Annotated in this window: 55 protein-coding genes and 1 tRNA gene (1 of these 56 cut by a window edge); 26 read left to right on the top strand and 30 right to left on the bottom strand. The window is 71.9% G+C overall.

The genetic code is table 11. The features are described from left to right. A protein-coding gene (locus DX116_RS10370) for a hemolysin family protein (RefSeq protein ID WP_119704230.1) crosses the window boundary here: on the bottom strand, window positions 1–904 show its 5' portion. Its footprint begins 128 nt before the window's first position; only the first 904 of its 1032 coding nucleotides appear in the window; the start codon lies at window positions 902–904; its stop codon lies off the left edge, out of view. 17 nt (window positions 905–921) lie between these two features. Beyond that, window positions 922–2295, bottom strand: coding sequence for a hemolysin family protein (locus tag DX116_RS10365; RefSeq protein ID WP_119704229.1), 1374 nt, complete (start codon window positions 2293–2295; stop codon window positions 922–924). Window positions 2296–2425: 130 nt separating this feature from the next. Between DX116_RS10365 and DX116_RS10360 the strand changes: the two genes are divergently transcribed. Genes DX116_RS10360 through mscL form a run of 3 tightly spaced genes read left to right on the top strand, consistent with a single transcriptional unit; the run spans window position 2426 to window position 3881 of the window. Then, entirely contained in the window at window positions 2426–2764 is a 339-nt protein-coding gene (locus tag DX116_RS10360) for an FmdB family zinc ribbon protein (protein ID WP_119704002.1), read from the top strand. 52 nt (window positions 2765–2816) lie between these two features. After that, window positions 2817–3416, top strand: coding sequence for an SAF domain-containing protein (locus tag DX116_RS10355; protein WP_119704001.1), 600 nt, complete (start codon window positions 2817–2819; stop codon window positions 3414–3416). A 60-nt stretch (window positions 3417–3476) separates the two neighbouring features. Further along, window positions 3477–3881, top strand: coding sequence for a large conductance mechanosensitive channel protein MscL (gene mscL / locus DX116_RS10350; RefSeq protein WP_119704000.1), 405 nt, complete (start codon window positions 3477–3479; stop codon window positions 3879–3881). A 21-nt stretch (window positions 3882–3902) separates the two neighbouring features. Here mscL and DX116_RS20130 read toward each other — a convergent pair whose 3' ends face one another. The 4 genes from DX116_RS20130 to DX116_RS10335 form a co-directional block, all read right to left on the bottom strand. Beyond that, window positions 3903–4079, bottom strand: coding sequence for a hypothetical protein (locus DX116_RS20130; RefSeq protein ID WP_199715990.1), 177 nt, complete (start codon window positions 4077–4079; stop codon window positions 3903–3905). Beyond that, window positions 4060–4965, bottom strand: a complete 906-nt coding sequence (locus tag DX116_RS10345; protein ID WP_119703999.1) for an NAD-dependent epimerase/dehydratase family protein — start codon at window positions 4963–4965, stop codon at window positions 4060–4062. The genes DX116_RS20130 and DX116_RS10345 overlap by 20 nt, the downstream gene beginning before the upstream one ends. Before the next feature lie 124 nt (window positions 4966–5089). Continuing rightward, window positions 5090–5866, bottom strand: coding sequence for an HAD-IIA family hydrolase (locus DX116_RS10340; RefSeq protein ID WP_119703998.1), 777 nt, complete (start codon window positions 5864–5866; stop codon window positions 5090–5092). A gap of 21 nt (window positions 5867–5887) precedes the next feature. Beyond that, window positions 5888–6850, bottom strand: coding sequence for an alpha/beta hydrolase family esterase (locus tag DX116_RS10335; protein ID WP_147393643.1), 963 nt, complete (start codon window positions 6848–6850; stop codon window positions 5888–5890). A gap of 107 nt (window positions 6851–6957) precedes the next feature. Here DX116_RS10335 and DX116_RS10330 point away from each other — a divergent pair. From DX116_RS10330 to DX116_RS10310, 5 genes are all read left to right on the top strand, one after another. Next, window positions 6958–7031 (top strand) — tRNA-Arg (locus DX116_RS10330). 220 nt (window positions 7032–7251) lie between these two features. Further along, entirely contained in the window at window positions 7252–8631 is a 1380-nt protein-coding gene (locus tag DX116_RS10325) for a pyridoxal phosphate-dependent decarboxylase family protein (RefSeq protein ID WP_119703996.1), read from the top strand. Between the two features lies 1 nt (window position 8632). Then, window positions 8633–10918, top strand: a complete 2286-nt coding sequence (locus tag DX116_RS10320) for a putative bifunctional diguanylate cyclase/phosphodiesterase (protein WP_119703995.1) — start codon at window positions 8633–8635, stop codon at window positions 10916–10918. Then, window positions 10915–11616, top strand: coding sequence for a hypothetical protein (locus DX116_RS10315; protein ID WP_147393642.1), 702 nt, complete (start codon window positions 10915–10917; stop codon window positions 11614–11616). Before DX116_RS10320 ends, DX116_RS10315 begins: the two co-directional genes overlap by 4 nt. Before the next feature lie 72 nt (window positions 11617–11688). Further along, window positions 11689–12684, top strand: coding sequence for a DNA topoisomerase IB (locus tag DX116_RS10310; RefSeq protein WP_119703993.1), 996 nt, complete (start codon window positions 11689–11691; stop codon window positions 12682–12684). Between the two features lie 15 nt (window positions 12685–12699). On the opposite strand, the gene DX116_RS10305 is transcribed toward DX116_RS10310, so the two are convergent. The 3 genes from DX116_RS10305 to DX116_RS10295 form a co-directional block, all read right to left on the bottom strand. Then, a complete protein-coding gene (locus tag DX116_RS10305) occupies window positions 12700–14043 on the bottom strand; it encodes a dihydrolipoyl dehydrogenase family protein (protein ID WP_119703992.1) in 1344 nt (447 codons plus the stop codon). Between the two features lie 47 nt (window positions 14044–14090). Continuing rightward, window positions 14091–15371 carry a S8 family serine peptidase gene (locus DX116_RS10300; RefSeq protein ID WP_119703991.1) on the bottom strand — a complete coding sequence of 427 codons (1281 nt, stop codon included), beginning with the start codon at window positions 15369–15371 and terminating at the stop codon, window positions 14091–14093. Between the two features lie 109 nt (window positions 15372–15480). After that, window positions 15481–15948, bottom strand: a complete 468-nt coding sequence (locus DX116_RS10295) for a PGPGW domain-containing protein (RefSeq protein WP_158591970.1) — start codon at window positions 15946–15948, stop codon at window positions 15481–15483. A 68-nt stretch (window positions 15949–16016) separates the two neighbouring features. On the opposite strand from DX116_RS10295, the gene DX116_RS10290 reads away from it, so the two are divergent. The 3 genes from DX116_RS10290 to DX116_RS10280 all read left to right on the top strand — a co-directional run bounded on the left by DX116_RS10290 (window position 16017) and on the right by DX116_RS10280 (window position 19283). Then, window positions 16017–17324 carry an SAM-dependent methyltransferase gene (locus DX116_RS10290; RefSeq protein WP_119703989.1) on the top strand — a complete coding sequence of 436 codons (1308 nt, stop codon included), beginning with the start codon at window positions 16017–16019 and terminating at the stop codon, window positions 17322–17324. Continuing rightward, window positions 17321–18130 carry a DUF1295 domain-containing protein gene (locus tag DX116_RS10285; RefSeq protein WP_233556650.1) on the top strand — a complete coding sequence of 270 codons (810 nt, stop codon included), beginning with the start codon at window positions 17321–17323 and terminating at the stop codon, window positions 18128–18130. Before DX116_RS10290 ends, DX116_RS10285 begins: the two co-directional genes overlap by 4 nt. A 208-nt stretch (window positions 18131–18338) precedes the next feature. After that, a complete protein-coding gene (locus DX116_RS10280) occupies window positions 18339–19283 on the top strand; it encodes a DUF559 domain-containing protein (RefSeq protein WP_158591969.1) in 945 nt (314 codons plus the stop codon). Window positions 19284–19413: 130 nt separating this feature from the next. Here the strand turns inward: DX116_RS10280 and DX116_RS10275 are convergent, their stop codons facing one another. Then, on the bottom strand, window positions 19414–20103 hold the full coding sequence (locus tag DX116_RS10275; RefSeq protein ID WP_119703987.1) for a metal-dependent transcriptional regulator: 690 nt from the start codon (window positions 20101–20103) through the stop codon (window positions 19414–19416). Window positions 20104–20149: 46 nt separating this feature from the next. On the opposite strand from DX116_RS10275, the gene DX116_RS10270 reads away from it, so the two are divergent. Genes DX116_RS10270 through DX116_RS10260 form a run of 3 tightly spaced genes read left to right on the top strand, consistent with a single transcriptional unit; the run spans window position 20150 to window position 23573 of the window. After that, on the top strand, window positions 20150–21511 hold the full coding sequence (locus DX116_RS10270) for a cryptochrome/photolyase family protein (RefSeq protein WP_119703986.1): 1362 nt from the start codon (window positions 20150–20152) through the stop codon (window positions 21509–21511). Window positions 21512–21521: 10 nt separating this feature from the next. Further along, window positions 21522–22253 carry a PaaI family thioesterase gene (locus tag DX116_RS10265; RefSeq protein WP_119703985.1) on the top strand — a complete coding sequence of 244 codons (732 nt, stop codon included), beginning with the start codon at window positions 21522–21524 and terminating at the stop codon, window positions 22251–22253. Window positions 22254–22289: 36 nt separating this feature from the next. Next, window positions 22290–23573, top strand: coding sequence for an MFS transporter (locus DX116_RS10260; protein ID WP_233556648.1), 1284 nt, complete (start codon window positions 22290–22292; stop codon window positions 23571–23573). Window positions 23574–23585: 12 nt separating this feature from the next. Here the strand turns inward: DX116_RS10260 and DX116_RS10255 are convergent, their stop codons facing one another. Further along, a complete protein-coding gene (locus DX116_RS10255) occupies window positions 23586–24329 on the bottom strand; it encodes a thioesterase family protein (RefSeq protein WP_119703984.1) in 744 nt (247 codons plus the stop codon). Then, window positions 24326–25723, bottom strand: coding sequence for an MFS transporter (locus DX116_RS10250; RefSeq protein ID WP_119703983.1), 1398 nt, complete (start codon window positions 25721–25723; stop codon window positions 24326–24328). The genes DX116_RS10255 and DX116_RS10250 overlap by 4 nt, the downstream gene beginning before the upstream one ends. Before the next feature lie 59 nt (window positions 25724–25782). On the opposite strand from DX116_RS10250, the gene DX116_RS10245 reads away from it, so the two are divergent. Together DX116_RS10245 and DX116_RS10240 are read left to right on the top strand one after the other, a co-directional pair. Next, the gene (locus DX116_RS10245) at window positions 25783–26247 is read left to right on the top strand and encodes a winged helix-turn-helix transcriptional regulator (RefSeq protein ID WP_119703982.1); all 465 of its coding nucleotides are present in this window, start codon (window positions 25783–25785) and stop codon (window positions 26245–26247) included. A gap of 49 nt (window positions 26248–26296) precedes the next feature. Next, on the top strand, window positions 26297–26578 hold the full coding sequence (locus DX116_RS10240; protein WP_119703981.1) for a hypothetical protein: 282 nt from the start codon (window positions 26297–26299) through the stop codon (window positions 26576–26578). Window positions 26579–26580: 2 nt separating this feature from the next. Here DX116_RS10240 and DX116_RS10235 read toward each other — a convergent pair whose 3' ends face one another. Both DX116_RS10235 and rfbA read right to left on the bottom strand, forming a co-directional pair. Continuing rightward, window positions 26581–27261: a DedA family protein gene (locus tag DX116_RS10235; protein WP_119703980.1), complete on the bottom strand. Its 681-nt coding sequence runs from the start codon at window positions 27259–27261 to the stop codon at window positions 26581–26583. 70 nt (window positions 27262–27331) lie between these two features. After that, window positions 27332–28195 (bottom strand): glucose-1-phosphate thymidylyltransferase RfbA, encoded by an 864-nt coding sequence (rfbA, locus tag DX116_RS10230; RefSeq protein ID WP_119703979.1) that lies wholly within the window; start codon window positions 28193–28195, stop codon window positions 27332–27334. A 78-nt stretch (window positions 28196–28273) separates the two neighbouring features. On the opposite strand from rfbA, the gene rfbB reads away from it, so the two are divergent. Both rfbB and DX116_RS10220 read left to right on the top strand, forming a co-directional pair. Beyond that, complete coding sequence (gene rfbB / locus DX116_RS10225; protein ID WP_119703978.1) at window positions 28274–29272, top strand: dTDP-glucose 4,6-dehydratase; 999 nt, start codon at window positions 28274–28276, stop codon at window positions 29270–29272. Between the two features lie 2 nt (window positions 29273–29274). Then, a complete protein-coding gene (locus DX116_RS10220; protein WP_233556646.1) occupies window positions 29275–30567 on the top strand; it encodes a sugar nucleotide-binding protein in 1293 nt (430 codons plus the stop codon). Window positions 30568–30588: 21 nt separating this feature from the next. On the opposite strand, the gene pdxH is transcribed toward DX116_RS10220, so the two are convergent. Beyond that, window positions 30589–31236 carry a pyridoxamine 5'-phosphate oxidase gene (gene pdxH / locus DX116_RS10215; protein ID WP_119703977.1) on the bottom strand — a complete coding sequence of 216 codons (648 nt, stop codon included), beginning with the start codon at window positions 31234–31236 and terminating at the stop codon, window positions 30589–30591. Window positions 31237–31272: 36 nt separating this feature from the next. Here pdxH and DX116_RS10210 point away from each other — a divergent pair, with 36 nt between their 5' ends. Next, window positions 31273–32379, top strand: a complete 1107-nt coding sequence (locus DX116_RS10210) for a citrate synthase 2 (protein ID WP_119703976.1) — start codon at window positions 31273–31275, stop codon at window positions 32377–32379. 84 nt (window positions 32380–32463) lie between these two features. On the opposite strand, the gene DX116_RS10205 is transcribed toward DX116_RS10210, so the two are convergent. Further along, complete coding sequence (locus DX116_RS10205) at window positions 32464–35934, bottom strand: glycosyltransferase family protein (protein ID WP_119703975.1); 3471 nt, start codon at window positions 35932–35934, stop codon at window positions 32464–32466. Between the two features lie 105 nt (window positions 35935–36039). Between DX116_RS10205 and DX116_RS10200 the strand changes: the two genes are divergently transcribed. Next, window positions 36040–36957 (top strand): hypothetical protein, encoded by a 918-nt coding sequence (locus DX116_RS10200; RefSeq protein ID WP_147393641.1) that lies wholly within the window; start codon window positions 36040–36042, stop codon window positions 36955–36957. A 236-nt stretch (window positions 36958–37193) separates the two neighbouring features. Here DX116_RS10200 and DX116_RS10195 read toward each other — a convergent pair whose 3' ends face one another. Further along, window positions 37194–37985, bottom strand: a complete 792-nt coding sequence (locus DX116_RS10195; protein WP_119703973.1) for a transglutaminase-like domain-containing protein — start codon at window positions 37983–37985, stop codon at window positions 37194–37196. Here DX116_RS10195 and DX116_RS10190 point away from each other — a divergent pair. Continuing rightward, entirely contained in the window at window positions 37873–38709 is an 837-nt protein-coding gene (locus tag DX116_RS10190; RefSeq protein ID WP_267897687.1) for an NADPH-dependent F420 reductase, read from the top strand. The two genes, DX116_RS10195 and DX116_RS10190, sit on opposite strands and share 113 nt — an antisense overlap. A gap of 24 nt (window positions 38710–38733) precedes the next feature. Here DX116_RS10190 and meaB read toward each other — a convergent pair whose 3' ends face one another. The 4 genes from meaB to DX116_RS10170 form a co-directional block, all read right to left on the bottom strand. Further along, complete coding sequence (meaB, locus tag DX116_RS10185) at window positions 38734–39705, bottom strand: methylmalonyl Co-A mutase-associated GTPase MeaB (RefSeq protein ID WP_119703971.1); 972 nt, start codon at window positions 39703–39705, stop codon at window positions 38734–38736. Continuing rightward, window positions 39705–41885 carry a methylmalonyl-CoA mutase gene (scpA, locus tag DX116_RS10180; RefSeq protein WP_119703970.1) on the bottom strand — a complete coding sequence of 727 codons (2181 nt, stop codon included), beginning with the start codon at window positions 41883–41885 and terminating at the stop codon, window positions 39705–39707. Before scpA ends, meaB begins: the two co-directional genes overlap by 1 nt. Window positions 41886–41964: 79 nt before the next feature. Continuing rightward, window positions 41965–43791, bottom strand: coding sequence for a methylmalonyl-CoA mutase family protein (locus tag DX116_RS10175; RefSeq protein WP_119703969.1), 1827 nt, complete (start codon window positions 43789–43791; stop codon window positions 41965–41967). A 63-nt stretch (window positions 43792–43854) separates the two neighbouring features. Further along, window positions 43855–44169 (bottom strand): hypothetical protein, encoded by a 315-nt coding sequence (locus tag DX116_RS10170; protein ID WP_147393640.1) that lies wholly within the window; start codon window positions 44167–44169, stop codon window positions 43855–43857. Window positions 44170–44211: 42 nt separating this feature from the next. On the opposite strand from DX116_RS10170, the gene serC reads away from it, so the two are divergent. Then, window positions 44212–45318, top strand: coding sequence for a phosphoserine transaminase (serC, locus tag DX116_RS10165; protein WP_119703967.1), 1107 nt, complete (start codon window positions 44212–44214; stop codon window positions 45316–45318). 112 nt (window positions 45319–45430) lie between these two features. Here the strand turns inward: serC and DX116_RS10160 are convergent, their stop codons facing one another. From DX116_RS10160 to DX116_RS10150, 3 genes are all read right to left on the bottom strand, one after another. Further along, window positions 45431–45952, bottom strand: a complete 522-nt coding sequence (locus tag DX116_RS10160) for a gamma carbonic anhydrase family protein (protein WP_119703966.1) — start codon at window positions 45950–45952, stop codon at window positions 45431–45433. A gap of 23 nt (window positions 45953–45975) precedes the next feature. Continuing rightward, window positions 45976–47415 carry an NCS2 family permease gene (locus DX116_RS10155; protein WP_119703965.1) on the bottom strand — a complete coding sequence of 480 codons (1440 nt, stop codon included), beginning with the start codon at window positions 47413–47415 and terminating at the stop codon, window positions 45976–45978. A 92-nt stretch (window positions 47416–47507) separates the two neighbouring features. Beyond that, a complete protein-coding gene (locus DX116_RS10150; RefSeq protein ID WP_119703964.1) occupies window positions 47508–48557 on the bottom strand; it encodes an SdiA-regulated/phytase-like domain-containing protein in 1050 nt (349 codons plus the stop codon). A gap of 59 nt (window positions 48558–48616) precedes the next feature. Here DX116_RS10150 and DX116_RS10145 point away from each other — a divergent pair, with 59 nt between their 5' ends. Further along, a complete protein-coding gene (locus tag DX116_RS10145) occupies window positions 48617–49021 on the top strand; it encodes a DUF2530 domain-containing protein (RefSeq protein WP_233556644.1) in 405 nt (134 codons plus the stop codon). 106 nt (window positions 49022–49127) lie between these two features. On the opposite strand, the gene DX116_RS10140 is transcribed toward DX116_RS10145, so the two are convergent. Together DX116_RS10140 and DX116_RS10135 are read right to left on the bottom strand one after the other, a co-directional pair. Next, a complete protein-coding gene (locus DX116_RS10140; RefSeq protein WP_119703963.1) occupies window positions 49128–50720 on the bottom strand; it encodes an MDR family MFS transporter in 1593 nt (530 codons plus the stop codon). An 87-nt stretch (window positions 50721–50807) separates the two neighbouring features. Then, window positions 50808–51578 carry a DUF3027 domain-containing protein gene (locus DX116_RS10135; protein ID WP_119703962.1) on the bottom strand — a complete coding sequence of 257 codons (771 nt, stop codon included), beginning with the start codon at window positions 51576–51578 and terminating at the stop codon, window positions 50808–50810. 60 nt (window positions 51579–51638) lie between these two features. Between DX116_RS10135 and DX116_RS10130 the strand changes: the two genes are divergently transcribed. Together DX116_RS10130 and DX116_RS10125 are read left to right on the top strand one after the other, a co-directional pair. Further along, complete coding sequence (locus DX116_RS10130) at window positions 51639–53162, top strand: MFS transporter (protein ID WP_199715989.1); 1524 nt, start codon at window positions 51639–51641, stop codon at window positions 53160–53162. Window positions 53163–53195: 33 nt separating this feature from the next. Beyond that, window positions 53196–53570 carry a VOC family protein gene (locus DX116_RS10125; RefSeq protein ID WP_119703961.1) on the top strand — a complete coding sequence of 125 codons (375 nt, stop codon included), beginning with the start codon at window positions 53196–53198 and terminating at the stop codon, window positions 53568–53570. Window positions 53571–53577: 7 nt separating this feature from the next. Here DX116_RS10125 and DX116_RS10120 read toward each other — a convergent pair whose 3' ends face one another. The 4 genes from DX116_RS10120 to DX116_RS10105 all read right to left on the bottom strand — a co-directional run bounded on the left by DX116_RS10120 (window position 53578) and on the right by DX116_RS10105 (window position 56050). Beyond that, the gene (locus tag DX116_RS10120; protein ID WP_119703960.1) at window positions 53578–53973 is read right to left on the bottom strand and encodes a cold-shock protein; all 396 of its coding nucleotides are present in this window, start codon (window positions 53971–53973) and stop codon (window positions 53578–53580) included. A gap of 75 nt (window positions 53974–54048) precedes the next feature. After that, window positions 54049–55092 carry a YihY/virulence factor BrkB family protein gene (locus DX116_RS10115; RefSeq protein WP_119703959.1) on the bottom strand — a complete coding sequence of 348 codons (1044 nt, stop codon included), beginning with the start codon at window positions 55090–55092 and terminating at the stop codon, window positions 54049–54051. Continuing rightward, the gene (locus tag DX116_RS10110; protein WP_233556643.1) at window positions 55089–55484 is read right to left on the bottom strand and encodes a type II toxin-antitoxin system PemK/MazF family toxin; all 396 of its coding nucleotides are present in this window, start codon (window positions 55482–55484) and stop codon (window positions 55089–55091) included. Before DX116_RS10110 ends, DX116_RS10115 begins: the two co-directional genes overlap by 4 nt. A 35-nt stretch (window positions 55485–55519) precedes the next feature. After that, a complete protein-coding gene (locus tag DX116_RS10105; protein ID WP_158591968.1) occupies window positions 55520–56050 on the bottom strand; it encodes an RNA polymerase sigma factor in 531 nt (176 codons plus the stop codon). A gap of 100 nt (window positions 56051–56150) precedes the next feature. On the opposite strand from DX116_RS10105, the gene DX116_RS10100 reads away from it, so the two are divergent. Continuing rightward, the coding region (locus tag DX116_RS10100; protein WP_199715988.1) for a Wzz/FepE/Etk N-terminal domain-containing protein at window positions 56151–56562 on the top strand (412 nt) is incomplete at its 3' end.

The following is a 56562-nucleotide window of genomic DNA, read 5'->3' as shown; positions in this document are numbered from 1 at the left end:
GCGCCTCGTAGAGCCCCGAGCCGGTGGCCACCGTGGCCAGCGGACGCACCCACTTGTCGGCGATGGTCTCGTGACGGGAGACCTCGTCGGTCTCGAGCACGTCCTTGATGTGCAGGTAGCCCGCGAGGTCTCCGCCGGCATCGGTCACCGGGAAGCGCGAGAACCCCGTCTCGGCGCAGGCCCGCTCGACGTCGACGGGCGTTGCGCTCGGGGTGATCGTGACCAGGCCGTCGCGCGGGAGCAGCACCCGGTCGACCGTGCCGTCGGAGAAGTCGAGGGCCCCCGACACCAGCCCGTACTCGTCCTCGTCGAGCAGGCCCTCGCGTCGCGACTCCTCGACGAGCCCTGCGACCTCGTCGTGCGTGTACGTCGACGAGACCTCCTCGACCGGCTGGACGCGGAACGCCCGGACGATCAGGTTGGCCGTGCCGTTGAGGAGCAGCACGAACGGCTTGAGCACCAGCACGACGCCCAGCATGAACGGCCCCAGCACCAGCGCGGCCCGGTCGGGCCCCACCAGCGCGAGGTTCTTGGGCACCATCTCGCCGAGCACGACGTGCGCCCCCACCACGATCGTCATGGCGATCACGAACGAGATGGGGTGCACGAGGCCCTCGGGCACGTGGACCGCCTCGAACACCGGCTCCATCAGGTGCGCGATCGCGGGCTCGCCCACGGCGCCGAGGCCGAGCGAGCAGATCGTGATGCCGAGCTGGGCCGCGGCCATGACCTGCGTGATGTTCTCGATCGCGCGCATCGCCATGCGGGCGGGACGCGAGCCGGCCGCGATGCGCGGCTCGAGCTGCGTTCGGCGCGCCGAGATGAGCGCGAACTCCGAGGCCACGAACAGGGCGTTGAGCGCCAGCAGCACGACGGTCAGCAGCACGCCGAACCAGTCACTCATGTCGACCTCGCTGGTGCTCACTCATGCTCTGCCTCGTCCCCCGCGACCGTCACGGGGTCGACCGTCAGCGAGACCCGGTCGATGCGACGTCCCTCGACCCGCTCGACGGTCAGCGTGACGACGAGCGGCTCCGGGTCGTCGTCGGAGTCGTCGGGGGTGCGGTCGAGCGACAGGGTGACCACGTCGCCGCGCTCGCCGATGCGTCCGAGCTCGGCGTTGACCAGGCCGGCGATCGTCTCGTAGTTCTCGCTCTCGGGAAGGGCGACGCCGGTCTGCTCCTCGACCTCGTCGGGGCGCAGCAGGCCCGACAGCGACCACGTGCCGTCCCGCCGGTGCCGGCTGCGCGACGACAGGCGGTCGTGCTCGTCGGCGATGTCGCCCACGATCTCCTCGACGAGGTCCTCGAGCGTCACGACGCCGTCGGTGCCGCCGTACTCGTCGACCACGATCGCCATCTGCAGCCCCTGGTCGCGCAGCACCAGCAGCAGCGGGTCGAGCTCGATGCTGTCGGGCACGGTGGTCGCCGGATCGAGCAGCTCGGTGATGCGCACCGAGCGCCTCCGGTCGACGTCGACGGCCACCGCGCGCTTGACGTGCACGATGCCGAGGACGTCGTCGGGCGTGCGGCCGATCACCGGGAACCGGGAGTGCCCCGTCTGCCGCGCCGCCTCGATGACGTCGAGGGCCGTGCTGCGTCCTTCGAGGAAGTGCACCCGCACGCGCGGCGTGCGGACGTCGGCGGCCGTGCGGTCGCCAAAAGCGATGCTGCGCGCCACGAGGTCGGCGGTCTCGTCGTCGATCGCGCCCTCGACGGCCGAGCGCAGCACCAGCGACCGCAGCTCGACCGGCGACCGCGCCGAGCGGAGCTCTTCCTGCGGCTCGACGCCGAGCGTGCGCAGGATCGAGTTGGCCAGGCCGTTGAGCACCCGGATCGGCCAGGCCATCGCCTTGGTGAACACCCGCTGCGGCAGCTGCGTCAGCGCCGCCGTGCGCTGCGGCAGGGCCAGCGCGAAGTTCTTCGGCACGAGCTCGCCGACGAGCATCGTCACCACGGTGCTCACGACCAGGGCGATGCCGTAGGCCACCCCGCGCTGCGCCCCGCCCTCGAGGCCGAGGTCGGCCAAGGGATCACGCAGGAGGTTGCCGATCGCGGGCTCGGCGAGGTAGCCGATCGCCAGGTTGGTGATCGTGATGCCCAGCTGCGCGCCGCTGAGCTGCGTCGACAGCGAGCGCAGGGCCGTCAGCGTGCCTTGGGCGCCCGCGTCGCCGTTCGCGGCGGCGCGCTCGATCGTCGCCCGGTCGACCGTGACGAACGAGAACTCGGCGGCGACGAAGACCCCGCACGCGAGCATCAGGACCAGCGAAGCGGCCAGCAGGAGCAGCTCGGTCACCGGCACACCCCAGGGGCGGGCGCGGCGGGAGGACGGGCTCCGGCGGCGCGGGGGCGTCGAGGACGGCGATCGTTCACGGTGGCGCAAACTGTACCCTTGTGACGCACCATCGACCGAGCGGGAGCAAGACGTGCCGAAGTACCAGTACCAGTGCAAGGACTGTGGCGAAGCGCTGGAGGTCCAGCAGAGCTTCACCGACGACGCGCTGACCGTCTGCCCCACCTGCGGCGGCGACCTCCGCAAGGTCTTCAACGCCGTCGGCGTGGTGTTCAAGGGGTCCGGCTTCTACAAGACGGACAGCCGTTCGGGCTCCGGGTCGGGTTCCGCCTCGTCCTCGTCCTCGTCCAGCTCGTCCTCGACGGGCGACAGCAGCTCCTCGACGTCCAGCGCCAAGGCCGACTCGACGTCGAGCACCCCCGCGAAGCCCAGCACGTCCACCTCGAGCAGCGGGTCGGGCTCCGCCGCCTGACCCCTGTGGACGGTCGGCTGCGACCACGCACGGACCTTCCTAGAGTCCGAGCATGGACCGTCTCCGCCGCCTGGCCGACGAGCACCGCCGACTGCTCGCCGCCGCCTGCGCCGCCCTGGCCGTGCTGGCCGCGCTCTCGGCCGTCCGGCAGTCACCGCAGACCACGACGATGCTCGTCGCCCGTCACGACCTCGCCAGCGGTGCCGTCGTGACCGCCGACGACGTCAGCACGGTCGAGGTCCCTCGGGCAGCGGTGGCCGATCACGTGCTCCCCCGTCACCGCGCTCTCGGGCGTCGCGTGGCCGGCCCGATGCGGGCCGGCGAGCCGCTCACCGACGTCCGGCTGGTGGGTCCGGGCTCCCTCGACGGATACGGCGCCGGTGCCGTCTTCACGACCATCCGCGTCGACCGCGCCGACACCGTCGCTCTCGGGGCCGGCGACCGGGTCGACGTGGTCGCCGTCGCGCCCGGCGGCGAGACCCCGGCCGAGGTCGTCGCACGCGGCGTCGAGGTCGTCACCGTCCCGGACGACACCGACGCCGAGCAGGCCGATTCGGCAGCCCTGGGCGTCGTCACGACCGAGGAGGGCGCGCTCGCGCTAGCCCAGGCGGGCCTCTCGTCCCGGCTGACGGTCATCACGTCGTCCAGGTAGGCGTGCGGCGGCACCCTCGCTAGGGTCGAGACACCACCACCGACACCCTCAGGGGGACACATGATCAAGGGATTCAAAGACTTCCTGCTGCGCGGCAACATCGTCGACCTCGCGGTCGCGGTCGTCATCGGCACCGCCTTCACCGCGCTGGTCGGCGCCTTCGGCTCGTCGTTCATCAACCCGTTGCTGGGCCTTGTCGGCGGCGGCGGGCCCAAGGGCATGACCGTCGAGGTCAACGGCCAGTTCTTCACCTTCGGCGCCTTCATCACGGCGCTGATCACGTTCACGATCACCGCGGCCGTCGTCTACTTCTTCGTCGTGGTGCCCATGAAGACGGTGCAGGAGCGGCTCGCCCGGGGCAAGGAAGAAGCACCCGTCGCGGTGCCCGAGGACATCCAGCTGCTGCGCGAGATCCGTGAGCTGCTGGCAGCCCAGCAGCGTCCGGGCGGACCGACGGGCCTGTAGGTCTCGGCAGGCCCCGACGCCTCAGCCGTGGTGCGGGGGGACGTCGCGCAGGTACTCGTCGTCGCGCGACGTCGTCCCGCGCTCGCCCCAACCCTCGTCGGTCTCGTCGGAGGTCGTGGAGGGCATCAGGTCGCCGAGGCGCTCCGCGGCCCTGCGGCGGCGCTCGCGCTCGGCGCGGTCAGGCGCGGACGAGGTCATCGAACCAGTCCGGGGTCAGCTTGGGGTGGCTGGGGTGCCAGCCCGTGCGGTCGCTGAACAGCTGCGAGCTGACGCGCTGCGACCGCACGAGGATCTCGAGCTTCTCGGCGCCGAGACGCAGGATCCACCCCGGCAGGAAGTGCCCGCCTGCCTTGCGCCCCGCGGCCAGGGCGATCGTGTCGACGTAGTCGCGCCGGTGCACGGGCTCGGCGCCGACGTTGTAGACCCCGCCCGGCGCGGAGAGCGCGTGCACCACCGCGGTGCCGACGTCGTCGGGGTGGACGACGTGCATCCAGGAGTCCTCGTCGCCGAGACCGATCGATCGGCCTGCGGACGCCCGGCGGAACAGCCAGGCCGTGTTGGGGTCGTCGCCGGTGATCAGGCCGAAGCGCAGGCTCACGGACGTGCCGCCGTCGGCCGCGAACGCCTTGACGTTGTCCTCGGCCACGACGACGGGCTCGGTCGCGCGGGTCACGTCGACGGGGCTGTGCTCGTCGATCCAGTCGTCCCCGTGGTCGGCGTAGACGAAGCTGAGGCTCTGCTGGATGATGCGTCCGACGCCGGCTCGACGAGCCGCCTCGGCCACCACGCGTGACCCGTGGAGCCTGATGCGGTCGATCTTGCGGAGCGACCCGGGTCGCAGCGCCTGCGAGCCCACGGGCACCTTGGTCGCGAGGTTGGCCACGGCGTCGCACCCCTGCATGCCTCGGATCAGCGCCGGTCGGTCGAAGATGTCGCCGAAGCTGGCTGTGGCACCGGCGGCGGCGATCTGTCGCGCGGTCTCGTCGGTGCGTGCCAGCCCGACGACGTCGTGGCCGGCTCGGTGCAGAGCGTCGATGGACGATCGGCCCATGACCCCGCTCGCACCCGTGAGGAAGATCTTCACGGTTCACTCCATGGTGGACGTCCCGGCATGTGCTGCCGGGTCTGCCTCGGGCCGGGTGGGGCCGTCACGCAGATTACGAAACGATAACAAACCTCGCCTCGTGCGTATTACCCATGGGTAACGTTCAGGTGACCAGCGGGACGATGTCGGCGATCGAGTCGAACACCTCGGTGGGCCTGAACGGGAACCGGTCGACGGCGCTCGCCGGCGTCGACCCCGTCAGCACCAAGAAGGTGCGCAGCCCCGCCTCGAGCCCCGACAGGACGTCGGTGTCCATGCGGTCGCCGATCATGACGGTCGTCTCGGAGTGGGCCTCGATCTGGTTGAGGGCGCTGCGCATCATGAGCGGGTTGGGCTTGCCCACGAAGTACGGCTCGACACCGGTGGCCTTGGTGATCAGTGCCGCGACCGAGCCGGTCGCCGGCAGCGATCCGGCCGGTGACGGGCCCGTGGCATCGGGGTTGGTGGCGATGAACCGGGCCCCGTTGTCGATCAGCTGGATCGCCCGCGTGATGGCCTCGAACGAGTAGGTGCGGGTCTCGCCGAGCACGACGTACTCGGGGTCCTGGCTCGTCATGACGTAGCCGACGTTGTGCAGCGCCGTGGTCATGCCGGCCTCGCCGATGACGTAGGCCGTGCCGTCGGGCCGCTGCTCGGACAAGAACTTGGCCGTGGCGAGCGCCGACGTCCAGATCGCCGTCTCGGGCAGGTCGATGCCGGCCGCCCTCAGCCGCGCGCACAGGTCGCGCGGCGTGAAGATCGAGTTGTTGGTCAGCACGAGGAACTTGCGTCCGCTGTCACGCAGGCGCGCGATGAACTCGGCGGCGCCGGGGATCGCGGTGTCCTCGTGGACGAGGACCCCGTCCATGTCGGTCAGCCAGGTCTCGATCGGCTTGGTCATCGGCGCGCTCTCGTCATGGTTCTAGTGTCCACCTGCGGACGCAGGTGCCGCAGGGTGGCGCTGGAAGAACTTCCACAGCAACGCCGTGGCGTCGACCGGGCTGTTCTCGGTGCGCGAGGCCCGTCCGGGCGACATGGGTCCGCCGCCGGGCCAGCCGTGCACGCCACCGACCACGGCGTAGATGTCCACATCGGTGCCGCCCTTGCACGAGCGCCACGCGAAGTGGTGCACCGAGTCGTCGGCCGTCGTGAACGCTCCCGAGGCCGGGCACCGTCCGCGCGTCGCCCACTGCGACATCGTCTGGTTGACCGGCGGGAGCCGGCCGATGACGGTGTCGGCGCCGCCGAACGGCACGGTGGTGTCGGCCATGCCGTGGAAGTAGATGATCGATGCGGGCGGGGCGTCGTCGCACCGCGGCTCGTAGTACGGGCCCGAGACGGCGGCGTAGGCGGCGAACTTCGTGCTGCCGTCGCACGCCAGGGCCAGCGTCAGGGCCGAGCCGTTCGAGAAGCCGGCCGCGAAGAGGCGGGAGGTGTCGGTGCAGCCCGTGCGCTGGACGTGGCCGACCAGGTCGTGCACGAAGGCCAGGTCGGACGTCGGGTCGTTCGCGGGCTGGCGGAAGCTCCAGCGCGCCGGCTCACCCCGTCCGAGCGGGACCACCACGATCGTGTCGTCAGCGTCGGCGCGCTCGACCATGCCAGTCGCCGCTAGCACCGTCGCCGGGTCGCCTCCCAGGCCGTGGAACATCAGCACGACCGGGACACGGGTGGTGCCGTCGTAGTCCGGGGGCACGTGCATCAGGTAGGTGCGGGTGTGCCCGCCCGACCGGATGGTCTGGGTGGTCGTGCCGGCGGGCAGCGGCCGCTGGTCGGCGCAGGGCTCGGGTCTCGGCGCAGGCTCGGGGGTGGCGCCGTTGGCACCGTAGAAGACGATGCCGACCGCGGCCATCGCGAGGATCATGACCCCGACGAGCAGCCGCCTCACCGCGTGCGCTCCGCGGGGACGGGGCCGTGGGAGCGGCGACGGGGACGGCAGGACACAAGGGCGATCGTATGCGGTCGAGCGCCCTCTGGATAACCTGACTCTCGAACGCCCCCGTAGCTCAGTCGGATAGAGCGACCGCCTCCTAAGCGGTAGGCCACAGGTTCGATTCCTGTCGGGGGCACCCCCGTGCTGGGCGACGGGCCCGTCGCCGGACAGCAGCCCGACGGCGCACCAGCCGGCCGCAAGGACGAAGGTCATGAGCGGAATGCCACACATCTCGCCAGCCCCCGTGACCTTCTGTCGGCGTTATCCTGGGGACGGACGGCACACATGCACCGGGCGGGACCGTCCGCGGGACGTTGAGGACCGTTCGCCACTCACCTCTTCGAACGGCGGCAGACGTGCATGACTTCGCGATCCAGGATCGGCAGGTCCTGAGCGACCTCGCATCCTGGATCGCCGACCGCCGCAGCACCTCGAGCTCCGTCCGTCCGGGCCGCACCGGCGCGCTCCCCTCCGTCACGAGCGGCGGCATCGGCATCCACGCGACCTGGGCCGCGATGCGCGACCTGCTGCTGCCGACGGCATTCCCGACCGACCACCCCCGCTACCTCGCCTTCGTCGGAGGGGCCCCCACCCCGGCGGCGATCATCGCGGACGCCGCGCTGTCGGCCGCGGCCGTCTACGGCGGCACCGAGCTCGAGGCCGGCGACGTCGTGGCCGCCGAGCGGCAGGCCGTGCGGTGGCTGTGCGACGTCGTCGGCTACCCCGAGCAGTCCCACGGCGTCTTCGTCAGCGGCGGGTCGCTGGCCAACCTGAGCGCGCTCGTCGCGGCTCGCCACGGGATCGAGTCGCCGGGCGGCGGTCCGCCCGACGTCATCGTGGCCAGCGGCGCCGCGCACTCCTCGATCCGCGCGGCCGCGGCCATCATGGGCTGCCGGGTGGTGTCGGCCGGATCGCCCGACGAGCCCCTCGACGCCGAGACCCTGACCGAGGTGCTCGACTCGCTCGACCCCCGCGACGTCGTCGCCGTCGTCGCCAATGCGGGCGCCACCAACACCGGCGCCATCGACGCCCTCGACGAGATCGCCGACTGCTGCGAGGTCCGCGGCATCTGGCTCCACGTCGATGCGGCCTACGGGGGTGCGGCCCTGCTGGCACGCAGCCGGCGCGAGCAGTTCGCGGGCATCCAGCGGGCCGACTCGGTCACGATCGACCCGCACAAGTGGCTGTTCACGCCGTTCGACTGCGCTGCCGTGCTGTACCTCGACCCGTCCGTCGCGCGGGCCGCCCACCAGCAGCGCGCCGACTACCTCGAGGTCGTCGCGGACGACGACGACAACCCCGCCGACTACGCCGCCCACCTCAGCCGCCGCGCGCGCGGCGTGCCGGTCTGGGCCTCGCTCGTCGCCAACGGCACCGACGCCTACGTCGACGCGGTCGAGACCTGCCTGGCGACGGCCGGCTACGCCGCCAAGCAGGTCGAGGCCCGCGCCAGCCTCGACCTCGTCGCCGAGCCCCGCCTGTCGGTGGTGCTGTTCCGCCGGCGCGGATGGCTGCCCGTCGACTACGCCCGGTGGTCGGCGCAGGCCCACGCCCGGGGCACCGCCCTGGTCACCCCCACCCGGTTCGGCGGCGAGACGGTCCTGCGCCTGTGCTTCGTCAACCCCCTCACGACACCGGCCGACGTCGACCTCGTCCTCGACAGCCTCGAGCCGGAGGCCCCCCACACGTGGCAGCCCGCCGTGCGCCACCCGAGCGACCCCGGCCGGGGGCGGTGAGGTGCTCGACTCTCGTGCGTCGTCGACGTCCTCTCGGCTGAACGTCGTCCAGGCCTTCCTGGCTCCCATGCCCGTGGTCGTGATGGCGGTGGGGCTGGCGGTCAACTGGGTCGCCGGATGGTTCGGCGAGGTCGAGACCGCCACGATCCTGGTCCCGACGATGGGCGTGTTCTTCACGGTGCTGCTCGTGCGCCTCTCGCTGGCCGCCTACCTGCACGCCGATCGCCGCATGACCCTGGTGCTGCTCCTCGCCGCGATCACGAGCTGGGCCATCGGCTCGATCTCGGTCAACACCACGCTCGACGGCAGCACCACCGAGTTCCCGGCCGACGGCGAGTGGCTCTTCATGCTGTCGTACCTCGGCATGGCCGGCTTCCTGGTGCGCGACATCGACCGCCGGCAGTCGAGGCCGGCCCGGGCCTGGCTCGACATCGTCATCATCTGCGGAGGCACCGCGTGCCTGGCATGCCTCATGCTGGTCACCCCGGTCCGCGTCGTGTCGCACCAGGAGGGCGTGCCCCTGCTGCTGGCGTTGATCTACCCGTTGGCCGACGTCGTGCTGGCGCTGCTGGTGCTGAGCCAGGCGCTGCTCCAGATGCGCATCGACCGACGCAAGTCGTGGATCCTCGGCCTCGGCTTCACCCTCCTGGCCGTCGCCGACTCGGGCTTCGCGCTGCTGGGCTCGGCCAGCACGTACGACTTCAGCAATCTTCGCTACACGGTGTGGGGCGCCGCCTTCCTGCTGATCGTGACGGCGGCCTGCATGCCGCCCAAGACCGTCATCAAGGTCGTCCCCCAGGTCGCCGGGACGCCGATCCTGGTGGGTGCCGGCATCGTGGCCCTGGCGGTGCTGGCCTTCCGCCCCGACGACGCCGTCGCCTCGTACATCCTCCCCCCGGCGATCCTGACCCTGGCGGCCGTCGCCGCGCGGATGGCGCTGGCCCTGCGCGACGCCAACCGCGCCAACGAGGCGTTCGCCCTGTCGGAGACCGACGACCTGACCAAGCTTCCCAACCGGCGCGCCGTCCGTGCCTGGCTCGCCGCCGACCTGGCCGCCCGGCGGCCCATGGCCCTCATGCTGCTCGACCTCGACGGCTTCAAGGAGATCAACGACTCGCTGGGCCACCGGGCGGGCGACACCGTGCTGACGATGGTCGCCGTCCGCATCCGGGAGTCCGTCGGGCCGCGGGTCCGCGTCGCTCGGCTGGGCGGGGACGAGTTCGCGATCGTCGTGGCCGGCACCGACGAGATCGCGCTGATGGAGACCGCGCACGGCGTCCTGCGCGAGCTGGCCAAGCCCTTGCTCGTCGAGGGCATCGAGATCTCGCTGGGCGCCTCGATCGGCGTGACGGTGGTCGACGAGGCCTCGATCGACGGCAGCGAGGCCATGCGCCGTGCCGATGTCGCGATGTACCAGGCCAAGAGCTCCGGGCTCGGCGTCGCGCTGTACGACGCCGAGCTCGACGAGTTCTCGCGCTCGCGGCTGCAGCTGGCCGAAGACCTGCGCAGGGCGCTCAACGACGGCCAGATCGAGGTCTGGTACCAGCCGCAGCTCGACGCCGCCACGATGGAGGTGGCGGGGCTCGAGGCGCTGGTGCGCTGGCGTCATCCCCAACAAGGCGTCGTCAGCCCCGTGACCTTCTTGCCGGCCGCCCGGCGAGCCGGCCTGATGGCCAAGCTGTCCGAGCTCGTCGCCCGCCGGGCCGTCGAGGACCTGATCGAGCGCCGCCGCGCCGGCATCGACCTGCGCGTCGCCATCAACTGCGCACCGCCCGAGCTGCTCGGACCGAGCTTCCTGCCGATGCTCTACACGCTGCTGTCCGAGCGCGACATCTCGCCCGACAGCCTGGTGCTCGAGGTCACCGAGGACTCCTTCCTGGCCGACCCCCAGCACACCCACGACCTGCTCCTGACGTTGCGCAGCCACGGGGTCCAGGTGTCGATCGACGACTACGGCACCGGCTTCTCGTCGCTGGCCTACCTGCGCAACCTGCCGGTCCAGGAGCTGAAGATCGACCGGGGCCTGATCGGCAACGTGGCCACCGACGCGCGCAGCCGCATGATCGTCGCGTCGACCATCCAGCTGGCCCACGCCCTCGAGCTGCGCATCGTCGCCGAGGGCGTCGAGAACGCCGCCGACCTCACCGAGCTGGTCGCGATGGGCATCGACACCGTCCAGGGCTACCACCTGGCCCGCCCCATGACGGCCGACGAGCTCAACCGCTGGATCCTCGGACGCACCTTGACCACGCACCATCCCGACGACGACAAAGAGGAGTCACGATGACCGCTGCACCCTTGCGACTCGTGTTCGATCCGACCGGCGACGACCTGGAGGCCGCGAGGAAGTGCGAGGCCGACGTCTTCCTGCAGGCGTACGGCAACACCCCCGAGGAGTTCGTGCTCGAGTACGGCCCCTACGACGAGCAGACGGGCTTCCTGGCGGTGCTCGAGGGCGACGGCCACGCCGTCGCGGCCGCGCGGTTCATCGCGCCCGGCCCGGCCGGCCTGAAGACGCTCAACGACGTCAGCCGGCCCCCGTGGCACGTCGACGGCGAGCGGTCGGCACGGTCGGCAGGGGTCGACATCGACCGCACGTGGGACATCGCGACGATCGCGGTGCGCAAGGGCGAGGGCCGCGGAGGGCTGTGCGCCGCCGCGCTCTACCACGGTCTCACCCGCGGGGCGATCGCCAACGAGATCGACTTCACCGTGATGATCATGGACTCGCACGCTCGACGCCTGCTGTCGAGCCTCAGCATGCAGACCCAGGTGCTGCCGGGCACCTCGACCGCCGAGTACCTGGGCTCACCCAGCAGCACGCCGCTGTGGGGCCACGTGCACCGGGCGATGGAGCAGCAGCGCCACGAGAGCCTCGACGCGTACCGCCTGATCTACCAGGGCATCGGGCTGGACGGCATCGCCCTGCCGACCGACTGGGTGTGGCACCGTCGCGGCATCGCGGAGGCGTCCGCGATGCGCTGACGGCCGGACGCTCCACGTCCGGGTTGCGCACGAGGTGCCGATCGGCGCGCGTGCCCCTAGCGTGGACGGACCATGGTTCGTCTCCGTCGCACGTCCGCCAGCTCGCCCGGATGGTCCCGCGTCCGCCACGGCCGGGGGTTCCGCTACCTCGACGAGAACGGCGAGACCCTCCAGCCCGAGCAGGTCGAGCGGTGCAAGCTGCTGGTCATCCCGCCGGCCTGGACCGAGGTCTGGATCTGCTCGGTCGACAACGGTCACCTGCAGGCGGTCGGCACCGACGACGCCGGACGTCGCCAGTACCTGTACCACCCAGGCTGGCGCGAACGCCGCGACGCCGAGAAGTTCGAGCGCATGGAGGACTTCGCCGACGCCCTGATCAAGCGGCGCAGCCGGGCGCGCCGTGACCTCTCGGGCGACCAGCTCGACCTGCGCCGGGTCGCCGCCGCGACGTTCAGCCTGCTCGACCTGGGCATGTTCCGCATCGGCTCGGTCCGCTACGCCGAGGAGAACGGCAGCTTCGGGCTGACGACCCTGCAGAAGCAGCACGTGCGCCCCACGAGCGACGGGCTCGCCTTCGACTACACCGCCAAGTCGGGCCAGGAGGTGCAGGTGACGGTGCGCGACGCCCGGGTGCAGACCGTTCTCGAGGTGCTGCGCCGACGCCGCGGTGGCAGCGACCAGCTGCTCGCCTACCGTGACGGTCGCGCCTGGAGGGACCTCGACGCGAGCGACGTCAACGCCTACGTCAAGGAGGTGCTGCGGGGCGACTACACCGCCAAGGACTTCCGCACGTGGCGCGGCACCACGATCGCCGCCCTGGCGCTCGCGGGCACCGACGCCTCGACCGCCGCCCGGCGCAAGCGCAGCGTCGCGGCCGCGATGCGCGAGGTCTCCGAGCACCTCGGCAACACACCGGCGGTCGCCAGGTCGTCGTACGTCGACCCGCGCGTCGTCGACCTGTTCGAGCACGGCGTCACGGTGTCGCCCGACCACCGGCGCGTCGCGCCTGGGGCGCCCACCAGCCGGGTGCTGGAGCGCGAGGTGCTCGCGCTCCTTCGCAAGGGCTGAGCACCCGCGCCGCGGTCAGAGCGCCGACTCGATCGCCCTCCAGAACGTCGGGTAGGCGTAGATCGTGTTGGTCAGCGTGTCGACCGGGATCTCGGCCCGCACCGCGAACGCGAGACCCGCGAGCGTCTCGCCGCCGGACACGCCGACGCTGTTGGCACCGACGATGACGCCGCGGTCGTCGTCGATGACGATCTTGATCAGGCCCTCGTTGCCGGGTCCGTGGACGAAGCCGCGGCTGCTGGCCGCGAGATCGGTCAGCCCGACGCGGACGTTGATGCCCTGCTCGCGCGCCTGGTGCTCTGTGAGCCCGACGCCGCCGACCTCGGGATCGGTGAAGGTCACGCGCGGGAGGCTCGTGTCGTAGGCGCCCATGGGCTCTCCGAGGATCGAGCGGGCCGCCCGCTCGGACTGGTACATCGAGACGTGGGTGAAGGCGCCCCGGCCGACGATGTCGCCGATCGCCCAGAGCCCCTCCTTGACGAGCATGTCGTCACCGACCGTCAGGTGACGTCCGGGCTCGACGCCGACGGACTCCAGGCCCACGTCGTCGATGCGCGAGCGTCGGCCCGCCGCCACCAGCAGCCGCTCGGCCTCGTACGTCACGTCGCCGCACGTCACGTGGAAGACCTCGCCGTCGTGCGCCACGGCGTCGATCGAGACGTCGTCGTGGACCCCGATGCCCTCGGACTCGAAGACCTTGGCGATGACCTCGGACGACTCCGGCTCCTCGACGGCCAGGATGCGCGGGCCGACCTCGAGCACCGTCACGGCGGTGCCGAACCGCGAGAACGCCTGAGCCAGCTCGAGGCCGATCGGCCCGCCGCCGATCACGATCATCGACGACGGTGCGGTCTCGGTCTCGATGATCCCGCGGTTGGTCCAGTAGGGCGTGTCGGCGAGCCCCGGGATCGGCGGGGCGGCAGCGGTCGTGCCGGTGTTGAGCACGACGCCCTTGGCCGCGACGAACGTCTGCTCCCCCACGACGACCCGTCGGTCGCCGTCGAGCCGTCCGTGCCCGCGCACCAGACGCGCGCCGGCGTCGGTGAGGCGGTCGGCAGCGACGGTGTCATCCCAGTCGTCCGTGGCCTCGTCGCGGATGCGCCGAGCCACCGCGCCGAAGTCGGGGACCACGGTCGCCGTGCCCGCCAGCGCGTCGACCCGCCTGGCCTCGGCCAGTGCATCGGCCGCGCGGATCATCATCTTGGACGGGATGCAGCCCCAGTAGGGACACTCACCGCCCACCAGCTCCTTCTCGACGGCGACGACGTCGAGGCCGGCTGCCGCGAGCCGACCGACCAGCGCCTCACCGCCCGGTCCGGTTCCGATCACGACGACATCGCACGAGAGCTCTTCAGGCATGAGCCCATCTTGCGACACCGAGCGCCAGGACGCCCGGTGAGGGCGGGTCAGCGTCCCTTGAGCGCGCGTCCGATGTTGATCAGGCCGTTGCCCGACGCGGGGTCGTAGCCGGCGACGCCGAGGTTGTCGGCGCGGGTCGTGATGAGGGAGCCGACCGACCACGCGCTGAGGCGGTGCCGGGTGCGCGAGATGATGATCGCCGCAGCCGCCGCGACGTGCGGCGAGGCCATCGAGGTGCCGCTCAGCTGGCAGTAGCTCTTGCCGTACGAGCACGGCAGGCCCGCCGAGGGGCGCTTGATCATGGTCGACGTGATCGACTGACCGGGGGCCGAGACGTCGACGGCCGGGCCGCACGTCGAGAACGGCGCGATCCTGTCGTGACGGTTGGACGCCGCCACGCCGATGACGCCCGGCAGCGCGGCGGGATAGGTCGTCGGACCGGAGCAGCCCTGGTTGCCGGCCGCGGCGACCACCACGACGTCGTGACGGACGGCGTAGTCGACGGCTGCCTGCATCTGGGGGTCGATCTGGTTGCCGGCGAACGACAGGTTGATCACGTCGGCGCCCCGGTTGACGGCCCACACGATGCCACGGGCGGCGTTGTAGGTGTTGCCGTTGCCGGCGGAGTCGAGCACCCGCACGGGCAGGATGCGGGCCGAGGGGGCCAGACCCGCGATGCCCCGACGGTTGTTGGCGCGAGCCGCGATGGTGCCCGCGACGTGGGTGCCGTGGCCGTTGCGGTCGTCGGCCGACCGGTCGCCGTCGACGAAGTCGCGGCCCCTGAGCACCCGTCCCTTGAGGTCGGGGTGGCTGGCCTGCACGCCGCTGTCGACGACCGCCACGACCGCTCCGCGTCCGGACGACTTGCGCCAGACCTTCTCGGCCCCCAGACGGGTGAGCGCCCACTGCCGGCGGCGGAGCGTGTCGTTGGCGCGCTTGCTCTTGCGCTTCTTCTGGGCGACCGCCGCGGTGGACGTCTTGGTCTTGGTGGCGACCGCCGCGGCGTCCGTCGTCGACACGCCGTCGGTGACTCCCGCGATCGAGATCGGGTGGGCCATGCCGACGGCCGACGTGCCGGGCTCGTCGAGCGCGTCCGAGACGACCCCCAGGGCCTCGGACCGCGAGTCGACCGTCTCGGTCGTGAACTGCGGACCCGACGCGGTCTGGGTCGTGGTGACGACGGTCAGCGGCTGCCCGGGCTGCGCCGTCGCGACGACCGCGGCCGCCTCTCGGTCGCTCGTCTGTGGCCCAGCGATCGCCGCTGGAGCGGCGGTGAGCGTCAGGGCGAGGCCGGTGGCCAGGGTCAGGATGATGCGGTGCTGTGCCACGGTGGTGATCGTCCTCGAGATGTCGGCGTCCGGCGGGATCGGCTCCCGCGTCCCCTGAACAGTACGTGCTCGGCGACGCCCGCGCCGCGCCGCTCCGTCAGCGGGACGCCTACGGGACGTCCGCCGGCCGGGGCTCTCGCCACCGCACGACGCTGTAGGCCAGCAGGGCCCACGCCGCCACCGCGGAGGCCCACAGGCCGAGTGCCGTGGCCCATCCCTGGGCCGGGAGCTCAGGGCCGAAACCGACGCCCAGCACCTCGAACTCGGGGATGTCGGGACCGATCCACCAGATGACGCCGAGCACGGCGAGCCACACCCCGCCGAGGAAGCTGACGGCGATCCGAGGCCACGTCTCGACGCCGAACTTGGCCGCCTCGGTGGCCTTGCGCTCGAGCGGACCCAGCACCCTCTGCGCCCACACGTAGTGCCGCGACAAGATGGCCAGCCCCGAGACGACGATGACCATGCCCGGCCCCGGCAGCGGCATCAGGATGACGCCCACCACCACGACGACCCAGCCGAGGATCTCGCTGCCCGTGCGGCGGAACCAGCCCCTCAACGCTGCCCCGACGCTCATGGTGTCAGTCTGCCGCATCGCCGTAACTCAGATGGCGCAACCCCGGCGGGACGGGTTGACTTGGGCCCGTGAACATTGCATCCTCCCTCCTGTCGCTGGCCGAGGACACGCTCGGCCTCACCCTGCCCATCCGCCTGCGGGCCTGGGACGGCAGCGAGGCCGGTGTGCCCGGTGCTCCCGTCGTCGTGATCCGCGACAAGCGCGCGCTGCGCCACGTCATCTGGAAACCCGGCGAGCTCGGGGTGGCCCGCGCCTACGTGCAGGGCGACCTCGACGTCGAGGGCGATCTCGGCGACGGCCTGCGGGCCATGTGGGACGCCGTCCGCGACGCCCGCCTGGCCGACGAGCGCGCGGGACGTCCGCAGATCGGCCCCCGGCAGATCGTCCGGGCCGCGGCACTGGCCGTGCGGCTCGGCGCGATCGGCCGACGTCCGCCGGCCCCCGCGGCCGAGTCCAACCTCACGGGCGAGCTGCACAGCAAGGAGCGCGACCAGGCCGCGATCTCGCACCACTACGACCTGTCGAACGACTTCTACGAGCTGATCCTCGACCCCAACATGGCCTACTCGAGCGGTTTCCACGTCACGCCCGACATGACCCTCGAGCAGGCGCAGACCGCCAAGCTGCACCTGATCTGCAAGAAGCTCGGTCTGCGGCCCGGCATGAAGATGGTCGACATCGGGTCCGGCTGGGGCTCCCTGACCCTGTTCGCCGCCGAGCACTACGGCGTCCACGTCACGGGCGTCACCCTGTCGGTCGAGCAGCGCGACTACGTCCTGGGCAAGGCGGCCGAGCGCGGCCTGGCCGACCGCGTCGACGTCAGCCTGCGCCACTTCCGCGACCTCGAGGCATCGGGCGTGCGCGACGGCGAGATCGACGCGATCGCGTCCATCGAGATGGGCGAGCACGTGGGCGACGCCGAGTACGTCGTCTTCGTCGACTCGATCTACCGCTACCTCAAGCCCGGTGGCCGCGCGCTGATCCAGCAGATGTCGCGCAGCAACGACGCACCCGGCGACAGCCCCGGCGGCGGACCGTTCATCGAGACCTACATCGCGCCCGACATGCACATGAAGCCCCTCGCCAAGACCATCGGGCTCATCGCCGCATCGGGTCTCGAGATCCGCGACGTGCAGGCCATGCGCGAGCACTACCCGCAGACCGTCGCGGGCTGGGCCCAGAAGCTCGAGGACAACTGGGACGTCGCGGTCAAGCTGATCGGCGAGGAGAACGCCCGCGTGTGGCGGCTCTACCTGGTCGGCGGCGCGCTGGCGTTCGAGGAGAACCGCATGGGCGTCGACCAGATCCTGTCGGTCAAGCCCAGCCCCCGCGGCGTCAGCGGCATGCCGACCTCGCCGATGGCGTGGCTGGCATGATCCCCAACGACCTCTCGCAGACCGTCGTCACCCTCGGTGCCGGCCTCGCGGGCCTGCTGGTGTTCATGGGGCTCGGCCTGGCCTATGCGCTCAAGAACTCGCTGCTGTCGATCGTCGACACCCTGTGGGGCCTCGGGTTCGTCGTCGTCGCGGCGGTCTCGGCCGTCGTCTCGCTCGGCGGCGACGGCGGGCAGGCGCAGCGCTGGATCGTCCTGGTGATGGTCGCCGCGTGGGGCCTGCGCCTGGCCTGGCACATCGGCGGACGCAACCACGGCCAGGGCGAGGACCCGCGCTACGCCGATCTGCTCGAGCAGGGCGAGAAGGCGGGCCGCTCGTTCGCCCAGACCGCGATCACCCGGGTGTTCCTGCCCCAAGGGGTCGCGATGTTCGTCGTCTCGGCGCCGCTGATGGTGGGGCCCAACAACGAGCGCCTCTCGGTGCCACTGACGATCGTCGGTGTCGCGGTGTGGGCCGTCGGCCTGTTCTTCGAGACCGTCGGCGACGCGCAGCTCAAGAAGTACAAGAGCGATCCCGCCAACAAGGGCAAGATCATGGACACCGGGCTCTGGAGCCTGACGCGCCACCCCAACTACTTCGGCGACGCGACGGTCTGGTGGGGCCTCGGCCTCGTCGCCGCGGGCTCGTGGCCCGGCCTCGTCGCGCTGATCGGCCCGGCGATCATGACGTACTCGCTGGTCAACGTCACGGGCGCCAAGCTCAACGAGAAGAGCCAGCGCAAGAAGCCGGGCTGGGACGACTACGTCCGCCGCACCAGCTACTTCGTCCCCCTCCCCCCGAAGAAGTAGCCGCACCCCCGCTGGGGACGTCATCACCGATGGTGCGCCTCAGGTACTGATGTGATGACGTCACGGGGACGTCATCACATCAGTACCCGGGCTACCGCATCGGTGATGACGTCCCCGCTAGGTCCACAGGGTCGGCGAGCGCGAGGCAATGTCCCCAGGACGGCACGTCACATCGCGTCGGCGGTGCGGACGTCGCCATGTTCCCTGCATGAACACCTCTCACCAGCTTCGCCTCCGCCGCTCCGCCATCGCGCACTCCGTCGCCGACGCCCAGGACGGCGTCGCGTCACGTCGCCAGCTGCTGGCGCTGGGCCTGACCCGCTGGGACATCGCCGCCGAGCTGCGTGCCGGCCGCTGGCGGCAGCACCACCGCCAGACGATCTGCGTTCACACCGGCCCACTCGGCGAGCGAGCTCGCCTCTGGCACGCCGTGATCGAGGCCGGCACGCGGGCGGCGCTCGACGGCACCGGTTCGCTGCTGGCTGCGGGGCTCAAGGGCTTCGAGGCCGACCGCGTGCGGGTGTCGGTGCCGCGTGGCGCCAAGATCCTGGCCTCGCCAGGCGCGTCGGTCCGGCAGACCCGCCGCCTCAAGGCCTCTGACCTCACCGGCACCGGCATCCCCCGCGTCCGCACACCCGTCGCCGCCGTCAGGGCCGGGTTGTGGGCGGCGTCGGATCGGCAGGCAGCGCTGCTCCTGACGATGACGGTCCAGCAGCGCCTGGCGACGGCCGAGCAGGTAGCCGCGGCACTGCTCGACGTCCGACGCGACAAGCGTCGACGCTTCCTCGAGCGGGTCGCGCTCGACCTGCTGGGCGGCGCGGAGTCGCTCGGTGAGCTCGACGTCGCCGGCATCTGCCGCCGCAGAGGCCTGCCGATGCCTGACCGGCAGGTGTTGCGCGAGGGCAGGAATGGTCGCTACTACCTCGACATCGTGTGGGAGCAGTTCCGGCTGGTGCTGGAGATCGACGGCATCCACCATGCCTGGGCCACGTCGATCGTCGGCGACGCCCTGCGTCAGAACGACCTGAGCCTGCAGTCGCTGACGGTGCTCCGGCTGCCGCTGCTGGGGCTGCGGGCGGCGGAGGACGAGTTCTTCGCCCAGGTCGAGGCCGGCCTCGTCGCCGCGGGCTGGACCCGCGACCTCGCGGCGTGAGCATCTCCATCGCGGACGTCATCACAGCTGCTCCGGCTCAGGTACTGATGTGATGACGTCCCGGGGACGTCATCACATGTGTACCTGAGCCACCGCATCGGTGATGACATCCCGGTTGGGACGGGGCGCCTCAGGCGGTGACGAAGATGTGGCCGGCGGCCTCGGAGTCGATCTCGGCAGTCTCGCCCTGACGGGCGACGACCAGGCCGTCGTGGCCCACCGAGACCAGCACGTCGTTGCCCGGCAGCGCCCCGACGCGGCGCAGCACCGACATGACCTCGGTGTCCTTCTGCAGCTCCTCGGCGATGCGGCGGACGACGAGGCGGACCGGCTCGACCGAGTGGCCCACCGCCTTGGTCATCGCGATGACGCCCGACAGGAACACGGCCTCGTCGCCCGTCTCGCCGAGCTCGGCGAGACCGGGGATCGGGTTGCCGTACGGCGACTCGGTGGGGTGCTCGAGGATCTGGACGAGGCGACGCTCGACCTGCTCGGACATGACGTGCTCCCACCGGCACGCCTCTTCGTGGACGTACTCGATCTCGAGCCCGATGACGTCGATGAGCAGCCGCTCGGCCAGGCGGTGCTTGCGCATGACGCGCGTGGCGAGCTGGCGCCCCTTCTCGGAGAGCTCGAGGTGCCGATCGCCCTCGACCGCCAGCAGCCCGTCGCGCTCCATGCGGGCGACGGTCTGCGAGACGGTCGGGCCGCTCTGGTGGAGGCGCTCGGCGATGCGGGCGCGCAGGGGCACGATGCCCTCCTCCTCCAGCTCGTAGACCGTGCGGAGGTACATCTCGGTGGTGTCGATCAGCTCGCTCACGTGGCTATTGTTCCACGCCGTGCAGACGTCGCGTGCACGCGTGAGGATGGGGACTGTGCCAACCTCCGTCTTCTGCTTCCGATCCGACTTCCGGCTCAACGACAACCCCGCCCTGCGAGAGGCGATCGACGCCGGGTCCGACGGCGTCGTGCCCATGTTCGTGCTCGACGAGCACTACTGGGGCCCGAACGGACGCACCCGGTTGGCCTACCTGATGCGGCTGCTGCGCGACCTCGACGAGCGGGTCGGCGGCCTGACCGTCGTGAAGGGCAAGCCCGAGGAGGTCGTGCCCCGGGTGGCGCGCGCCGTCGGGGCCGGCAGCGTGCACGTGGCCGCCGACTACGGCCCCTACGAGAAGGAGCGCGACGAGCGCATCGAGCAGGCGCTGGCCGACGACGACGTCGCCTTCGTGCGCACCGGATCGTCGTACGCCGTGGCCCCGGGGCGCGTGACGAAGGACGACGGCAGCCCCTACCGCGTCTTCACCCCGTTCTACCGCGCCTGGCAGGAGCACGGCTGGCGGGCACCCGCACCAGGCGTGCGGTCCGTGCCCTGGATCCGCGCCGACGTGCGCACCACCAAGATCCCGGACGTCGACCCACCCGACGGCGTCGCGCTTCCTCCGCTCGGCGAGGAGGCGGCCCGGCGGCAGTGGCACGCCTACCTCGACCACGTCGACGACTACGACGACCTGCGTGACCTGCCGGGCCGCGACGCGACGTCGCGGATGTCGGTGCACCTCAAGTGGGGCACCATCCACCCGCGCACGATGCTGGCCGACCTCGGCGAGCGCGGCACGAAGGGCGCAGAAGCCTATGCCCGCGAGCTGGCGTTCCGCGAGTTCTACGCAGACGTCGTGCACCACCGCCCCGACACGCTCGACGGCTACTACGACAAGCGGTTCGAGGCGATGGACTACAACGAGCCGGGCGACGACCTCCAGGCGTGGAAGGACGGACGCACCGGGTTCCCGATCGTCGATGCCGGCATGCGCCAGCTTCTGGCCGAGGGCTTCGTGCACAACCGCGTGCGGATGATCGTGGCGAGCTTCCTGGTCAAGGACCTCCACCTCGAGTGGACGGTCGGCGCCGACCACTTCCTCGACCTGCTCGTCGACGCCGACCCGCCGTCGAACCAGCACGGCTGGCAGTGGGTGGCCGGCTGCGGCACCGACGCATCGCCGTACTTCCGCATCTTCAACCCGACGTCGCAGGGCAAGAAGTTCGACCCCGACGGCAGCTACGTGCGGCGCTGGGTCCCCGAGCTGGCCGACGTCCCGGCCAAGCACGTCCACACCCCGTGGGAGATGGACGAGCCGCCGGCCGACTACCCGGCACCGATCGTCGACCACGCCGAGGAGCGCGCCGAGTCGCTGCGGCGCTACGAGGCGATCAAGTCCGCTCGATAGGTTGGTGCCCATGGTGACGATCCCGGCCCAGTTCAACGGGCCCGACCACTCCGGCAACGGCGGCTACGTCGCGGGCCTGATCGCGCAGCAGGTCGGCACGACGCAGGACGGCTCCGGCCCGGTCACGTCGACGCTGCGCATCCCGCCGCCGCTCGACGTCCCCCTGAGCTGGGAGCACGACTCCCACCACGGGGGCGATCTCGTCCGCCTGCTGACGGCAGGAGGCGCACTGGTCGGCGAGGCCACGCCCGGCACGTTCGCGCGCAAGGTGCCGCCGATGCCGACGACCGAGCAGGCCGCGGCGGGCCTGTCGGCCTACCCGGGCTTCGAGCACCACCCGTTCGACCGCTGCTTCACCTGCGGCACCGACCGCGGCGAGGGCGACGGCCTGCGCCTGTTCACCGGCCCCTTCTCCGAGGGGCGCACCGCCGGCGCCTGGACGCCTCACCCGGCCTTCGGCGACCACGACGGGACGCTCGACGTGCCCACCACCTGGGCCGCCCTCGACTGCCCCGGTGGCTGGGCCGCCGACTTCACCCGCCAGGCCATGGTGCTCGGACGCATGACCGCGGAGGTGCTCCGCGCACCCCGCACCGGCGAGCCGCTCGTCGCGACGGGCGAGCTCAGTGCCCGCGACGGCCGCAAGTTCTTCGCCTCCACCGCCCTCTACACCGAGAACGGCGACCTGCTGGGCCGCGCCGAGCAGACCTGGATCGAGATCGACGTCACGACCTTCCGCTGAGGCGCGACCCGCCCGGCGGGCGTAACGTCCTCTGACGTGCCGCGGTTCTCGATCTCCCACCTCCTGGCCGACACGAGGCCCCTCCGCAACCCTCACTACCGCCGCCTCTGGACCGCGAACATCATCACCGTCATCGGCGCCCAGCTGACGGTCGTGGCGGTGCCGGCCCAGATCTACGCCGACACCGGCTCGTCGGGCTACGTGGGCCTCACGGGCGTGTTCGGTCTCGTGCCGCTGATCGTCTTCGGCCTCTACGGCGGCGCCCTGGCCGACGTGTTCGACCGCCGCACGCTGCTGCTCATCACGACGACCGGGCTGATCGTGACGAGCGGCCTGTTCTGGGTGCAGGCTGCGGCCGGCAGCACGAACGTCTGGCTGCTGCTGTGCCTGTTCGCGCTGCAGCAGGCATTCTTCGGCGTCAACCAGCCGACCCGGTCCGCGATCATCCCCAAGCTCGTCGAGCCCGAGCTGCTGCCCGCGGCCAACTCGCTGAGCATGACCGTCACGATGGCGGGCGCGATCGCCGGTCCGCTCGTCGCGGGCATCCTGATCCCCATCACGGGCTACACCTGGCTCTACGCGCTCGACACCATCTCGTTGTTCGCGACACTCGGCGCGGTGCTCAGGCTGCCACCGCTGCCGGTGCTGGACGCCGTGACCGCCACCCCCGGCATCCGGGCCGTCATCGACGGCTTCGTCTACCTGCGCACGCAGCCGGTGCTGCTGATGTCGTTCGTGGTCGACCTGATCGCGATGGTCTTCGGCATGCCGCGGGCCCTGTTCCCCGAGATCGCGCACCTGTCGTTCGACGGGCCGGACGAGGGCGGCCTGGTGTTCGCCCTGCTGTTCGCCGCGATCCCCGCCGGCTCGGTCATCGGAGGCGTCTTCAGCGGATGGGTGTCGCGCATCGAGCGGCAGGGACGGGCCGTCGTCGTCTGCATCGCCATATGGGGCATGGCGATGGCCGGATTCGGCGTCGCCGTGGCCCTCGCCGACCACTGGGCCACGCCCATGCTCGTGGTCGCCCTGGCGATGCTGGTGATCGGCGGCGCGGCCGACATGGCGTCCGCGGCGTTCCGCACCAGCATGCTGCAGGCGGCCGCCGACGATGCCATGCGCGGACGGCTGCAGGGCGTGTTCATCGTCGTGGTGGCCGGCGGTCCCCGCATCGCCGACACCCTGCACGGTGCGACGGCCGCCGCCGTCGGGACGGCCGCGGCGGCGGCCGGCGGTGGCGTGCTCGTGGTGGTCGGCGTGGTGGTCGCCTCGCTCGCCGTGCCGTCGTTCGTCCGCTACCGCATCACCCGGCCCGCGTCCTGAACGACGGCTCGCCTACAGCACGAGGCGGAGCTGGCGGGCCTGGGCGGCCAGGCGCCCATCGGGCCGTCGCAGCTCGGTCTCGTCGACGCACGCCCCGTCGCCGGCCCACGTGGTGCGGTGCGTGACGTGCCACCAGTCACTGGGCGCGTCGAGAGCCGGCGCGAGGTGTGCGCTCAGCTCGACGGTCGGGACCGGCCGCACCTCGGTCCACAGCCCGAACAGGCCCGGCGGCATCGCGTCGAGCAGCACCGCGGCGCAGCCGCGCCCTCCGAGCTCGGTGGCGACACCCGGGTCGCGCAGCCGGATCCAGGCCTCGTAGACCGGCTCGGGCCCGCCGGCTCCCGGCAGCACGCCACCGACCGGACGGATCTCGAGGTGCTGTCCGAACGGCACGAACACCCGCGGCGGCACGAACTCCGGCACGTCCCGGGGCGCAGGCAGCCCGGACAGGTCGACGGGGTCGTCCCACGCCGTCGCGGCCCCGGCCGGCGCACCCGCCACGATGCCGTGCGCGCGCAGCGCCCCGTCCTGCCGCAGCCCGACGGTCAGGCTGCTGGTGCGACGGCCGCCGCGGACGACCTCGACCGCGACGTCGGCGGGCGCCGGATCGACCGCACGGAGGAAGTGCGCCGAGATCGTCATCGGCACGTGCCCGAGCGGCTCGGCTGCGGCGGCGGCCTCCTCCAGCAGCCAGGCCACCACCAGGCCCCCCTGCAGCCCGTGGAAGGCGGTCCAGGTGAGGTCGAGCGGGATCATGCGGCGACCGACTCGCGGGTCGTGGCCGACATGCCGAGCGCGAGGACGGCGGCACCGACGAGTGCTCCCGCTGCCACCCACCACGTGGTGACGAAACCGTCCTGCGCGGCGAGACCCTGCGCGCTGCCGACGATCGCGAACAGGATGCTGATGCCGATCACGAACCCGATCTGCCGGGCCATCGTCACGATCGCGCTGCCCGTGGCCGACTGATCGGGCGGCAGGTCGCGCGTGCCACCCGCCATCAGGTTGGGCAGGGCGAACCCGACGCCGATGCCTCCGAGGGCCCACCCCGGGAGGTACCCCGTCAGGTAGTCGGGCTCGGACCCCATCGCGACGACGAGGTAGACGTTGCCCAGCGCGCACACGATCGAGCCGACGGCCACCAGTCGGGCATGGCTGGTCGTCGGCAGCAGGCGATGCGTCAAGGCAGCCGTCACGGGCACCAGGAGCGGCCCGACAGCGACCGCGAACCCCGTCCGCAGCGCGGAGTAGCCCCAGATCTGCTGCAGCCACAGGATGCCGACCAACAGCTGTGCCGCGAAGGCGATGTTGAACACCAGCATCGCCAGGTTGGCGTAGCGGAACGAGGCGACGCGCAGCAGTGCCGGGTGGATCACGGGCGACACGTGCCGTGCCGACTGCCACGCGAAGACGGCGGTCAGCACGACGGCACCGGCCAGCGACCAGACGGTTCGGCTGCTGGCCCAGCCCCAGTCGTTGCTCTTGGTCAGGCCCAGGGCGAGCAGGCCCACGGCTCCGGCGAGCACGGCCGCTCCGACCAGGTCGGGGCGCACCGCGTCGCCGTCGGGACGGACGTCCTCGACCGCCGTGACCGCGAGCCACAGGAGCACCAGGCCGATCGGCAGGTTGATCAGGAACACCCAGTGCCACGACAGCTGCGCGAGCACTCCCCCGACGGACGGCCCGAACGCCGCGGCCAGGGCCCCGGTCGCAGCCCACAGCCGGACCGCGCCGACCCGCCGCTCGGGCGGCAGCGCCCCCATCAGGATGCCCAGGCTCGTCGGCGTCATGGCGGCGGCGCCGGCCGCCTGCAGCACCCGGAAGGCCACCAAAGCCCACACCCCGGCGCTGAGTGCGCACGCCACGCTGGCCGCGACGAAGAGCGTCAGGCCGCCGACGAACATGCGCTTGCGGCCGTAGCGGTCGGCCAGCCGTCCGAACGGCACCAGCAGCGCCGCGAACGTCACGGCGTAGGCACTGAGCACCCAGCTGAGGTCGGCCGGTGTCGGGCCGCCGACCGATCCCACGCGCAGGTCTCGACCGATGTCGTCGAAGGCCACGTTGACGACGAAGAGGTCGAGGCTGGACATGAAGGCGGCACCGATGGTCGCGAGGACGATCAGGCGCGTCCGCTGACTTGAGCTTGGCATAGCCAGACACCTTACTGGCTGACTATGGTTTTGCCTAGCCAGTCGCGTATCATCAGACGATGCCCGCTCACGTCGCCGGAAGACTCGCCCGCCCCGACCGCCGCGCTCCGGGGGACCTGTGTCCCATCGACCGCACGATGCAGGTCGTCGGCACACGCTCGGCGATGTTGCTGCTGCGCGAGGCCTGGTACGGCACGACCCGCTTCGACGACTTCGCGACCCGTGTGGGCCTCAGCGACGCCATCACGTCCGCGCGGCTGCGCGAGCTGGTGACGGCGGGGCTGCTGGAGCGCCGGCCCTACCGCGAGGCCGGCCAGCGCACGCGCCACGAGTACGTCCTCACCGACAGCGGCACCGACCTGGTGCCGGTGCTGATCGGGCTGGCCGCGTGGGGCAGCAAGCACGCGCCGCGCGACTGGAGCCCCGTCGCGACGCACGACGGGTGCGGCGCCGAGATCGCGGTCGAGGTGCGCTGCGGCGCGGGCCACGAGGTCGCGCCCGGCGACGTCCTCGTCACGGGCTGAGACCGGCACCGCCGGCGCACGTCGTCGCCACGACCGCGACACTGGGCCCATGTCCGTCCGGGAGCTCAGCATCGAGCAGGTCCAGCGCTGGGTCGTCTCGTTCCTGATCCTGGCCGTCGCCTCGTTCCCGCTCGGCGCCCTCGCCGCCGTGAGCCACACGATCGTCGACGAGGACCGCCGGTCCGACGCGATCCTGCTGATGGTCGTCATGGCGGCGCTCGGTGTGCTCGCGCTGGCCGCCATCCGGCTCGTCCACCGCCGACCGCCGGTGTCGCCGTGGCTCGCGTGCGGCCTGCTGCCGGCGGTCGTGACCGCTCTCGTCGTCCTGTGACGTCAGGCCGCTGAGCGCGGCTCGCCGGCCAGGCCCAGCGTCGGCTGACGCGGCATGACGCCGGTGGCCAGCTCGAGGGACGCCACGTCGGGTGCGGCCGCGGCCGGCCGGACCCCGATGACGGTCCGCACCAGCATCACCGGCACGACGGCGAGCGCCAGCAGCACGAGCAAAAGCCACGAGGCACGGCCGAGCAGGTCGTTGGTGACCGCGGCCATCGCCGCCACCGCGGACCCTCCGCCCACGTAGGCCGTGGCCCACAGCGCCGAGCCCGTGAGCGAGGCGACGACGAAGCGGCGGTACTCGAGCCCGGACGCACCGGCGGCGGCCGGCGTGAGGGTGCGCACCACGGGCACGAGGCGGGTCATGAACACCGCGGTGCCGCCACGGCGGCGCAGCAGGTCGGTCGCCCGTTCGTAGTGCTGACGTCCCAGCCGCCGCACCGCCCGCGTCTGACCGAGCGCGTCGCCGTAGCGACAACCGAGCAGGTAGCCGACGTGGTCACCCAGGCTCGCACCCACCGTCACCGCGACGCCGAGGGCGACCATCTGCGCGGCCGAGCCCATCGTCGCCGCCAGGAGCACCACCGCGGTCTCACCGGGCAGCACCATGCCGAGCCCCAGGCCCGACTCCGCGAACGCCAGGGCGAGACCGATCATGAGCGACACCACGAGTCCGTTCATGCCCCCCAGCGTGCGCCGGGCAGGCGTACCGGACCTTGCCCCGAGGTGGACGTCGGGTGAACCCGGACCGTCAGTCGTCGAGCAGGCTCAGCAGGTAGGCGCCGTAACCGCTCTTGGCGTAGGCAGCCGCCTGCTCGCGCAGGCCCTCGTCGCTCAGGAAGCCCTGGCGCCACGCCGCCTCCTCGGGGCAGCCGATCGACAGGCCCTGACGGTGCTGGACCGTGCGGATGAAGTCGCCGGCCTCCGACAGGCCGTCGAAGGTGCCTGTGTCGAGCCAGGCCACGCCCCGCTCGAGGACGTCGACGCGCAGGCGTCCCTCCTCGAGGTAGAGCCGGTTGAGATCGGTGATCTCGAGCTCGCCGCGGGCGGAGGGCTCGAGCGTGCGCGACTTCTCGACCACGTCGTTGCCGTAGAAGTACAGGCCCGGCACCGCGAAGTGGCTCTTGGGCACCTCGGGCTTCTCCTCCAGCGAGATGGCCTTGCCCTCGGCGTCGAACTCCACGACGCCCGAGGCCGAGGGATCCTTCACGCGGTAGCCGAAGATCACGGCACCGTCGACGTCCTCGAAGCGCGCGAGCTGGGTGCCGAGGCCGGCACCGTAGAAGATGTTGTCGCCCAGCACCAGGGCCACCGAGTCGTCGCCGATGTGGTCGGCACCGATCACGAAGGCCTGTGCCAGGCCGTCGGGGCTCGGCTGCTGCGCGTAGGTGATCGTGATGCCGAACTGCGAGCCGTCGCCCAGCAGCCACTCGAACTGCTCGGCGTCGTGCGGCGTCGTGATGATCAGCACCTCGGAGATCCCGGCGAGGATCAGGGTCGAGAGCGGGTAGTAGATCATCGGCTTGTCGTAGACGGGCATCAGCTGCTTGCTGACGGCCTTGGTCACGGGATGCAGCCGGGAGCCGGTTCCACCGGCCAGAATGATTCCTCGCATGCGGCCATCCTAGGGCGAGAGAGCCCCCGAGCACCTCGCGCGTCCGGGTACGCGTGCCCCTGCCCTAGGCTGGCACGTATGCGTTCTGTCCTCGTCACCGGCGGTGCCGGCTTCATCGGATCCAACTTCGTGCGTCATCTTGTCTCCACGACGGACGTGTCCGTCACGGTCCTCGACAAGATGACCTACGCGGCGAGCCGCGAGTCCATCGCCGACCTGCCCGCCGACCGCTGCCGGCTCGTCGTCGGCGACATCGTCGACAGCGAGCTCGTCGACGAGCTGGTCGGCTCGCACGACGCGGTGGTGCACTTCGCCGCCGAGTCGCACAACGACAACTCCCTCGACGACCCCAGCCCGTTCGTGCAGACCAACCTGGTCGGCACGTTCACGCTGCTCGAGGCCGTCCGCAAGCACGACGTGCGGTTCCACCACATCTCGACCGACGAGGTGTACGGCGACCTCGAGCTCGACGACCCGACGCGGTTCACCGAGGCGACGGCCTACGAGCCGTCCAGCCCGTACTCGTCCACCAAGGCCGGCTCCGACCTGCTGGTGCGCGCCTGGGTGCGCTCGTTCGGCGTGCGCGCCACGATCAGCAACTGCTCCAACAACTACGGCCCGTACCAGCACGTCGAGAAGTTCATCCCGCGCCAGATCACGCAGCTGATCGACGGCCTGCGTCCCCGCCTCTACGGCGACGGTCTCAACGTCCGCGACTGGATCCACGTCGAGGACCACAGCAGCGCCGTCCTCACGATCCTCACCACCGGCCAGATCGGCCAGACGTACCTGATCGGCGCCGACGGCGAGAAGAACAACCTCGACGTCGTCACGACCCTGCTCGGCATCTTCGGCCGCGACGCCGACGACTTCGACCACGTCACCGACCGTCCGGGGCACGACCGCCGCTACGCGATCGACTCGTCCAAGTTGCGCACCGAGCTGGGCTGGACGCCACAGTTCGGCGACTTCGAGACCGGGCTGGCCGACACCGTCCAGTGGTACCGCGACCACGAGTCGTGGTGGCGTCCGGCCAAGGCCGCCACCGAGTCCAAGTACGCGGCGCAGGGGCAGTGAGCGTGCAGGTCGACACCACCCCGATCCCCGGGCTGCTCGTCGTCACGATCCCCGTCCACGGCGACAACCGCGGCTGGTTCATGGAGAACTGGCAGCGCCAGAAGATGGTCGCCGCCGGTCTGCCCGACTTCCAGCCCGTGCAGCACAACGTCTCGTACAACATCTCGGCCGGGGCGACCCGTGGCATCCACGCCGAGCCGTGGGACAAGCTCGTCTCCGTCATCGTGGGCACGGCGTTCGGCGCGTGGGTCGACCTGCGCGAGGGCGACTCGTTCGGGGCGACGTTCACGATCGAGCTCAAGCCGGGCGTCGGGGTGTTCGTACCGCGCGGCGTCGCGAACTCCTACCAGACGCTCGAGGACAGGACCGCCTACTCGTACCTCGTCAACGCACACTGGAGCGCCGACGCGCAGTACACCAACGTCAACCTCCTCGACGAGACCGCTGCGATCGACTGGCCGCTGCCGATGCGCGAGGTCTCCGACAAGGACAAGGCGCATCCCCGCCTCGCCGACGTCGTCCCGGTCCCCCCGCGGCGCTCGGTCATCCTGGGCGCTGACGGCCAGCTGGGCCGAGCCCTGCGCGCGCTGCTGCCCGGCGCGCTGGCGCTGACCCGCGCCAACCTCGACCTCACCGACCCCGCGGCGTACGACACCGTGCCGTGGCAGGACGTCGACACGATCTACAACGCCGCCGCCTACACCGCGGTCGACGCGGCCGAGACCCCCGACGGACGCCGCCAGGCGTGGGCCGTCAACGTCACGGCCGTCGCGACGATGGCGCGCATCGCGATCGAGCACGGCCTGACCCTGGTCAACGTCTCGTCCGACTACGTCTTCGACGGCACCGCCGAGTCGCACACGACCGACGAGGCCGTGTCGCCGCTCGGCGTCTACGGGCAGACCAAGGCCGCCGGCGAGGCAGTCACCTCGACCGTCCCGCGGCACTACGTCGTCCGCACCAGCTGGGTCATCGGCGACGGCGGCAACTTCGTCTCGACGATGCAGCGGCTGGCCCGCGACGGCGTCAGCCCCACGGTCGTCGACGACCAGCACGGCCGTCTCACCACCGCCGCCGAGCTGGCGTCGGGCATCGTCGACCTGGTGCGCACGGGCGCGCCCTTCGGCATCCACCACATCACCGGCGGCGGCCCCGTCAAGACCTGGGCCGACATCGCGCGCGACGTCTTCGAGGCCGAGGGACGCGATCGGTCCGACGTCACCGGCGTCAGCACCGAGACGTACGGCGCGGGCAAGGACCTGGCCCCTCGTCCGCGTCACAGCGCCCTCGACTGACCCCACACCGCTCCGAGCGGTTCAGGGCGCGAGCCGCTCCCGCGCCCACGTGTCGTCGGGGGAGCGCACGAAGCGCAGCCGGTCGTGCAGCCGGCCGACGCGCCCCTGCCAGAACTCGATCGAGTCGAGTGCGATCCGGTAGCCGCCCCACTCGGCCGGACGCTCGACGTCGTGGCCGGCGAACTGCTGCTCGACCTGGGCCACGCGCTGCTCGAGCACGGCGCGGTCGTCGATGGCCTGTGACTGCGGCGACGCGACCGCCCCGATCTGCGAGCCGCGCGGCCGCGAGGCGAAGTAGGCGTCCGACGCGGCGGCGGGCACCTGGCTGACCGCGCCCTCGACGCGTACCTGGCGCTGCAACGGGTGCCACAGCATCGTGGCGGCAGCGAACGGGTTGGCGGCGAGCTCGCGGCCCTTGCGGGAGCCGTAGCCGGTGAAGAAGACCAGCCCCGACGCGTCGAAGCCCTTGAGCAGCACGATGCGCGACGACGGGCGTCCGTCGGGCGTCGCGGTGGCCAGCGCCATCGCGTTGGGCTCGTGCACCCCCGCGGCGACGGCGTCGTCGAGCCAGCGCGTGAACAGGTCCACGGGATCGTCGCCAGCGGCCGACTCGTCGAGCCCGTCGCGGGCGTACTCCGACCTCATCCGTGCCAGATCGGGGGTCTCCATGTGCCCACCGTATCGGCGCAGGGCAGAATGCGAGGCATGACTGAAGTGCACCACGGACTAGAGGGCGTCATCGCGTTCGAGAGCGAGATCGCCGAACCCGACAAGGAAGGGTCCGCACTTCGCTATCGCGGCGTCGACATCGACGACCTCGTCGGCCGCGTCCCCTTCGAGAAGATCTGGGGCCTGTTGGTCGACGGGACGTACGAGCCCGGCCTCCCGCCCGCCGAGCCGTTCCCGATCCCCGTCCACTCCGGCGACATCCGCGCCGACGTGCAGAGCGCGATCGCGCTGACCGCGCCCGCGTGGGGCATGAAGCAGCTGTACGACATCGACGACGTGCAGGCCCGCGACGACCTCGCCCGCGCCGCTGTCATGGTGCTGTCGTACGTCGCCCAGGCTGCGCGCGGCGTCGGGCAGCCGTTCGTGCCGCAGAGCGAGGTCGACAAGGCCGGCACGATCACCGAGCGCTTCCTCACCCGCTGGCGCGGCGAGGTCAACCCCGACCACGCCAAGGCGATCGACGCCTACTGGGTCTCGGCGGCCGAGCACGGCATGAACGCCTCGACGTTCACGGCCCGCGTCATCGCCTCCACCGGCGCCGATGCGGCCGCCGCACTCTCGGGCGCCGTGGGCGCGATGTCGGGCCCCCTGCACGGCGGGGCCCCGGCCCGTGTGCTGACCATGATCGAGGAGGTCGAGAAGTCCGGCGACGCCACCAAGTACGTCAAGGGCCTGCTCGACTCCGGCGAGCGTCTGATGGGCTTCGGCCACCGCGTCTACCGTGCGCAGGACCCCCGCGCCCGCACGCTGCGTCGCACGGCCAAGGAGCTCAACGCCCCCCGCGCCGAGGTCGCCATCGCGCTCGAGGAGGCCGCGCTCAAGGAGCTCAAGGAGCGTCGCCCCGACCGTGTGCTCGAGACCAACGTCGAGTTCTGGGCCGCGATCGTGCTCGACTACGCCGAGATCCCGCCGCACATGTTCACCGCGATGTTCACGTCGGCCCGCACGGCCGGCTGGAGCGCGCACATCCTCGAGCAGAAGCGCACCGGACGCCTCATCCGCCCGTCCGCGATCTACACCGGCCCCGCCTCGCGCGGCGCCGACGAGGTCGAGGGCTGGAACCCCGAGTGGGCCAACGCCTGACCGTCCACGCTTGACCCACAGATCTGGGTTCGTCCGCGCCGGCGCGGACGAACCCAGATCTGTCTGCGTACTCCTCCGCGCACCTCAGAGATCGTGCGTGACGCCGCGTGCGTCGAGCACGTCGGCCAGCAGCACCCTGGCCCGTGCGTCGAAAGAGTGCTGGGCCGCGACCCGGGCCGCGTTGGACGCCAGCACGTCGGCACCCGGCCACAACGACGACCCGGGGTCGAGGAGTGCCCGCAGCTCGTCGAGCGAGCCGTACGTGCGTGCCGACGGACCGAGGACGTCCTCGAGCCCGTCGGCCCGGTCGCTGACGACCCGCGCACCGGCGGCCACGGCGTCGAAGAGCCGGTTGGAATAGAACCCCAGGCGCGCCATGTCGGGCCAGTGGTCGTTGAGGACGATGCGGGCACCGCGGTACGCCGCCGGCACGCGCTCGTTGTCGAGGTGGTCGGCCGCCACGTGGGTGGGGTCGATGAACTGCTCCCACCCGTCGCCGAAGACCGTCAGGTCGGCGCCCGCGGCCGCGGCGTCGCCGACCACGGGACGCATGACCTTGCGCGTGCGGCCGACGAACAGCGTTCCGACGCCGGGCATGGCCTCGCCCTCGGGGGTGAAACGTCCGGCATCGGTGGCCTGCAGCAGCGTGCGCACCTCGCGCCCGGTCTCGGCGGACGCCTGGTCGGCCCAGGCGCGGCCCGCCGAGTAGACCAGGTCGAAGCCCTGACGCAGCTCGTCGACCGGCACCTCGTCGGGGTGGCTGATGACCCACAGGACGTTGGTCGCGCCCGGCTGCGCCACCGCCGGCCAGCGTCCTCGCAGGGTCAGCGTGACGTCGTCGAGGTGGTCGACGCCGGGTCGCTGGTGCGCACCACGACGGTCGACGAAGGCCTCCTGGCCCCACGCACGCAGGCTGCGCACGAGGTCGTCGGCAAAGTAGGTGTCGCCCCAGACGTCTCCGTGGGGGCCGCCCTGCGCCGCGATCTTGACCGCCCACCGCAGGCGCGGCAGGCCGGCCGCGGGACCGTCCTCGACGAGCCGCGCGGGCCGCGCCAGCACGGGGGCCGACGTGGTGCGGCGACGGCTCTCGGGCAGGCCCGGCCCCGGCGCGAAGCCGGCCAGCGTCAGCCCCGTGCGCTGCCAGGCGTCGGGCCGGACGGCCGGCAGACGTCCGCCCCACCGGTCGAGCAGCCTCAGCTGGTCGGGCTCGGACGCCTCACCCAGCGGTGACCGGGCCCGCCGGCTGATCCGCGAGGCCGTGACGGTCGCGAAGCGGCCGGCCCGACGGTCGGCCAGCCGCAGGCACAGGTCGACGTCGGCCAGGTCGTCGAACGTCGGGTCGAGACCGTCGACCGAGGCCAGCACCTCGGCCCGGACCGCCAGGCCGGCGGCGCTGACGGCGTCGGGCGCCGGCATGGGTTCGGGCAGGTCGACGACCGGGTGCGAGGCCAGCAGCGGCACGGGCACGACCTGCGGGCCCGCCGACATCCAGCCGGCCGACCTGATCGTGTCGTCGGCCGTCAGCAGCAGCGGCTGGGCGGCCAGCACGTCGTCCGCCCCCACCGCCTCGACGAGCGGGGCGAGCCACCCCTCGTGCACCTCGGTGTCGTGGCCGACCATCACGACCACCTCGCCCGTCGAGGCGGCGAAGGCCCTGCCGAGCACCGACGACTCGTTGACCGATGAGGCGATCCGCAGCACCGAGACCCGGGCGTCGGAGGCGAAGCACGACGCGAGGACGGACGACACCTCGCGCGCGGAGCCGTTGTCGACCACGACCACCTCGACGTCGCGGTCGGCGTGCTCGAGCACCCGGTCGACCGCACGCCGCGTGCGGTGCCGGTCGCCGTGCGACACCACCAGCACCGAGACCCGGTCGCGGACACGACGGCCCACCTCGCCGCGGACACCCTCCCAGTCGACGAGGTCGGCGGCACGCGCCGCGTGCTCGTGCGTGCTGGCGCGTCCTGGCGCGAGCGGACGCTGCCCCAGACGGCTTCCGCGCACCCCCACGAAGGGGACGAAGCGGGTCGCGAGGTCGTGGCGCAGCAGGACGTCCCAGTCCCAACGGTCGTCGGCCTCGGAGCGGACACCGACCCGGCGCAGGTCGTCGGTCGGCGCCAGCACGCCGCTCAGCGGGCGCGGAGCGTCCCAGAGCAGGGAGTCGCGCGCCGGCAGCTCCGTCCACCAGCGCCCGGCGTCCTCGTCGACGGCGGCGGCGTGCGTGAGGACGCCTGGCTGCGCCTGCGCCAGCAGACCTCCGAGCAGCCCGGGCGACCACGACTCGCTGGCCTGCCAGGCGATCGTCCAGGGCTCGTCGACGGTCGCGAGCACCGCGCCGGCCCGTCCGGCCCACGTCGTCTCGCGGGTCGGGACCAGCACGACACGCGGGTCGCCAGCCAGGTCGTGCAGCGCCGAGCCGTCGAGGACGTCGGCCGCGACGGCGACGCGCAGGGTCCACGGCACGTGCTCCTGGGCCAGCACGGTGGCCAGGGTGTCGGGCAGCCCGCGACCCCACTCGGCCGCGTCGGCGACGATCGCGACTGCCCCGGCGTCGTCACCGGGGGCCGGCGGGCGTGCCGACGCGAGGGACCACCGGGCCACGGTGGTCGGCGGCGGACGCAGCAGTGCCTGTTGCCGTCCGGTCTCGACCGCGGTGCCCAGGAGCCGCTCGCGGAGATCGCCCCATGTCGTGGGCTCGATGCCGGAGCCCGGCTCGGGGACCGTCTGCGTGCGGGCGTCGGCGTGCTCGAGGAAGTGGCCCAGCGGCCCGCCGGGGTGCTCGGCCGCCTGCGGGACCAGCGCGAGGTACGTCGCTCCGTCGAAGTGCGGGCCGGCCACCCCCTCGACCTGCCCGGTGCGCAGCAGGTGCACGAACGTCATCGGCATGCGGACGCCGGCCTTGCTGCGGTACCAGGCCCGCTCGTACAGCGGCGACAGCGTCAGCGCCTGCGACTCCCCCGTCTCGAGGAAGTGCCAGACGGCGGACCGGTCGTCGACGAAGGTGCGGCCGGCCTGGGCCTCGTAGTAGGCGCGGTCGAGCACGGCCGCCGCGAGGATCGTCGCCACTGCGGCCGACTGCTGGGTGCGCAGGTGCACGAACCGCTTCCACGTCCACTTGCCCAGCTGCGGCACCGGAGCCCCTGCGCGCGCGTGCTGCAGGTAGAAGCCCACCGGCCCGCCCGGGTGGTCGGCCGCCGCGGGGGCGAGCGCGACGAGCTCGAGATCGTCGAGGATCTCGCGGGAGGGCCAGGCGCGGGCCGAGCCGTCGAGCACCGCGGCGACGACCTGGTCGTGGGTCAGGCCCGTGGCATCGACGTCGGTCAGCGGGTTGGGCAGCATCCCGGCCGCGGCGCCGTGCCGCACGTAGTGCTCGAGGGCTGCTGCGGGCTCCTGCTCCACGCGGGTCTGCAGGGCGTAGTACCAGGGGTCGAACAGGCCCGAGGCCAGCACGCGTCGGACGTCGAGTCCGCCGTCGGCGCCGTCGTCCGTCGCGACGACCTCACGTGCCTTGCGCGCGACGCCGCGCAGGCGGCTCTTGGGCGACGGCGACATGCTCCTCCTCGGTGCCGGGCACCCCGAAGACTACGCAATCGGTGCCCGCACGGTGGGACCCGCCACGACCCGTCACACCCCGCCTGCTCGCCTATGCTGATCGCCGTGAGGTCGCGGGCGTCGAGACTGGTGGTCGGTGCGGTCGCCGCCGTCGCGCTCGGCAGCGTCGCCCTCGGGCTGGCCTCGCCCGACGGGTCGGTCGGCTCGTCCGACCGTCGCTCCGCGCCGACCGCAGCCGGGCCGTCCGCCGCCCCCGCCTCGACCTCGCCCGCCACGTCGGCCTCCACCCCACCCGCACGGGGCCCCGACCTCGCACCTGACTCGGCACGCGGCACCTGGCCGGGTGCGCCGCGCGGCGTCGTGGGCGCCGACGGCACGATCGACTGGTGCCGCGCAATCACGACCTCGGGAGCGTCCGAGGCGATCGCAGCCGTCGGTCGCGAGGCGGTCGACGCCGCGGCCTGCGCCGCCGTGCGGTTCGCTTTCGAGCACCGCTACTCGCGGCTGTCGCTGCCGCGGCGCACGTACGCGCCCGACGACTTCGACTCCGTCGTGCCCGCGCTCGACCCGCGCACGGTGGCGGACGTCTACCGCCCGCGCATCACCCGCTTCGTGGCCGACCCGGACTCCCGGCACGCCGGCGAGCAGCTCGGCCTGGTGCTGTTCGCCGCCCGCGACACCCCGCGCGGCGCCGCTCACGCCTCGGCCGGCAACGGCCACGTCTTCTACGGCCCGGCCTTCAGCGCCCGTGGCTACGCCGGCCGGGCCGTGTGGACCGACCCGACGTGGTCGACCGTCGCGATCGGTCTCGACCGGTCGACCACCCCACCGCGCATCGAGGCCCGGCTCACCGCATCGGCCTCGTTACCGGTCTGGTCGACGACGGCCCGCCGCGACGCGGTGCTGACGGTCCCCACGCGCGCGACGTTCGTGCTGGACGGCGCCGGAGGCGACGGCTGGCGGATCAGCGGCTGGACGATCAGCCGCGGCCGCGTCGCGTACGGGCGGCCCGCCGAGCGCTGAGCCGGCTGGACCAGGGTGGGCCGTTCGAGCCGCCAGCCCGCGCCGCACGTCGTCCGGAGACACAAGAGGGGGCCGGCCATCCCCCCGAGATGCCCGGCCCCACGACGCCTTCGCGTCGATGCCTCTGAGACGAACGTACCGAACTATCTCCGACAAGTGCAGTCTTGACTTTGGCGCGCCGAGTAGTTATTTAGGACTACGACCACATAGTCCTCTCGGATCGGCCGTCCAGAGAGCTACCTCAGCGCGACCAGCTGGGTCAGGTCGTCGGTCGGCAGCTCGTCGACGACGGCCGTGACGGCCATCCAGCGCAGGTCGACCGGAGCCCCGTGCTGCGACAGGAACGCCGTCTCGGAGGCGTCCTGACCCGTGGCGATGCGCACCAGCGAGCTGCGGGGCGCCAGCACCGTGGCGTCGACGACGTGCCAGGCGCCGTCGACGTGCGCCTCGGCGACGGCGTGGAAGTCCATCGGGAACAGGCCGGGGGCGTAGACCGAGGCCAGGCGGGCCGGGACGTCGAGCGCGCGGAGCAGGGCGACCACGAGGTGCGCGTAGTCGCGGCACACCCCAGCCCGGGCCAGCAGGGTGGCGACCGCGCCGTCGGTCGGCTGGCTCGCGCCGGCCACGTACGACAGCCGGTCGCCGACCCACGAGCTGACGGCGTCGAGCAGGTCCTTGCCCTCGATGCCCGCGAACTCGGACTGGGCGGTCGGGAACAGCGTGTCGGACTCGCAGTAGCGACTCGGGCGCCGGTACTCGATGATGTCGAGCTCCTCGGTGCCGATGGGATCAGCCAGGCCCACGACGTCGGCCGAGTAGTCGATGACCATCGGCCCGGGCGGGCCGAGCAGGCGGTGCAGCCGCGTGCCGTGCCGGCCCGCGACCTCGTGGGCCTCGATCGGCGCACCGTTGGACGTGATCGTGAGCGACTCGTGGGCATCGGCCCCCTCGGCCACCGCGACCGACAGGATCAGGTCGGCCTCTCCGTGCAGGTACAGCTCGAGATGGGACGTCACGGATCGCTTCACCGGACGATCCTGTCACGGCCACGAGCGCCCGGCACAACTCAGCAGGAATGGGCCTGAGCGCGCCGGCGTTGACCAGGGCATGACCACCATCGGACTCATCGGCTCAGGCCACATCGGCTCACAGATCGCACGGGCGGCGACGGCTCACGGCCACGACGTCGTGCTCAGCAACTCGCGCGGCCCCGAGACCCTCGGCGACCTCGTCGCCGAGCTCGGACCGCGGGCTCGCGCGGCGACCCCGGCCGAGGCCGCGGCGGCCGGCGACATCGTCGTCGTGACGATCCCGCTCAAGGCGATCGGGACCGTCCCCGTCGAGCCGCTCGACGGCAAGGTCGTCATCGACACCAACAACTACTACCCGCAGCGCGACGGCCACGTCGCCGCCCTCGACGACGGCTCCACCACCAGCTCGCAGCTGCTCCAGGACCGCCTGCCGGGCTCGCACGTCGTCAAGGCGTTCAACCACATCGCGTTCGCCGACATCACCGACCACGCGCAGGAGCCGGGCACCGACGACCGGCGGGCACTGGCGATCGCCGGCGACGACGAGGGTGCCAAGGCCACCGTGGCGTCGCTGATCGACGAGCTCGGCTTCGACGTCGTCGACCTCGGGACGCTGGCCGAGAGCTGGCGCATCCAGCCCGACACTCCCGGCTACGGCCCGCGTCTGACCGCCGACGGCATGCGCGACGCGTTGGCGGCCGCCCAGCCGCAGACCTCCTGAGGGCGGCCTCGTGACACCGGCTCGTCAGGAGTCGTAGGCCTCGAGGATCCGGTCGGCGGCGGTCGCGGCGGGCATCTCGCCCGAGAGCACGGCCTCGCGGACGTCGGCGCGCACCGCCGCGACCGCGGGGTCGTTGCGCAGCCGCTGGTCGAGCTCGTCGCGCACCAGCGCCCAGGTGAAGTCGAGCTGCTGCTGGGCCCGCTTCTCGCGCAGGCCCTTGACGCCCATGAGCTCGCGGTGCCGGATGACGCGGTTCCAGACCGTGTCGATGCCGGTGCCCTCGAGCGCCGAGCACGTCAGCACCGGCGGCACCCAGTCGGCGGTGCCGGCGTACACGAGGCGCAGGGCTCCGGCGAGGTCCTTCGAGGTCGCCTCGGCCTCCTGCGCGCGATCGCCGTCGGCCTTGTTGACCGCGATGACGTCGGCGATCTCGAGGATGCCCTTCTTGATGCCCTGCAGCTGGTCGCCGGTGCGCGCGATGGTGAGGAACACGAACGTGTCGACCATCCCGGCGACCGTGATCTCGGACTGACCGACCCCGACCGTCTCGACGAGGATGACGTCGAAGCCGGCCGCCTCGAGCACCGTCATGGCCTGGCTGGTGGCCCGGGCGACCCCGCCGAGCGTGCCCGCGCTGGGCGAGGGCCGGATGAAGGCGTCGGGGCTGACCGCCAGGCGCGGCATGCGGGTCTTGTCGCCCAGCACCGACCCGCCGGTGCGGACGCTCGACGGGTCGACCGCCAGCACCCCGACGCGGTGCCCCTCGTCGATCAGGTGCGTGCCGAGCGCCTCGATGAACGTCGACTTGCCGACGCCCGGCACCCCCGAGATGCCGACCCGGATGGCTCCGCCCACGGACTCCTGCAGCAGCCCCAGCAGCTCGCGCGCCTCGGCCCGGTGGTCGTCACGGCGTGACTCGACGAGCGTGATGGCCCGTGAGATCGAGGCACGCTTGCCGACGCGCAGGTCGTCGGCAAGCTCCGAGACATCGACCATCAGGCGAGAGCGCTGCGCAGCTTGTCGAGCAGGTCGAGCGCCGAGTCGGCGATGACGGTGCCGGGCGGGAACACCGCGGCGGCACCCATCTCGAGCAGCGTCGGGACGTCGTCGGGCGGGATGACGCCGCCGATGACGATCATGATGTCGGGACGTCCGAGATCGGCCAGCGACTGCTTGAGCGCCGGGAGCAGCGTCAGGTGCCCGGCCGCGAGCGACGAGACGCCCACGATGTGCACGTCGGCGTCGATCGCCTGCTGCGCGACCTCCTCGGGCGTCGAGAACAGCGGGCCGACGTCGACGTCGAAGCCCATGTCGGCGAAGGCCGTCACGATGACCTTCTGGCCGCGGTCGTGCCCGTCCTGGCCCATCTTGGCCACGAGGATGCGAGGACGACGCCCCTCGGCCTTCTCGAACTCCTCGGTGGCCTCGATGACCTGGGCGACGTTGCCTGCCTGGCCGGCCTCGGTGCGGTACACACCTGAGATCGTACGGATGACGGCCTGGTGGCGCCCGTAGACCTTCTCGAGGGCGTCGGAGATCTCCCCGACGGTCGCCTTGGCGCGCGCGGCGTTGACCGCCAGGTGCAGAAGGTTCTCGTCGAGCGACCCGTCACTGGCCGAGCCCTTGGCGGCGCTGCGGGTGAGCGCCTCGAGCGCGGCATCGACCTCGCCCTGGTCGCGCTCGGCGCGCAGCCGCTCGAGCTTGGCGATCTGCGAGGCGTACACCGCCTTGTTGTCGACCTTGAGCACGTCGAGGGGGTCCTCGTCGGCCAGGCGGTACGTGTTGACGCCGATGACGGCCTGCGTGCCGGCGTCGATGCGGGCCTGCGTGCGCGCCGCGGCCTCCTCGATGCGCATCTTGGGGATGCCGGCCTCGATGGCCTTCGACATGCCGCCGGCCTTCTCGACCTCCTGGATGTGGGCCCAGGCGCGGTTGGCGAGGTCGTGGGTCAGGCGCTCGACGTAGTACGAGCCGCCCCACGGGTCGATGATGTCGGTCGTGCCCGACTCCTGCTGCAGCAGCAGCTGCGTGTTGCGAGCGATGCGGGCGCTGAAGTCGGTCGGCAGGGCGATGGCCTCGTCGAGCGCGTTGGTGTGCAGCGACTGCGTGTGACCCTGGGTGGCGGCCATCGCCTCGATCGCGGTGCGGCCGACGTTGTTGAACACGTCCTGCGCCGTCAGCGACCAGCCGGACGTCTGGCTGTGCGTGCGCAGGCTCAGGCTCTTGGGGTTCTTGGGATCGAAGTCGGCGACGAGCTGGGCCCAGAGGGCGCGAGCCGCGCGCAGCTTGGCGACCTCCATGTAGAAGTTCATGCCGATCGCCCAGAAGAAGCTCAGGCGCGGCGCGAAGGCGTCGATGTCGAGGCCGACGTCAAGGCCCGCGCGCAGGTACTCGACGCCGTCGGCCAGCGTGTAGGCGAGCTCGAGGTCGTTCGTGGCCCCGGCCTCCTGGATGTGGTAGCCCGAGATCGAGATCGAGTTGAACCGCGGCATCTTCTGCGCCGTGTACGCGAAGATGTCGGAGATGATCCGCATCGACGGCGCCGGCGGGTAGATGTAGGTGTTGCGGACCATGAACTCCTTGAGGATGTCGTTCTGGATGGTCCCCGACAGCTTCTCGGGAGGGACTCCCTGCTCCTCGGCCGCGACGATGTAGAGCGCCAGCACCGGCAGCACGGCGCCGTTCATCGTCATCGAGACGCTCATCTCGTCGAGCGGGATGCCCTCGAACAGCTTGCGCGTGTCGTAGATCGAGTCGATCGCGACGCCCGCCATGCCGACGTCGCCGACGACCCGCGGGTTGTCGGAGTCGTAGCCGCGGTGCGTCGCGAGGTCGAAGGCGACCGAGAGGCCCTTCTGGCCGGCCGCGAGGTTGCGGCGGTAGAAGGCATTGGACTCCTCGGCGGTCGAGAAGCCCGCGTACTGGCGGATCGTCCACGGCTGCGTCGTGTACATCGCGGGGTACGGGCCGCGCAGGAACGGCGTGAGACCCGGGTAGGTGTCGAGCCCGTCGAGCCCCTCGAGGTCGGCGGGCGTGTAGAGCCCCTCGACGTCGATGCCCTCGGGCGAGGCCCACGGCTCAGCACCGTCGGTCGCGCGAGCATAGGTCTCGGGATCGGGCTCGTACGGCTGCTCGGGGTCGAGCGGCAGGCCCTGGAAGCTGCTGGGGACGGTCATGACGTCACCTTCCTGGAAGAGCAACGGTACGAAGGCGGCGTCATGACAGCTGCCTCATGATTCGTTCGCTGCTGGTCGCTCATGCGAGCACCTCTCGGATCGAGCGGAGGAAGGCCAGTGCGTCGACCCCCATCGCGATGGTCGTGTCGGCGCCGACCGCCGCCTTGCCGGCCAGGACGACGTGGGTGGCACCCGCGCCGCGCAGGGCCTCGACGAGGTCGGCCCCCCACGCCTCGTAGGCCTTGTCGTTGCCGACGAGGCACACCACGGCCGGACGGTCGGCGGCCTCGTAGGCCGTGACCACGTCGTCGACGCCCTCGGACGGGCCGGCCACGACGGTGTCGATGCCGCCGGCAGCCAGCAGGTTGGCGGCGAAGGTCGCCCGCGCCGTGAACGCCGCGATGGTGCCCATCGAGGCCAGGAACACAGGGGCGGAGGCGGGCTCGTCGCGCAGCGCCTCGAACTCGCCTGCGTAGCGGTGCACCTCGAGCGGGCGGTCGTACGGACGCCGCTCGGGCAGCGTCTCGTGCAGCTGGGGGAACTCCGACACGCCCGTGACGGGGCGCGTGCGACGGGCCACGGCGAGCGCCCGGTCCGACACCGTCGCCTCGATGCGTCCGCGGAGGAGGTCGAGAGCGGCCTCGAGGCTGCCGGCCGCGTCGATCTCGCCGAAGAGCGTCCAGGCCGCCCGCGCGAGGTCGTCGGTGAGCTTCTCGACGGCGTGCGACCCGCCGGCGGGGTCGGTGACCGCCGCGACGTGCGCCTCGCTGATCAGCAGGCTCGAGGTGTTGCGGGCGATGCGCCTGCTGAACGGCTCGGGCAGGCCGAGCGGCTCGTCGAACGGCAGCACCGTGACGGCCGACGCCCCGCCCACACCCGCGGCGAACGCGGCCACGGTGGTGCGGAGCATGTTCACGTACGGGTCGTAGCGCGACATCATCGGTCGCGACGTGACGGCGTGCTGCAGCTGCGCGGCGGCCGACGTCGTGACGCCGCTCAGCTCGACCACGCGGTTCCAGAGCCGGCGGGCAGCACGGAGCTTGGCGATCGTCGGGAACTGCTCGTCGGTCGCGGCGTACCGGAAGTCGATCAGCCCGGCGGCCTCCTCGACGGTGAACCCGGCCTCGGCGAGCACGCGCAGGTACTGCGCGCCGGTCGCGAGCGAGTAGGCCAGCTCCTGGACGTCCGAGGCGCCGGCGTCGTGGGCCGCGGTGGCGTCGACCGTCAGGGCGCGGACGCCCAGCGGATGGGCCAGCCGGGCGATCTCGACCGTCGCGTCGAAGTCGACGGCGCCCCTGCGGCGGAACGCCGCGCCGATCGGGTCGGCACCGAAGCTCGTGCCCGGGGCTGCGTCGACGCCCTTGTCGGCGATGACCGCGGCCAGCGCGCGCGCGGCCTCCAACGGCTCGAACGGCGCGTCGAGGGTGACCGCGGCGAGGTCGACGAACACCGGCTCGAGCACCGTGGCCAGCGCATCGATCGGCACCCCGCCGGAGCCGGCCGAGATCCACAGCGAGTTGACGCCGTTCTCGAGGTCGGTGACGACGTCGCGGGCCGTGCGCTCGGCGTCGGGGTCGGTGTACCAGGCGCGGACGTCCCACCCGTCGAGCTCGCGGGTGGCGGTGGCGCCGCGCGTGAAGGGCGCCTGGCCCGGCAGGCCGCCGTCGTCGAGGCCGGTGGTCAGCGACGGCGTGCCCAGCGGTGTGATCGAGATGCCGTCGAGCGTCGTGGTCGCGAGCTCGGCCCAGACCTGGCTGTCGTCGGCGTCGTCGGCCAGCCGCCGCGACTTGCGCAGCACGGCGGCGGTGGCCTTCTCCCACTCCCCCGGGGTGTGCTCGAGTCCCTCGGACAGGGGGACCTCGACCGTCACGGGGTTCGCGGAGCTCGCCAAGGGGTCGGATGCCATAGGGGGCATCGTACGAACACCCTGTGACCTCGGCCACCCAATGTGACGAATGTGACGATCGGGTTACGCGTCGGGCTCGAGCTCGACCAGGAAGCCGGCCATGTCGAGCACCTGGACGTGCTCGGCCGGCGTCGCCGTGATCTCGCTGGCGGCCGTGCGGCGGCGGCCCGTCAGCATCACGATGCGCACGACGGTGCCCGCGACCTCGTCGTCGCCGTCGTCGTCGACCGCGCTCGTGATCGCCACGTCGACATCGGCCGGCAGCTGCGGCAGGAGGTCGTCGAAGTCGGTCGTCAGCACGCCCCACGCCACGACGTCGCCCACGGCGAAGCCGTGCTCGGCCACGATGTCCTCGGCGCCGTCCACCCATGTCCACACGCCGTCAACCGTACGGTGCGGACGTCCTGAGATGATGGCGAGGTGAAGATCCCCGCCGAGCTCCTCCCCCGCGACGGACGGTTCGGCTCCGGCCCGTCCAAGATCAGGCCCGAGGCGCTGGCCGCGCTGGCTGCGTCGGGCGACTCGCTGCTGGGCACGTCGCACCGGCAGGCGCCCGTCAAGAACCTCGTCGGCAGCCTGCGCCGCGGGTTGGCCGAGCTCTTCTCGCTGCCCGACGGCTACGAGGTCGTGCTCGGCGTCGGCGGCTCGCACGCCTTCTTCGACGCCGCGACGTTCGGGCTGGTCGAGCGCCGGTCGCAGCACCTCGTGCACGGCGAGTTCACCCGCAAGTTCGCCACGGCGGTGCAGCAGGCACCCTTCCTGGCCGAGCCGGAGATCCTCGAGACCGATCCCTCCACGCATCCTCTGCCCCACGCCTCGGCGGGCGTCGACGTCTACGCCTGGGCGCACAACGAGACGTCCACCGGTGTCATGACCCCCGTGGCACGGCCGTGGGACATCGACGAGGGTGCGCTGGTGCTGGTCGACGCGACGTCCGGCGCGGCCGGGCTGCCGGTCGACGTCTCCGAGACGGACGTCTACTACTTCGCGCCGCAGAAGGGCTTCGCCTCCGACGGAGGGCTCTGGATCGCGCTGATGTCGCCGGCCGCGATCGAGCGGGCGCGGCGCATCAAGGCCGGCGGACGCCACATCCCCGGCTTCCTCGACCTGCCCGTCGCGATCGACAACTCGCTCAAGGACCAGACGTACAACACGCCGGCCCTGGCGACCTTGTTCCTGATGCAGCAGCAGACGCAGTGGCTGCTCGACCAGGGCGGGCTCGACTGGGCGGTCGGGCGCACGGCCGACTCGTCGCGCCGCCTCTACGAGTGGGCGGAGGCGTCGTCGTACGCCTCGCCGTTCGTGACGGCACCGGCCGAGCGGTCGCTCGTGGTCGGCACGATCGACCTCGCCGGCGTCGACCAGGCCGACGTCACCGCGGCGCTGCGGGCCAACGGCATCGTCGACGTCGACAGCTACCGCGGCCTGGGCCGCAACCAGCTGCGCGTCGCGATGTTCCCGGCGGTCGAGCCCGACGACGTCACGCGCCTGACCCGGTCGATCGACTGGGTCGTCGACCACCTCTGACCTGAAGCGGTGGGGATCGCTCCGCTCGATCCTGATCGCTCACCACGCCTCGCAGGCCGGCGGCTTCGCCGCGAGACGCTCACGCTGCGCTGGCGCGCCTCGATGCCAGTCGCTAGCGCTCCTGGATCTCGCCGCCCCGGTGCAGCTCGCGGTGGCCCTCGTAGATCTCGGCGTTGCGGCGCAGCCCGGCCACCTCGTCGTCCGACAGCTCGCGGCGCACCTTCGCGGGCACGCCCGCGACGAGCGACCGCGGCGGCACGACCATGCCCTCGGTGACCAGCGCGCCGGCGGCGATCAGCACCTCGTCGCCGATGACCGCGCCGTTCATGACGGTCGCGCTCATGCCGACCAGCACGTGGTCGCCGATCGTGGCGCCGTGCACCACCGCACCGTGGCCGACCGAGACGCCCTCGCCGAGCACCACGGGCTTGCCCTGGTCGACGTGGAAGGCGCAGTTGTCCTGGACGTTGGAGCGCGCACCGATCGTGATCGGTTCGTTGTCGGCCCGCAGCACGGCGCCGTACCAGACGCTGGCCCCCTCGCCGATGCGTACCGATCCGGCCAGCACCGCCGTCGGTGCGATCCAGGCCGTCTCGGCGACCTGCGGCGTCTTGTCTCCCAGTGCGATCAGCATGAGCGCACGCTAACCGACGCGTGTCAGCTGATCCAGCGGGAGATCGGGTCGATCGCGAAGTAGATCACGAACAGGACCCCGATGACCCACATCAGCGGGTGGATGGCGGCGATCCTGCCCTTGACGACCTTGATCACGACGTAGGCGATGAAGCCCGCCCCGATCCCTGCGGTGATCGAGTAGGTGAACGGCATGAGCGCGATCGTCAGGAACGCCGGGATCGCGATCTCGACGTCGTCCCAGTCGATGCCCTTGACCTGGCTCATCATCAAGAAGCCGACGAGCACGAGGGCCGGCACCGCCGCCTCGCTGGGAATGTGCTCGACGAGCGGCGCGAAGAACGTCGACAGCAGGAACAGCACGCCGGTGACGACCGACGCCAGGCCCGTGCGCGCGCCGTCGCCGACGCCCGAGGCCGACTCGATGTACGACGTGTTGGACGAGACGCCTGCGGCACCGCCGGCCATCGCGGCGATGGAGTCGACGACGAGGATGCGCTGCGCACCCTCGGGCGAACCGTCGGCATCGTTGAGGTCGGCCTCGGCGCCGATCGCCGTCATCGTGCCCATGGTGTCGAAGAAGTCGGCCAGCAGCAGGGTGAACACCAGCAGCGCGGCCGTCACGACGCCCACGCGCTCGAACGAGCCGAACAGCGAGAACTCGCCCAGCAGCGAGAAGTCGGGCTTCTGCACGAGGCTGTCGGGCCACGACGGGACGTTCAGGTTCCAGCCCTTGGAGGTCGGGTCGCCGCCGCTGGCGGGGGTGTCGGTCAGGGCCTGCACGATGCCGGCCAGCGCCGTCGTGGCCACGATGCCGATCAGGATGGCGCCGGGGACACCGCGCGCGTGCAGGGCGATCATGAGCAGCAGCCCCACGCTGAACACCAGCACGGGCCAGCCCGAGAGGCTGCCACCGATGCCGAGACCCAGCGGAGGCGCGGCATTGCCGGTGGTGCGCACGAAGCCGGCGTCCACGAAGCCGATGATCGTGATGAACAGGCCGATGCCCACGGCGATGGCTGTCTTGAGCTGGCGCGGGACGGCGTCGAACACGGCCTTCCGGAAGCCCGTGAGCACCAGCAGCAGGATGATGATGCCCTCGAGCACGACCAGACCCATCGCATCGGCCCATGTCATCTGGCTCGCGACCGAGAAGGCCACGAAGGCGTTGAGGCCGAGGCCGGTGGCCAGCGCGAGCGGGAAGTTGGCGACGACGCCCATCAGGATCGTCAGCAGGCCGGCGACCAGGGCGGTGCAGACCGCGATCGTCGCGAAGCCCGAGCCCGGCGTGGAGCCTCCGCCGAGAAAGTTGCCGTCCTTGTCGGCGACGCCCGCGAGGATGACCGGGTTGAGCACGATGATGTAGGCCATCGTCAGGAACGTCACGACGCCGCCGCGCACCTCGCGGCCGACCGTCGACCCGCGCTCGGAGATCTTGAAGTACTGCTCGAGCGTGCTCGTCATGGCTCTCCTGTCATGGCCGGCCCGTTCGCCGTGAGACGGGTCCGAGGAGGCAGCATGCCAGATGCCCGTCTCGGCGGTGCAACCGTGTCGTGTCAGCGCCGTTTCGTGGTCATGGCACCGCTGATGGCAGCCAGCAGGGCGACCACGACGAAGCCCCAGAACCACGTGGCGCCGGCGAACCCCCCGCCCTCGGGAGGCGCGGCGGTGCGGGCCTGACCCGTCTGCGCCGGCGAGCCCGACGCGGTGCTGTCCGCTCCGTCGCCGTCCGCCCCGTCCGCGCCGGCGCCGGCCTCGTCGTCCGAGCGGGGCGGGGCGAACGGGACGCGCGTCAACGTCGAGCCGGTGCCCTCGCTGCCCACGAGGAACGACCGGCCGCCGGCCTCCATCGCCAGCGTCTCGCCCTGCGGCGCGGGAGGCAACGAGCTGGACGACAGGATGGTCCACGAGGACGGGTCGAGGACGTACGACTCGGAGTAGTCACGGGCGACCACGAATCGTCCGTCGGGCGTGAACGCCGCATCGGTGACGAGACCGGGCACGGCCCCGACCTCGGCCACGGCCCGGTTGGGGCGATCGGCCACCAGCGGCTCGGGCAACGAGAACGCCGTGCCGCCGAACAGCCCCTTGCTGATGAGGTACTTCGCTCCCGACGTGGGACTGATCGCGAGGGCCTCGACGTCGAGCGGGCCGCCCGGGTACGTGATGGGGTAGCGCGTGGCCGACACCCTCGTGGTGCCGTCGGCGATCTCGGGCAGCGAGTAGAGCGCGACGTCGGTGCGGACGGCCCGGTTGTCGCCCGTGTCGGCGATCCACAGCGTCCCGTCGGCGTCGATCGACAGCGCCTCGGTGTCGACGAGGTCGGCGTCGACCGTCGCCGAGCCGAGCGTCCGGCCGGTCGACACCGAGATCGCGTACACGACGGGCGCTCCGCCGGAGTCGTTGATCGTGTAGGCGCGGTCGGGGTCCTCCGGGCTGACGACCAGTCCGCTCGACTCGTTGATCCGGCCGTCGGAGAGCGTGCTCACGACCTGGGGGCCGACGGTGGCGCCGTCGGACCGTCCCGCCACCGAGCTGACCAGCACGATGACGAGCAGGGCGATGAGCAGGCCGGGGATCAGGAGCCGGCGGTGACGCGGATTCATTGCTGATCAGCATGACAGGAGGCGCAGGAGCCCACGATCCGGGCGGGTAGTCTGACCGGGTGAGCGACGACGACTGGGTGATCCAGCAGGGCGACGGCCCCGAGACCGTCGAGCGCAAGATGGGCCACCGCGAGATCGCCCGTCTCGAGCGGGCGGCCCGGCGTCACGAGTTCGGACGTCCCGACCTGACCGAGCTCGAGATCGGACGCACCACCCACCGCGTCGCCGAGGTCGAGCCGATGGACGTCGACGGCGTACGCACCATGACCGTCGGCACGATCGCCTGGGGCGTCGTCGCCATCGCCCTGCTGCCCTTCCTCGGCACGCTCGAGTCCGAGGGACGCACGTGGTGGCTGTGGACGGCCGTGGCCGGATTCGGCCTCGGCCTCATCGGCATCGAGTACTGCCGCCGGCGCCGCAACGCCCTGCGCATGCAGCCCGGCCGCCGCCGCAAGCTCGACTGAGCTGCCCCATCCCGGCCCGTCCCACCCCACACATGCGGAGAACCACACCGTGTCTGGGGTCAGATCCGGTGCGGTTCTCCGCATGTCTGGGGTCGGTCGCGTCGGGTCAGGCGTCGTCGGACGCCTTCTTGACCGTGGTGCGCAGCGGCACCTCCTTGATCAGCAGAGCAGCCACCAGGCTCAGCACCGCGACGACCGCGGCGACGCCGAAGATCGTGCCGGTCGCATCGCCGTAGGCCGAGCGGACGATCTCGGCGACCTGTGGCGGCAGGCTCTTCACGTCGAGCAGCGATCCCCCGCCACCGCTGGACTGGATGCCGAGGGCTGACAGCTTGGACGTGACGTCGTCCTTGACCTGCGCCGCCAGGATGGCACCCAGCACCGAGACGCCGACCGCGCCGCCGAGCGAGCGGAAGAAGGCGACCGTGGCGCTCGAGGCGCCGACCTGCGAGACGTCGACGGTGTTCTGCACCGCGAGCACGTAGTTCTGCAGCAGCATGCCCATGCCGACGCCGACGAAGGCGATGAAGACCATGGCGTGCCACTCGGGCGTGGTGTGGCTGATGGTCGACAGCAGACCCATGCCGATGATCAGCGAGACCGAGCCGATGACCAGGAAGCGCTTCCAGCGCCCGAACCGGGTGATCAGCTGACCCGAGACCAGCGTGCCGACCAGCGAGCCGACCATGAGCGGGATCGTCAGCAGACCGGCCTGGGTGGGCGTGCGCCCCCCGGCGACCTGGAAGTACTGGCCGATGAAGACCGAGCCGCCGAACATCGCGATGCCGACGGCGATGCTGCCGACGATCGCCAGGGCCGTGGTGCGCTCGCGGACGACCGCGATGGGCAGCAGGGGCTCGGGGTGGCGCAGCTCGACCCGCACGACGAGCACGGCCGCGAGGGCGGTGCCGCCGAGGAAGGCCGCGGTCTGCCACGACACCCACGCGAAGGAGTCTCCCGCGAAGGTGACCCACAGCAGCGGCAGGCTGGCCGCGATCGCGATCAGGACGGCGCCGGCGTAGTCGAAGTCGACCTTGCGTCGCACCGTCGCGATGCGGAGGTACTTCTGCAGCACGACCAGGCTGATGACCGCCAGGGGCACGCAGACGAAGAAGGTCCAGCGCCAGCCGAGCCCCGGGGTGTCGACGATCAGGCCACCCAGCAGGGGGCCGCTGACGGTCGCGACGGCCATCGTGGCACCCATGTAGCCGCTGTAGCGACCGCGCTGCCGCGGCGGGATGATCGAGCCGATGATCGACTGCGCGTTGGCCGTCAGTCCGCCCATGGCGATGCCCTGCACGACGCGCATCGAGATCAGCTCGGGCAGGTTGCGCGAGAGTCCGGCGAGCATCGAGCCGATGACGAACACGACGATCGAGATCTGCACGAGCGTCTTCTTGTTCATGAGGTCGGAGAGCTTGCCCCAGATGGGCGTCGAGACCGTCATCGCCAGCAGAGACGCCGTCACGACCCAGGTGTACTGGGTCTGCGAGCCGTCGAGGTCGGCGATGATCGTCGGGAGGGCGTTGGACACGATCGTGCTGCTGAGGATCGCGGTGAACAGCGCGGCCAGCAGACCGAACAGCACCTCCATGATCTCGCGGTGGCTCAGCTCGTCCCCCGTCGCCGTGGGGGCGGGCGGGGCGGCGGCAGGAGCGGGGGCGACCTGGGTGGCGGACGACGATTTACCTAGTTGCATGCTGCAACCATACGTCGGATAGGTGCATCGCGCAAACAAAACAGCACCCCCCGTGAGCAGGCTCACGAGGGGTGCGGCAATCGCGCGCTAGAGGCCGTCGACCTCGTCGCGCGTGAGCGTGTCGAAGACCGGCTCGGGGAGCTTGCTGCTGCTGGCCGCGCGGCTGAGTCGTGCACCCGAGTGCGCGCCGCACCCGTGGTCGAACGAGACGACCCGGCCGTCGTCGTTGGCCATGCCGTTGGCGCAGACGCCGAACCGCTCGGACAGCGGACCGGCGAGGCTGACCATGAAGCCGCACGAGTGGCACACGCCGGACGCCTGCTGGGCGATCGGGGCGTCGGGCCCCTGCTCGCCCTCCTGCCACCGCTCGGCCGCGAGCTCGCGGCCCTCGAGCGACAGCACCCACTCGCGCCCCAGACCCACCTCGCGGGCGAAGAAGCGGTCATCGGTCTGCTCCTCGCCGTCGCCGGCGGACCACGACGGGACGAGACGCGCGTCGTCCTCGTCGGGCGGCAGGACGTCGCCGGGGCTCAGGTCACCGGGACGGATGCGGTCGCGGTACGGGGTCCAGGCCGGGGCGACGATCGCGTCGTCGCCCGGCAGGAGCACGACGTCGTTGACCGTGACCTCGTCGCTGTCGGGTGCACGCGAGATGCTGACCGACCAGTACCAGCCCCGGTAGCCGGGCGTGAGGCAGGCGAAGCGGTGCGAGACCATCAGCTCGGCATCGGGCTCGACGCCCAGGTGCTCGCCGATCGAGGCGGCATCGGCAGCCCCGCCGAATCCGGCGTCGATCGCCTCGACGAGAGCCGCGCGCGCGGCGTCGACAGCGGCTGCGAGCTGGTCATCGAGGGGCATGCCCCCATTGTCGCCCATGTCGCCCCGCGTCCCGTGGTGGGGTGCGGCAGGATGAGGTCCATGGAGGAGAACGACTGGCCGTACGACCACGCCGCCGATCCCGGCTACGACGGCGGCCGCACCCGCCCGCAGACCCCTCCCCCGTCCGGCCTGAGCCGCGCCGCGCAGGCCGCCAAGCGTGCGTCGCGCGGCACCGCACGGGTCGTCGCCAAGGGCAGCACGTCGGCCTTCACCGGAGCCCGCCGCTTCACGCACTCCGGCGGGGCCGGCGAGAGCGGCTTCTCCCGCCTGCTCGAGCTGCACGCCTTCAACACCGCCGGCGACGCCGCCGTGGCCATCTCGCTGGCCGGCACGCTGTTCTTCACGGTCCCCACCGGCGAGGCGACGGGACAGGTCGCCCTGTTCCTCGCCGTGACGATGCTGCCGTTCGCGATCGTGGCGCCCCTGATCGGCCCGTTCCTCGACCGCTTCCGCCGCGGCCGCCGGTGGGCGATCGGCGCGACCCTCGCCTTCCGCGCCTTCTGCTGCTGGGTGCTGGCCGGAGCCGTCACCGACGCCACGCCGCCGCCGGCCTTCTACCTCGCGGCCCTGGGCTGCCTCGTGTCGTCCAAGGCGTACGGCGTCACGCGCGCGTCCGCGGTGCCTCGCCTGCTCCCCGAGACGTTCACGCTCGTGAAGGGCAACTCCCGCATCTCGCTGACGGGCACCGGCGCCGCGGCCATCTCGGCGCCCCTCGCCGGCGGCGCCGCGCTGCTCGGCGCCGACTGGGCCCTGCGCTACGGCGCGCTGCTGTTCGCCGTCGGCACGGTCCTGGCGATCCTGCTGCCCGCGAAGGTCGACTCCAGCGAGGGCGAGGAGCCGGTCGACCTCGTCAACCCGAGCCCCAGCACCGTCACCAAGGGCCTCACCATCACGCGCTCGGTCGTCAACGGGCTGCGCAGCAACGCCGGGCTGCGGCTGCTCTCCGGCTTCCTGACGATCTTCATGGCGTTCACCCTGCGCGAGCCGCCCGCCTCGATGGGATGGGACTACAACGCCACGATCCTGCTGGGCCTCGTGGTCGGCGGCGCCGGGGCGGGCAACACGATCGGCACCCTGATCGGCTCGGCAGCGAGCACGCGGCGCCCCGAGCAGGTCGTCATCTTCGTGCTGGTCCTCGACGTCGCGGTGCTCGCCACGGTCGGCGTCTTCTTCACCTGGTGGACCGCGGTCATCCTCGGGCTCACGGTCGGCATCTGCCAGTCGCTCGGCAAGCTGAGCCTCGACGCGATGATCCAGCGCGACGTGCCCGAACGGGTGCGCACCAGCATGTTCGCCCGCTCCGAGACGCTGCTGCAGCTGGGCTGGGTCATCGGGGGGCTGCTCGGCATCGGGCTGTTCAGCATCGACGCCACGCCGCAGATCGGCCTGCTGGTCATCGGTGCCCTGCTGATCGCCTGGCTCGCGCTCGTGGTCAGCCAGGCGCGCAAGCCCGACCGCGTGCCGCCGCCCCCGTCGACGGCGGCCGCTCCCCCGCGTCCGTCCGCCGACCAGCCGACCATCGTCGAGCGTCCGGGCACCGGCGACCACACCCAACAGCTCTGACCCGAGCCGGCCTCCCGGGGCACGATGGACCGCATGACGTCGTTCGCCTTCGCCCGCCTGCACCACGTCCAGCTCGCCATCCCGCCGGGCGGCGAGCCGCGGTGCCGGACGTTCTGGCGCGATCTGCTCGGCATGGACGAGCTCGAGAAGCCGCCCCTGCTGGCCGCACGCGGCGGCTGCTGGTTCCGTGGCGGCGGGGTCGAGGTGCACCTGGGCGTCGAGCGCGACTTCACGGCCGCCGCGAAGGCGCACCCCGGCATCCTGGTCAGCGACCTGTCGGGACTGGCCGAGACGTTGGCGGCCGCGGGGGTCGAGGTGACGTGGGACGACGAGTTCCCGGGACACGCACGCTTCTACGCGGCCGACCCGTTCGGCAACCGCTTGGAGTTCCTCGAGCCGCGCGGCTGACCAGGCCTCAGAGCTCGAGCTCGGTCGCCACGGCGCGCAGCACCTGGGCGATCGGCTTGGCCTTCTTGCCGTCGGGGTGACGTCCGTGCCGGTACCCCTCGCCGACCGTGTCGAGCATGCGGATGAGGTCCTCGACGATCACGGCCATCGCCTCGGGGTCCTTGCGCCGCGCCTGCGACTGCGAGCGCGACACGGACGTGACGGGGTCGAGCAGCCGCACCTGGAGCGCCTGGTCGCCGCGGTTGCCCTGGACGATGCCGAACTCGACGCGCGAGCCCGCCTTGAGCGACGCGACGCCCTCAGGAAGCGCGTCGGCGCGCACGAAGACGTCCTCGCCCTCGTCCCGGCTCAGGAAGCCGAAGCCCTTGCCTGCGTCGTACCACTTCACTTTGCCCGTGGGCATGGCGCCACCTTCACGTCGTCCAGCTCGACGACAGGCGTCGTCGCCCACAGCCTAGTGGTCCGAGGCGGTCGGACGTCAGGGCACCGGGCGGGTCTCGTCGGGCGGGTGGGACGCGGAGACCGGCTGCTCGAGGTGGGATGCGTCCTCGAAGGTGACCTCGACCGACTGGAAGCCCTTGTGCCGCTGCGACTTGGCGTAGGCCGCGTAGGCGCGTTGATCGGCCTCGGTGAGCACGACGTTGTCGGTGAACGGCGTCAGCAGCGCGCGCGGGTAGAGGTGACGGCGCAGGACGACGTTGACCTCGAGCCCCATCACGACCATGATCGCCGCCACGTAGATGAACGCCAGCAGGCCGAGCACCAGTGCGAAGGTCTGGTTGACCGAGTTGGCCTTGCCGATCACCTCGCGGACGTACGTGTTGCCCACGTACTGCAGCCCTTGCCAGAGCAGCCCGGTCACGAACGCCCCCGGCAGCACGGAGCGGACGCCCGCGCGGCCCAGGCTGACGAGCCGGAACACAGCTGTGAAGATGCCGACGATCAGGAAGAAGCCCAGGATCCGTGAGACCCATCCGACGACGGGCTGCAGCTCGGAGCTGAGGGCATCGGGATTGGCCAGGATCGAGCTGACGACCGCGATCGTGAGGATGCCGATACCGCTGATGGACAGGAACAGGATGCTGCGGAACCGCAGCAGGAACGGGTTGGCCCGGCTGTTGCGCGGCACCGACCACGCGATGTTGGCAGCGTTCTGGAGCGCCTGGCCGAGGCCCATCGCGCCGTAGAGCGCCGTCACGGCACCCACCACGATCGCGGTCGTCGAGCCCTGCAGCCCGTTGGGGGTGCCGAGCTCGGAGCCGATGATCGGGAACTGGCTGAGGGCGGAGTCGAGCAGCTTGTCGCGCAGGGCCTCGTCGCCCTGCAGCACGAAGCCGAGGATCGAGGTGCTGAGCAACAGCAGCGGGAAGATCGCGACGAAGGCGTAGTAGGTGACGATCGCCGACAGGTAGGCACCCTGGTCGTCGAAGTACTTGTAGATCACGGCCAGGGGCATGCCGATGACGCGGTGCCGGCGCTGGAAGGCGTCGATCCGCGGGATGCTCGGCCCGTCGTCGCTCATGCCTGCTCCGCCCGGCCGGGCAGGTACGGGCGGACGGCCGCCGCGACCGCGTCGAAGCGCGCCTCGTCGAGCACGGCACCCTCGCGCCGGACGTCGGCGGGGTCGACGACCAGCAGGCGGTCGAGCCGCACCTCGCTGGGACGTCCGGCCGGGTCCCACGCGCCGCTGCCGATGTCGAACCAGAACCGACCCTCGCGGTTCTCCTGCGCCTGGTCGCGATCGTGGTCCTTGGACGTCATCGGCAGCGCGACCAGCCGGTCGCCGTCACGCGCGATGAGAAGCACCGGGCGGTCCTTGCCCTGCTGCGGGTCGTCCTCGAACGGGACCCAGGTCCAGACGACCTCGCCGGGATCCGGCTCCCCGTCGGGATGGGGATCGTAGGCGATGTGCACGGCGCAAGCCTGCCACAGGCTCGCCGGCCGGCATCTCAGGCAGCGCGGACCCGCTCGAGATACGCCGAGCGCAGCGCCGTCCGCGCCCGGTAGCCCAGCGCCGAGACCGCATTGGCCGTCAGCCCCAGCTCGGCCGCGAGCTCACGCGGTCGCCGGCCCTCGACGTCGAGCTGCCACAGCGTGCGGCGCCACCGCTCGGGCAGCGTCGCGTAGGCCTCGCGGATGCGGTCGTCGGCGTCGGTGGACGTCGGCGCGACCGACCACGGCTCGAGATCGGCGACCGGCGCACACCGGCGTGCCATCGCCGCTCGCCGGCCGGCTTCGTGCCGGACGGCGGTGAGCAGGTAGGCACGGAAGCTCTTGGTCGGCCCGCGCCCCGATCGCAGCTGGACGAGCACGCAGGCGAACACCTCGGCCACGACGTCGTCGGCCTCCGCGGACGGACCGGCGCGCGACGCGACCCGTCGTGCCACGGCCGCATGGCGCGCGAACAGCTCGCCGAAGGCCTCGTGGTCTCCTCCGCGCATCGCACGGACCAGCTCGTCGTCATCGGTGCAAGGGGTCATGCCCCAGTTATGTCCGATCACGCGGGCGTCCACCACGGCCCGGCACCTGGCCTGTGGACAATGTCCCGTCGACCGCCCATCCCGCCGCGAGACTGTGGACGTGGAGCCACTCACCCTGACCGAGCTCATCGCTCGCTTGGCCTGCCGCTGGCGCGTGCTCGCCGCCGGCGCGCTCGTCGGACTGGCCGCGGGCGTGTCCGCGCACCTGCTCCTGCCCGAGCGCTACGAGGCCACGGCCGTGGTGTTCGTCGACGCCGCCGATCCATCGCGCGTCGACATGACCGCCGAGGCGGCCGTGGCCTCGTCACGCCGGGTGAGCGCCGAGGCGGTCGACGCGCTGGGCGACCGGCACGTGTCGGTCACGACGCTCGAGGACGCCGCCTCGGCGACGACCGTCAGCGAGTCGCGGCTGCTGCGGCTGACCTACTCGGCGTCGGCGCCCCGTGCCGCGGCACGGGGCGCCGACGCCGTGGCACAGGCCGATAGCGCCCACAGGGAGGGAGGGCCCCAAC

Origin of the sequence: Aeromicrobium endophyticum, from assembly GCF_003586285.1 — a bacterium.
GTDB lineage: Bacteria > Actinomycetota > Actinomycetes > Propionibacteriales > Nocardioidaceae > Aeromicrobium > Aeromicrobium endophyticum.
Note: the sequence above shows the minus strand (reverse complement) of the source record. Positions and strands in the feature narration are given on the sequence as shown.

Coding starts and splice junctions, on each gene's coding strand:
- rfbB (WP_119703978.1), top strand. CDS start 28,274: ATGCGTTCTGTCCTCGTCACCGGCGGTGCCGGCTTCATCGGATCCAAC.
- DX116_RS10340 (WP_119703998.1), bottom strand. CDS start 5,866: ATGACCAAGCCGATCGAGACCTGGCTGACCGACATGGACGGGGTCCTC.
- DX116_RS10355 (WP_119704001.1), top strand. CDS start 2,817: ATGGACCGTCTCCGCCGCCTGGCCGACGAGCACCGCCGACTGCTCGCC.
- DX116_RS10265 (WP_119703985.1), top strand. CDS start 21,522: ATGGTGACGATCCCGGCCCAGTTCAACGGGCCCGACCACTCCGGCAAC.
- DX116_RS10305 (WP_119703992.1), bottom strand. CDS start 14,043: ATGCCTGAAGAGCTCTCGTGCGATGTCGTCGTGATCGGAACCGGACCG.
- scpA (WP_119703970.1), bottom strand. CDS start 41,885: ATGACCGTCCCCAGCAGCTTCCAGGGCCTGCCGCTCGACCCCGAGCAG.
- DX116_RS10125 (WP_119703961.1), top strand. CDS start 53,196: ATGACGTCGTTCGCCTTCGCCCGCCTGCACCACGTCCAGCTCGCCATC.
- DX116_RS10155 (WP_119703965.1), bottom strand. CDS start 47,415: ATGACGAGCACGCTCGAGCAGTACTTCAAGATCTCCGAGCGCGGGTCG.
- DX116_RS10160 (WP_119703966.1), bottom strand. CDS start 45,952: ATGCTGATCGCACTGGGAGACAAGACGCCGCAGGTCGCCGAGACGGCC.
- DX116_RS10115 (WP_119703959.1), bottom strand. CDS start 55,092: ATGAGCGACGACGGGCCGAGCATCCCGCGGATCGACGCCTTCCAGCGC.
- DX116_RS10270 (WP_119703986.1), top strand. CDS start 20,150: ATGGGGACTGTGCCAACCTCCGTCTTCTGCTTCCGATCCGACTTCCGG.
- DX116_RS10105 (WP_158591968.1), bottom strand. CDS start 56,050: ATGACCCCTTGCACCGATGACGACGAGCTGGTCCGTGCGATGCGCGGA.
- DX116_RS10285 (WP_233556650.1), top strand. CDS start 17,321: ATGATCCCCAACGACCTCTCGCAGACCGTCGTCACCCTCGGTGCCGGC.
- DX116_RS10245 (WP_119703982.1), top strand. CDS start 25,783: ATGCCCGCTCACGTCGCCGGAAGACTCGCCCGCCCCGACCGCCGCGCT.
- DX116_RS10150 (WP_119703964.1), bottom strand. CDS start 48,557: ATGAATCCGCGTCACCGCCGGCTCCTGATCCCCGGCCTGCTCATCGCC.
- DX116_RS10315 (WP_147393642.1), top strand. CDS start 10,915: ATGACCGCTGCACCCTTGCGACTCGTGTTCGATCCGACCGGCGACGAC.
- DX116_RS10240 (WP_119703981.1), top strand. CDS start 26,297: ATGTCCGTCCGGGAGCTCAGCATCGAGCAGGTCCAGCGCTGGGTCGTC.
- mscL (WP_119704000.1), top strand. CDS start 3,477: ATGATCAAGGGATTCAAAGACTTCCTGCTGCGCGGCAACATCGTCGAC.
- DX116_RS10235 (WP_119703980.1), bottom strand. CDS start 27,261: ATGAACGGACTCGTGGTGTCGCTCATGATCGGTCTCGCCCTGGCGTTC.
- DX116_RS20130 (WP_199715990.1), bottom strand. CDS start 4,079: ATGACCTCGTCCGCGCCTGACCGCGCCGAGCGCGAGCGCCGCCGCAGG.
- DX116_RS10310 (WP_119703993.1), top strand. CDS start 11,689: ATGGTTCGTCTCCGTCGCACGTCCGCCAGCTCGCCCGGATGGTCCCGC.
- meaB (WP_119703971.1), bottom strand. CDS start 39,705: ATGGTCGATGTCTCGGAGCTTGCCGACGACCTGCGCGTCGGCAAGCGT.
- DX116_RS10135 (WP_119703962.1), bottom strand. CDS start 51,578: ATGCCCCTCGATGACCAGCTCGCAGCCGCTGTCGACGCCGCGCGCGCG.
- DX116_RS10280 (WP_158591969.1), top strand. CDS start 18,339: ATGAACACCTCTCACCAGCTTCGCCTCCGCCGCTCCGCCATCGCGCAC.
- pdxH (WP_119703977.1), bottom strand. CDS start 31,236: ATGGAGACCCCCGATCTGGCACGGATGAGGTCGGAGTACGCCCGCGAC.
- DX116_RS10250 (WP_119703983.1), bottom strand. CDS start 25,723: ATGCCAAGCTCAAGTCAGCGGACGCGCCTGATCGTCCTCGCGACCATC.
- DX116_RS10210 (WP_119703976.1), top strand. CDS start 31,273: ATGACTGAAGTGCACCACGGACTAGAGGGCGTCATCGCGTTCGAGAGC.
- DX116_RS10130 (WP_199715989.1), top strand. CDS start 51,639: ATGGAGGAGAACGACTGGCCGTACGACCACGCCGCCGATCCCGGCTAC.
- DX116_RS10140 (WP_119703963.1), bottom strand. CDS start 50,720: ATGCAACTAGGTAAATCGTCGTCCGCCACCCAGGTCGCCCCCGCTCCT.
- DX116_RS10120 (WP_119703960.1), bottom strand. CDS start 53,973: ATGCCCACGGGCAAAGTGAAGTGGTACGACGCAGGCAAGGGCTTCGGC.
- DX116_RS10205 (WP_119703975.1), bottom strand. CDS start 35,934: ATGTCGCCGTCGCCCAAGAGCCGCCTGCGCGGCGTCGCGCGCAAGGCA.
- DX116_RS10175 (WP_119703969.1), bottom strand. CDS start 43,791: ATGGCATCCGACCCCTTGGCGAGCTCCGCGAACCCCGTGACGGTCGAG.
- DX116_RS10295 (WP_158591970.1), bottom strand. CDS start 15,948: ATGAGCGTCGGGGCAGCGTTGAGGGGCTGGTTCCGCCGCACGGGCAGC.
- rfbA (WP_119703979.1), bottom strand. CDS start 28,195: ATGCGAGGAATCATTCTGGCCGGTGGAACCGGCTCCCGGCTGCATCCC.
- DX116_RS10255 (WP_119703984.1), bottom strand. CDS start 24,329: ATGATCCCGCTCGACCTCACCTGGACCGCCTTCCACGGGCTGCAGGGG.